This is a genomic window from Coprococcus sp. RTP21204st1_G4_RTP21204_210225 (genome assembly GCF_040915385.1).
Lineage (GTDB): Bacteria > Bacillota > Clostridia > Lachnospirales > Lachnospiraceae > Allocoprococcus > Allocoprococcus comes.
The window spans coordinates 1-57,671 of the sequence record NZ_JBCPDP010000013.1 but is presented as its reverse complement, the minus strand read 5'-3'; the positions used below and the strand labels follow the sequence as shown (position 1 = coordinate 57,671).

Annotated in this window: 59 protein-coding genes and 2 pseudogenes (1 of these 61 running past the window's edge); 22 read left to right on the top strand and 39 right to left on the bottom strand. The window is 41.7% G+C overall.

The genetic code is table 11. From position 1 onward, the window contains the following. The 6 genes from AB5213_RS12065 to AB5213_RS12040 all read right to left on the bottom strand — a co-directional run. Window positions 1-273, bottom strand: the beginning of a protein-coding gene (locus AB5213_RS12065) for a VWA domain-containing protein (RefSeq protein WP_368276768.1). The gene continues 3,984 nt to the left of window position 1, outside the view; 273 of the gene's 4,257 nt are visible here — the first part of the coding sequence; its start codon is at window positions 271-273; its stop codon lies off the left edge, out of view. Window positions 274-285: 12 nt separating this feature from the next. Then, window positions 286-429, bottom strand: coding sequence for a hypothetical protein (locus AB5213_RS12060; RefSeq protein ID WP_243863669.1), 144 nt, complete (start codon window positions 427-429; stop codon window positions 286-288). Between the two features lie 670 nt (window positions 430-1,099). Then, window positions 1,100-1,327, bottom strand: a complete 228-nt coding sequence (locus AB5213_RS12055; RefSeq protein ID WP_368276767.1) for a hypothetical protein — start codon at window positions 1,325-1,327, stop codon at window positions 1,100-1,102. 34 nt (window positions 1,328-1,361) lie between these two features. Then, window positions 1,362-2,336: a hypothetical protein gene (locus tag AB5213_RS12050; protein ID WP_368276766.1), complete on the bottom strand. Its 975-nt coding sequence runs from the start codon at window positions 2,334-2,336 to the stop codon at window positions 1,362-1,364. 289 nt (window positions 2,337-2,625) lie between these two features. Beyond that, the gene (locus AB5213_RS12045) at window positions 2,626-3,057 is read right to left on the bottom strand and encodes a hypothetical protein (RefSeq protein WP_195253433.1); all 432 of its coding nucleotides are present in this window, start codon (window positions 3,055-3,057) and stop codon (window positions 2,626-2,628) included. Window positions 3,058-3,104: 47 nt separating this feature from the next. After that, complete coding sequence (locus AB5213_RS12040; protein WP_368276765.1) at window positions 3,105-4,349, bottom strand: BTAD domain-containing putative transcriptional regulator; 1,245 nt, start codon at window positions 4,347-4,349, stop codon at window positions 3,105-3,107. 189 nt (window positions 4,350-4,538) lie between these two features. Here AB5213_RS12040 and AB5213_RS12035 point away from each other — a divergent pair, with 189 nt between their 5' ends. From AB5213_RS12035 to AB5213_RS12005, 7 genes are read left to right on the top strand one after another with little or no spacing between them, the layout of a single operon-like run. Then, entirely contained in the window at window positions 4,539-5,510 is a 972-nt protein-coding gene (locus tag AB5213_RS12035) for a transglutaminase-like domain-containing protein (RefSeq protein ID WP_368276764.1), read from the top strand. A 58-nt stretch (window positions 5,511-5,568) separates the two neighbouring features. Beyond that, window positions 5,569-6,621, top strand: coding sequence for a type II secretion system F family protein (locus AB5213_RS12030; protein WP_252209910.1), 1,053 nt, complete (start codon window positions 5,569-5,571; stop codon window positions 6,619-6,621). A 12-nt stretch (window positions 6,622-6,633) separates the two neighbouring features. Further along, window positions 6,634-6,972, top strand: a complete 339-nt coding sequence (locus AB5213_RS12025) for a hypothetical protein (protein ID WP_368276763.1) — start codon at window positions 6,634-6,636, stop codon at window positions 6,970-6,972. 12 nt (window positions 6,973-6,984) lie between these two features. Continuing rightward, window positions 6,985-7,473 (top strand): DUF4860 domain-containing protein, encoded by a 489-nt coding sequence (locus AB5213_RS12020; RefSeq protein ID WP_117836016.1) that lies wholly within the window; start codon window positions 6,985-6,987, stop codon window positions 7,471-7,473. Window positions 7,474-7,483: 10 nt separating this feature from the next. Further along, window positions 7,484-7,882, top strand: a complete 399-nt coding sequence (locus AB5213_RS12015) for a hypothetical protein (protein ID WP_368276762.1) — start codon at window positions 7,484-7,486, stop codon at window positions 7,880-7,882. A 4-nt stretch (window positions 7,883-7,886) separates the two neighbouring features. Beyond that, window positions 7,887-8,339: a hypothetical protein gene (locus tag AB5213_RS12010; protein ID WP_008371201.1), complete on the top strand. Its 453-nt coding sequence runs from the start codon at window positions 7,887-7,889 to the stop codon at window positions 8,337-8,339. 19 nt (window positions 8,340-8,358) lie between these two features. Further along, window positions 8,359-9,414 carry a type IV pilus twitching motility protein PilT gene (locus tag AB5213_RS12005; protein ID WP_368276761.1) on the top strand — a complete coding sequence of 352 codons (1,056 nt, stop codon included), beginning with the start codon at window positions 8,359-8,361 and terminating at the stop codon, window positions 9,412-9,414. A 66-nt stretch (window positions 9,415-9,480) separates the two neighbouring features. Here AB5213_RS12005 and AB5213_RS12000 read toward each other — a convergent pair whose 3' ends face one another. The 11 genes from AB5213_RS12000 to AB5213_RS11950 form a co-directional block, all read right to left on the bottom strand. Further along, entirely contained in the window at window positions 9,481-9,828 is a 348-nt protein-coding gene (locus AB5213_RS12000; RefSeq protein WP_055297464.1) for an Hpt domain-containing protein, read from the bottom strand. A 130-nt stretch (window positions 9,829-9,958) separates the two neighbouring features. Then, window positions 9,959-11,176, bottom strand: a complete 1,218-nt coding sequence (locus AB5213_RS11995; protein ID WP_368276760.1) for a hypothetical protein — start codon at window positions 11,174-11,176, stop codon at window positions 9,959-9,961. A 30-nt stretch (window positions 11,177-11,206) separates the two neighbouring features. After that, window positions 11,207-11,374, bottom strand: a complete 168-nt coding sequence (locus AB5213_RS11990; RefSeq protein WP_368276759.1) for a hypothetical protein — start codon at window positions 11,372-11,374, stop codon at window positions 11,207-11,209. Beyond that, window positions 11,371-11,763 carry a GntR family transcriptional regulator gene (locus AB5213_RS11985; RefSeq protein WP_368276758.1) on the bottom strand — a complete coding sequence of 131 codons (393 nt, stop codon included), beginning with the start codon at window positions 11,761-11,763 and terminating at the stop codon, window positions 11,371-11,373. The genes AB5213_RS11990 and AB5213_RS11985 overlap by 4 nt, the downstream gene beginning before the upstream one ends. Window positions 11,764-12,045: 282 nt before the next feature. After that, window positions 12,046-12,825, bottom strand: coding sequence for an HD domain-containing protein (locus AB5213_RS11980; RefSeq protein WP_368276756.1), 780 nt, complete (start codon window positions 12,823-12,825; stop codon window positions 12,046-12,048). A gap of 73 nt (window positions 12,826-12,898) precedes the next feature. Continuing rightward, window positions 12,899-13,180 carry a nucleotidyltransferase family protein gene (locus AB5213_RS11975; protein WP_055155959.1) on the bottom strand — a complete coding sequence of 94 codons (282 nt, stop codon included), beginning with the start codon at window positions 13,178-13,180 and terminating at the stop codon, window positions 12,899-12,901. A gap of 12 nt (window positions 13,181-13,192) precedes the next feature. Continuing rightward, window positions 13,193-13,687 carry an N-acetyltransferase family protein gene (locus AB5213_RS11970; protein ID WP_368276755.1) on the bottom strand — a complete coding sequence of 165 codons (495 nt, stop codon included), beginning with the start codon at window positions 13,685-13,687 and terminating at the stop codon, window positions 13,193-13,195. A 359-nt stretch (window positions 13,688-14,046) separates the two neighbouring features. Next, a complete protein-coding gene (locus AB5213_RS11965) occupies window positions 14,047-15,471 on the bottom strand; it encodes a glycoside hydrolase family 32 protein (RefSeq protein ID WP_368276754.1) in 1,425 nt (474 codons plus the stop codon). Window positions 15,472-15,582: 111 nt separating this feature from the next. Then, window positions 15,583-17,535: a glucose PTS transporter subunit IIA gene (locus AB5213_RS11960; RefSeq protein WP_368276753.1), complete on the bottom strand. Its 1,953-nt coding sequence runs from the start codon at window positions 17,533-17,535 to the stop codon at window positions 15,583-15,585. 175 nt (window positions 17,536-17,710) lie between these two features. Continuing rightward, window positions 17,711-18,760, bottom strand: a complete 1,050-nt coding sequence (locus AB5213_RS11955) for a LacI family DNA-binding transcriptional regulator (protein WP_368276752.1) — start codon at window positions 18,758-18,760, stop codon at window positions 17,711-17,713. 175 nt (window positions 18,761-18,935) lie between these two features. Next, window positions 18,936-20,171 (bottom strand): MFS transporter, encoded by a 1,236-nt coding sequence (locus tag AB5213_RS11950; protein WP_270247282.1) that lies wholly within the window; start codon window positions 20,169-20,171, stop codon window positions 18,936-18,938. A gap of 191 nt (window positions 20,172-20,362) precedes the next feature. On the opposite strand from AB5213_RS11950, the gene glsA reads away from it, so the two are divergent. Beyond that, window positions 20,363-21,313, top strand: a complete 951-nt coding sequence (glsA, locus tag AB5213_RS11945) for a glutaminase A (RefSeq protein ID WP_008371229.1) — start codon at window positions 20,363-20,365, stop codon at window positions 21,311-21,313. A gap of 56 nt (window positions 21,314-21,369) precedes the next feature. Here the strand turns inward: glsA and bilS are convergent, their stop codons facing one another. Then, the gene (gene bilS, locus AB5213_RS11940; RefSeq protein ID WP_022220512.1) at window positions 21,370-21,873 is read right to left on the bottom strand and encodes a flavodoxin family protein BilS; all 504 of its coding nucleotides are present in this window, start codon (window positions 21,871-21,873) and stop codon (window positions 21,370-21,372) included. Between the two features lie 136 nt (window positions 21,874-22,009). Here bilS and AB5213_RS11935 point away from each other — a divergent pair, with 136 nt between their 5' ends. Beyond that, complete coding sequence (locus AB5213_RS11935) at window positions 22,010-23,353, top strand: D-serine ammonia-lyase (protein WP_330613917.1); 1,344 nt, start codon at window positions 22,010-22,012, stop codon at window positions 23,351-23,353. 160 nt (window positions 23,354-23,513) lie between these two features. Here the strand turns inward: AB5213_RS11935 and queF are convergent, their stop codons facing one another. The 5 genes from queF to AB5213_RS11910 all read right to left on the bottom strand — a co-directional run bounded on the left by queF (window position 23,514) and on the right by AB5213_RS11910 (window position 26,559). Then, complete coding sequence (queF, locus tag AB5213_RS11930; RefSeq protein ID WP_270541629.1) at window positions 23,514-23,996, bottom strand: preQ(1) synthase; 483 nt, start codon at window positions 23,994-23,996, stop codon at window positions 23,514-23,516. 14 nt (window positions 23,997-24,010) lie between these two features. Continuing rightward, window positions 24,011-24,694 carry a 7-cyano-7-deazaguanine synthase QueC gene (gene queC / locus AB5213_RS11925; RefSeq protein ID WP_117835985.1) on the bottom strand — a complete coding sequence of 228 codons (684 nt, stop codon included), beginning with the start codon at window positions 24,692-24,694 and terminating at the stop codon, window positions 24,011-24,013. Between the two features lie 23 nt (window positions 24,695-24,717). Beyond that, window positions 24,718-25,368 (bottom strand): putative 7-carboxy-7-deazaguanine synthase QueE, encoded by a 651-nt coding sequence (gene queE, locus AB5213_RS11920; protein WP_117835983.1) that lies wholly within the window; start codon window positions 25,366-25,368, stop codon window positions 24,718-24,720. Continuing rightward, window positions 25,369-25,791, bottom strand: coding sequence for a 6-carboxytetrahydropterin synthase (locus AB5213_RS11915; protein WP_270541632.1), 423 nt, complete (start codon window positions 25,789-25,791; stop codon window positions 25,369-25,371). 297 nt (window positions 25,792-26,088) lie between these two features. Then, complete coding sequence (locus tag AB5213_RS11910; RefSeq protein WP_117835979.1) at window positions 26,089-26,559, bottom strand: GNAT family N-acetyltransferase; 471 nt, start codon at window positions 26,557-26,559, stop codon at window positions 26,089-26,091. 152 nt (window positions 26,560-26,711) lie between these two features. Between AB5213_RS11910 and AB5213_RS11905 the strand changes: the two genes are divergently transcribed. Further along, entirely contained in the window at window positions 26,712-27,029 is a 318-nt protein-coding gene (locus AB5213_RS11905) for a PadR family transcriptional regulator (protein WP_117835977.1), read from the top strand. A 263-nt stretch (window positions 27,030-27,292) separates the two neighbouring features. On the opposite strand, the gene AB5213_RS11900 is transcribed toward AB5213_RS11905, so the two are convergent. Continuing rightward, a complete protein-coding gene (locus AB5213_RS11900; protein WP_368276750.1) occupies window positions 27,293-27,754 on the bottom strand; it encodes a CFI-box-CTERM domain-containing protein in 462 nt (153 codons plus the stop codon). Window positions 27,755-28,028: 274 nt separating this feature from the next. Then, window positions 28,029-28,793, bottom strand: coding sequence for an EFR1 family ferrodoxin (locus AB5213_RS11895; protein WP_117835974.1), 765 nt, complete (start codon window positions 28,791-28,793; stop codon window positions 28,029-28,031). Window positions 28,794-28,899: 106 nt separating this feature from the next. Between AB5213_RS11895 and AB5213_RS11890 the strand changes: the two genes are divergently transcribed. Continuing rightward, window positions 28,900-29,136 carry a hypothetical protein gene (locus tag AB5213_RS11890; protein ID WP_368276749.1) on the top strand — a complete coding sequence of 79 codons (237 nt, stop codon included), beginning with the start codon at window positions 28,900-28,902 and terminating at the stop codon, window positions 29,134-29,136. Window positions 29,137-29,194: 58 nt separating this feature from the next. Here the strand turns inward: AB5213_RS11890 and AB5213_RS11885 are convergent, their stop codons facing one another. Further along, window positions 29,195-30,925 carry an ABC transporter ATP-binding protein gene (locus AB5213_RS11885; RefSeq protein WP_346997128.1) on the bottom strand — a complete coding sequence of 577 codons (1,731 nt, stop codon included), beginning with the start codon at window positions 30,923-30,925 and terminating at the stop codon, window positions 29,195-29,197. Between the two features lie 2 nt (window positions 30,926-30,927). After that, on the bottom strand, window positions 30,928-32,676 hold the full coding sequence (locus AB5213_RS11880) for an ABC transporter ATP-binding protein (RefSeq protein ID WP_368276748.1): 1,749 nt from the start codon (window positions 32,674-32,676) through the stop codon (window positions 30,928-30,930). A 352-nt stretch (window positions 32,677-33,028) separates the two neighbouring features. Here AB5213_RS11880 and AB5213_RS11875 point away from each other — a divergent pair, with 352 nt between their 5' ends. Further along, window positions 33,029-33,877, top strand: a complete 849-nt coding sequence (locus tag AB5213_RS11875; RefSeq protein WP_195488504.1) for a LysR family transcriptional regulator — start codon at window positions 33,029-33,031, stop codon at window positions 33,875-33,877. Window positions 33,878-34,010: 133 nt separating this feature from the next. Here the strand turns inward: AB5213_RS11875 and AB5213_RS11870 are convergent, their stop codons facing one another. Next, window positions 34,011-35,195 (bottom strand): sensor histidine kinase, encoded by a 1,185-nt coding sequence (locus AB5213_RS11870; protein ID WP_368276747.1) that lies wholly within the window; start codon window positions 35,193-35,195, stop codon window positions 34,011-34,013. Further along, window positions 35,192-35,887 carry a response regulator transcription factor gene (locus AB5213_RS11865; protein WP_227084779.1) on the bottom strand — a complete coding sequence of 232 codons (696 nt, stop codon included), beginning with the start codon at window positions 35,885-35,887 and terminating at the stop codon, window positions 35,192-35,194. The genes AB5213_RS11870 and AB5213_RS11865 overlap by 4 nt, the downstream gene beginning before the upstream one ends. Window positions 35,888-36,009: 122 nt before the next feature. Between AB5213_RS11865 and AB5213_RS11860 the strand changes: the two genes are divergently transcribed. Genes AB5213_RS11860 through AB5213_RS11850 form a run of 3 tightly spaced genes read left to right on the top strand, consistent with a single transcriptional unit; the run spans window position 36,010 to window position 38,017 of the window. After that, window positions 36,010-36,150 carry a CD1871A family CXXC motif-containing protein gene (locus AB5213_RS11860; RefSeq protein ID WP_055155946.1) on the top strand — a complete coding sequence of 47 codons (141 nt, stop codon included), beginning with the start codon at window positions 36,010-36,012 and terminating at the stop codon, window positions 36,148-36,150. Beyond that, entirely contained in the window at window positions 36,143-37,030 is an 888-nt protein-coding gene (locus AB5213_RS11855) for a 4Fe-4S binding protein (RefSeq protein ID WP_008371250.1), read from the top strand. The genes AB5213_RS11860 and AB5213_RS11855 overlap by 8 nt, the downstream gene beginning before the upstream one ends. A gap of 42 nt (window positions 37,031-37,072) precedes the next feature. Continuing rightward, the gene (locus AB5213_RS11850; RefSeq protein WP_195368379.1) at window positions 37,073-38,017 is read left to right on the top strand and encodes a TlpA disulfide reductase family protein; all 945 of its coding nucleotides are present in this window, start codon (window positions 37,073-37,075) and stop codon (window positions 38,015-38,017) included. 220 nt (window positions 38,018-38,237) lie between these two features. Here AB5213_RS11850 and AB5213_RS11845 read toward each other — a convergent pair whose 3' ends face one another. Both AB5213_RS11845 and AB5213_RS11840 read right to left on the bottom strand, forming a co-directional pair. Next, a complete protein-coding gene (locus AB5213_RS11845; protein ID WP_008371255.1) occupies window positions 38,238-39,314 on the bottom strand; it encodes a M42 family metallopeptidase in 1,077 nt (358 codons plus the stop codon). A gap of 12 nt (window positions 39,315-39,326) precedes the next feature. Then, window positions 39,327-40,088, bottom strand: coding sequence for a creatininase family protein (locus AB5213_RS11840; protein ID WP_195508738.1), 762 nt, complete (start codon window positions 40,086-40,088; stop codon window positions 39,327-39,329). 414 nt (window positions 40,089-40,502) lie between these two features. Between AB5213_RS11840 and AB5213_RS11835 the strand changes: the two genes are divergently transcribed. From AB5213_RS11835 to AB5213_RS11810, 6 genes are all read left to right on the top strand, one after another. Next, on the top strand, window positions 40,503-41,261 hold the full coding sequence (locus AB5213_RS11835; RefSeq protein WP_215633780.1) for a GntR family transcriptional regulator: 759 nt from the start codon (window positions 40,503-40,505) through the stop codon (window positions 41,259-41,261). A gap of 203 nt (window positions 41,262-41,464) precedes the next feature. Further along, window positions 41,465-43,225, top strand: coding sequence for a diguanylate cyclase (locus AB5213_RS11830; protein ID WP_368276745.1), 1,761 nt, complete (start codon window positions 41,465-41,467; stop codon window positions 43,223-43,225). A gap of 196 nt (window positions 43,226-43,421) precedes the next feature. Beyond that, a complete protein-coding gene (locus AB5213_RS11825) occupies window positions 43,422-44,339 on the top strand; it encodes an AraC family transcriptional regulator (protein WP_195255156.1) in 918 nt (305 codons plus the stop codon). 177 nt (window positions 44,340-44,516) lie between these two features. Continuing rightward, window positions 44,517-45,935, top strand: coding sequence for a melibiose:sodium transporter MelB (melB, locus tag AB5213_RS11820; RefSeq protein WP_368276744.1), 1,419 nt, complete (start codon window positions 44,517-44,519; stop codon window positions 45,933-45,935). Between the two features lie 33 nt (window positions 45,936-45,968). Next, on the top strand, window positions 45,969-48,212 hold the full coding sequence (locus AB5213_RS11815) for an alpha-galactosidase (protein ID WP_368276743.1): 2,244 nt from the start codon (window positions 45,969-45,971) through the stop codon (window positions 48,210-48,212). A gap of 3 nt (window positions 48,213-48,215) precedes the next feature. Further along, window positions 48,216-48,845 (top strand): YitT family protein, encoded by a 630-nt coding sequence (locus tag AB5213_RS11810; RefSeq protein WP_008371268.1) that lies wholly within the window; start codon window positions 48,216-48,218, stop codon window positions 48,843-48,845. 36 nt (window positions 48,846-48,881) lie between these two features. Here the strand turns inward: AB5213_RS11810 and AB5213_RS11805 are convergent, their stop codons facing one another. From AB5213_RS11805 to AB5213_RS11780, 6 genes and pseudogenes are all read right to left on the bottom strand, one after another. After that, the gene (locus AB5213_RS11805) at window positions 48,882-49,319 is read right to left on the bottom strand and encodes a HAMP domain-containing protein (protein WP_243187787.1); all 438 of its coding nucleotides are present in this window, start codon (window positions 49,317-49,319) and stop codon (window positions 48,882-48,884) included. A gap of 196 nt (window positions 49,320-49,515) precedes the next feature. Continuing rightward, window positions 49,516-50,304 (bottom strand): annotated as a pseudogene (locus AB5213_RS11800) (Fic family protein); the annotation flags it as partial. A 114-nt stretch (window positions 50,305-50,418) separates the two neighbouring features. Beyond that, window positions 50,419-50,550, bottom strand: coding sequence for a hypothetical protein (locus tag AB5213_RS11795; protein WP_368276741.1), 132 nt, complete (start codon window positions 50,548-50,550; stop codon window positions 50,419-50,421). Window positions 50,551-50,585: 35 nt separating this feature from the next. Further along, on the bottom strand, window positions 50,586-50,753 hold the full coding sequence (locus AB5213_RS11790) for a hypothetical protein (RefSeq protein WP_368276740.1): 168 nt from the start codon (window positions 50,751-50,753) through the stop codon (window positions 50,586-50,588). An 81-nt stretch (window positions 50,754-50,834) separates the two neighbouring features. Beyond that, entirely contained in the window at window positions 50,835-52,979 is a 2,145-nt protein-coding gene (locus AB5213_RS11785; protein WP_368276779.1) for an ATP-binding protein, read from the bottom strand. 145 nt (window positions 52,980-53,124) lie between these two features. Then, a complete protein-coding gene (locus tag AB5213_RS11780; RefSeq protein ID WP_368276739.1) occupies window positions 53,125-54,954 on the bottom strand; it encodes an extracellular solute-binding protein in 1,830 nt (609 codons plus the stop codon). Between the two features lie 458 nt (window positions 54,955-55,412). Here AB5213_RS11780 and AB5213_RS11775 point away from each other — a divergent pair. Continuing rightward, window positions 55,413-55,661 (top strand): annotated as a pseudogene (locus AB5213_RS11775) (plasmid mobilization relaxosome protein MobC); the annotation flags it as partial. A 582-nt stretch (window positions 55,662-56,243) separates the two neighbouring features. On the opposite strand, the gene AB5213_RS11770 reads toward AB5213_RS11775, so the two are convergent. Continuing rightward, window positions 56,244-56,597: a hypothetical protein gene (locus AB5213_RS11770; protein WP_368276738.1), complete on the bottom strand. Its 354-nt coding sequence runs from the start codon at window positions 56,595-56,597 to the stop codon at window positions 56,244-56,246. A gap of 28 nt (window positions 56,598-56,625) precedes the next feature. Continuing rightward, window positions 56,626-57,444: a PD-(D/E)XK nuclease family transposase gene (locus AB5213_RS11765; protein WP_368276737.1), complete on the bottom strand. Its 819-nt coding sequence runs from the start codon at window positions 57,442-57,444 to the stop codon at window positions 56,626-56,628. Window positions 57,445-57,671 lie beyond the last annotated feature (227 nt).

Below are 57,671 nucleotides of genomic sequence, written 5' to 3'. Positions count from 1 at the left end.
ATTTTCGATTACGGTCGACTCTTCTGTTTCCGATTGTAGATTCATTTGTAGAGTTGCATTTTCTTCCGTTGACTGGAATGCTTCTCCCGGTATGGTAGCAAATAAAGTACCCTGTGAGACACCATCTTTCATGATTTCACTGGATAACTCCACTGTATCTGTTGGAACACGATGAACGGTTCCTTCATCAGCAAATGCTGATATCGCACTGCTAAGCACAAGTACCATGCAAAGCATGAATGCTATTAATCGTTTCTTTGTATTACTTTTCATGGCGTCCTCCTTCTATTCCTCAATTCTGACTTCATAATTGTTATCAAGTGCTCCGTCTATCAGCTTCAATAATTCAAGGGCACTGCGGAAATGCTGCTCTCGCTGCTCTTCCACCCAAGTAACGCTGCCCTGCCAGGTACCGTTCTGCTGATCCATGATTTTTATTAAAAAAGTTCTTGTATTTTTTTGCTTTTTATTCATGTCAGTTTTCATCTGCCCTTCCTAATTATTTAGACTTTTTTATCTTATATAGGTATTGTATCTGACAAAGCATTACGTGAATCATTACCAATAACGAAAAATATTAACTTTTTTAAGTTATAACAAGAAATAGTAATGTTTTTGTAATAATATAATGATTTGATACCAGGGTCAAAAGGTCAGAAAGCCGATGCAAACTTGCTTGCAAGAGGATTTTTGACCTCTTGACCCGCCAAAACCATGAGTAAGTAGCCATTTTTCAAAGAAAAATGAGCGGATTACGAATGCTTTTGAGGATTGCGAGAGTGCAAAGCACGTAGCAATCTGGTATCAAAGGGGCAAAATACCTTTGAACCCCAACATCATGATTTGTAGGAGTGCGTAATATTTGCGTCTGACTCTACTATATGTATTGGGATATTAAAATAGAAGTAAAAGTTGGGAATAATGTGATGGAGGTGCAAAAAGTATAGATTGCGGGGAGCGCATAGAAAAGGAGCAATCTGGTTATAGCGGTGAAGGAGAGGAGTTTTCCGGACAAAAAGATCCCGTGACTGATATTGGGGAGATGCACTGCATCTTAGACGGTGATCAGTCACGGGATGGGGTAAGGGTTATTTAGTTTTTATTCAATGCCTAATTCTTTTAATAGTTTCTTTTGGTATTCGATGTCTTTTGCGGCATGTTCCAGATCGTTGTAGCGTTTGGCATTTAGAAGACATATGGTTAACTGGTTTAATTCTGCTCTGATTTCAGCGCGTCCTTCCATAAGCCCTTCCGCTCTACCTTCTTCTCTGGCATCTTCCTTCAAGGTTTTCTCATATAAGTCTTTATCATATGTCGTCAGGATCATATTTGTTACCTCCGTTTGGCATAACGCAGATAATTTACTTAGTATCATTCGATTCAATGCCAAATTCTTTTAATAGTTTCTTTTGATATTCGATATCTTCGGTAGCACGTTCGAGGTCATTGTAGCGCTTGGATTTTAAGAGATATTTGTTTAGCTGATTTAGATATTCCATACCTTCTTCTCTGCCTTCCACTCTGCCTTCTTCTCTGCCTCTAGCGCGTCCTTCCATAAGTCCTTCTTCTCTACCTTCTTCTCTGGCATCTTCCTTCAAGGTTTTCTCATATAAGTCTTTATCATATGTCGTCAGGATCATATTCGTCACCTCCGCTCGATGTTTCTTGAGAAAATCTGCCAACACATCCTGGTGAATACAGGTATCAATTGCTTTTTCTAATGCATCTTCTACAGAAGGTTCCGACTGTATATATTCCCTGACACATTGGACAAATATGGAATATTCTTCAAGCCTTCTGCAGTGCTTCATCAGCTCCTGATTGTGACCATAGTTGATGTTCAACATGGTTGCGGTGCATTCCAGGCAAGGTGCGTCGTTATTTGTATTTTCAAAGCAGTCTGAAAGCTTTAACTCCATGGAATCTGGCTGATTTTTTGTACCATTGTAAAAGACAATATATTTCGGCTTTGGAAGCCTGACTCTTTTTTCATGGTAGATCATCAGATTATTATCTGCAACATACCCTTCATATAACCGGGAGAAATAAAAGACTCCGCGAAGAGGCATGTTTGGGTTAAAAGTGCTTTGATGTTCATACAGATTCATGGTTCCGCCGACCAGAAAGGACACATCATTTTTCATGGACAGATAAAGGACATCTTCCAATGTGTTTACCTCCAGGTCATCAGGGTTCTGATAGTCCGTGCGGTTGATCGCATTATAAAGCTGCAGCAGATCTTCTTTGTTATTAAAGATCATTCTCCATAACCGGTCCTTATACTGCCGGTTGTGGGTTTGTTTGCTATGGCGAGATTTCTTCTTTTGTTTTCTCATTGCTTACCTCCATTATAATAGAAAACAGTTCATAAGTAAATTCGCCATATCTCATGTTTCATGTAGATATATAATTTTTTCTACAATCAAAGAATTCATATATCATATATGATTCGATTTTCTACATACGCCTATTCAAATGGTACTGGAGTTTTTTATGAAAAGCAATTAAGAAAGAATAAAATTATAAGATAATTAAAAGGCACCCTCTGATCACATTCCGTGATCAGAGGGTGCCTGTATAATTCTTATTCATTCATGTAATGATATCTCTCACAATGCCATTCCTTTAAACTAATGCATTGCTGAGAATTTTAAGCAGTTCAAGTACGCTTACAAACTGTTGTGTAGAGTTACCTTCAATCCAGCGGACGATGCCCTGCCAGGATGAATTCTGGCGGTATCTGACATTGAGAAAGAAAGTCCCTTTTTGTCCACGATTCTCGATGAAATCTTCCGGTGACTGTACTTTATCAAGCCGGTCAACACCTGAAAACTGGGTTGAAGTGAAAGAACGTGCGCTGGTGGATGCCTGTGGAAATTCGAGTTTGTCGAAGAAATCATCAGCTAATTCGATCAACTGAAGGATATTGGTGAATTTCCAGGGTTCTTTGCTGTAGCAGTGATAAATCCGACCGGACAGCTCTCCATCATTAATATTATCAATACACATGTTAATAAAGTTTGGTGCATACCAACTGATTTGATAGCTTTGTTCCATAAATTATCTCCATTTCTGCCCTGCTGCGAAGATAACATGATTGCAGCTTACCAGGTTTTATTCTCAGTATTGAACTGAATCGGTGAATCTTGCCGGTCTACTTCGGCTACAGAGGACACGAAGTAGTCCAGGTACTGCTTCCAGCTTTTATGCTCTCTGGAGAAGTATCTCTGGATTCTGTCGAAAATCATGCTGCAGTTCTCTTTGTTCGTACCAACGAGAAGTATCAGAAACTGTGATGGGCTGTATTTGGTAAAGGAGTCTCCTTTACGTAGACACTGCTGGATCGTATTCTGAAGCTCACCTGAAAGAACTTCAAGCTTGTCCGGCTTGTCCATCGGCATTCCTTTTCCGTTGGTGATGCTACATAACATTAAGTATACGGACTGTCCGTTCCTCTCAATGATTCGGGAAACGAGACGGTAACTGTCACGGAAACTTGGCAGGCTGCAGTAAAAAGCACCGCCGCGTATATCGTCCTCTTTCAGACGTTCCTTGATGTCGCCGAGTTCCTGTGGTTTGTAGTTAAGGCGGCTGCTCATCTGCTCGAACTGCTGCATCATATGTTCAGAAGGGCGGATTCCAAGCTCTTCGAAAAATAATTTGGCAGTGTTCTCATATTCCTGCACAGCATCCTTATAGCGGTTCAATGCCATATAGCAGTCGATGCGGACGGATTGCCATTCATCGAACGGATATAACTGGCATGCCGGCTCACAGAAACGAAGTGTCTCTTCATAATCTCCGCGTTCGATCAGAAGCTTACAGAGCTCCTGAAGGGATTCGGAATAAATATTCTTATAGCGGACGCTTTCAACAAGAACCCATTCATCTCCCGAGAGTTCCGGAAGAAATTCTCCACGATACATCAGACAGATTTTCTTAAGAAGTGCCAGCTTTTTTACCTTATCGGTACACGCCTGCACGTCTTTTGACAGAATCACAAACTGATGTGCATCAACTTCGGTCGGCATCGGAGCATCCCATCGGTAAATACCTTTTTTGATGTTGATATAATCATGACTCGGAAGTCCGGCATCTACGATGATCTTTTTAAGACGGTGTGCGGTTACCCGAAGGTTGTTGGCAGCATCGGCAAGTTCTTCTCTTCCGTACAGTTCATCAAGAAGCTTATCTCTGGAGATACCGGTATCGCCATGGTAGAGTAATATCTGCAACAATTTCATTGCTTTTGTCGTTGTGTTGCGTCCGAATGATACGGGAATCTCTCCGTAGCTTGCTGAGAATCCTCCGAATAAACGAACCTTTAAGACAGGTAAATGATCACTCATAAATTAACCCACAATTTTACTATTGTGATGGTTTATAACTGATTTCTATTGTAATGGTCTTTGATTTCTTTGTCAAATAAATTAAAGCAGTTTAGACCAAATAACTTCTTTTAATGTTTTGATTATGCTATAATTTTTCTAGTTGAGTTTTTGGGACTGTTTCACTGTGGAAAAGAAAGGAGGAATTCTGTGCGGCAGAACGATTTATATGAACAAAAAAGACGCTGGCAGAGGATTTTTCTTTTCTTTTTTCTGCTATTTCTGACAGGTGTACTGATACCTGGCGGATGTGCATCGGGGGGAAAAAAAAGCCAGTCCGGGAAAAAGGGGGATCCGAGAGATCCGTCGGCGCAGGTGCTTCAGACGGAGGCTTCCGGTGAAGTGACATATGGAAATGACCTGGTTGTACTGGATGCATCCCATACGGCAGATGGCTATGTGATGATCTGTTATAATGGAAGTAATGAAAAAGTCAAGCTCCAGGTGACATCCCCGGATGGCATAGAGTATACCTATCCGGTTACGGTTGTTGGTGATTATGCGGTTTATCCGCTTCCGGGCGGGAATGGTTCTTATAAGGTAACACTTCTGGAGAGTGTGTCTGTAGAGGACAATCTGTATGCGGTAAGCTTTACCCAGGATCTGGACGTACAGATCACAGATGAATTTGCCCCGTTTCTGCATCCGAATTATTATGTGAATTTCACGGCAGATTCCAAGTGTGTAAAAAAGGGTGAGAGTCTTGCAGGAAAGGACTGCTATTCTGATCTGGATGTGGTAACGCAGATTTATAATTTTGTAATTAAAAATATTTCCTATGATAAAAAGAAAGCGGAGAATGTTCCGTATGGGTACACACCGGATCCGGATGAGACACTGGATACAGGGAAAGGAATCTGTTTTGATTATGCGGCGTTGATGTCGGCAATGCTCCGGTCGCAGCGGATTCCGACGAAGCTGGAGGTTGGCTATTCCGGTGATGTGTATCATGCATGGATCAGCTGTTATGTTGATGAGATCGGCTGGGTGGATAACATCATTGAATTTGACGGAAAGAACTGGTCGATCATGGATCCGACACTTGCTGCAAACAACAGTGCTTCGGATGTGAAGAAGTATGTGGGAAATGGAAAGAATTATGTCACAAAGTATACCTATTAGATAAAAGGAAGCCGGATAAGAAGAATGTGGCAGGAATGTGAAAAGGAGGATGGCATATATGGAAAAGCGGACACAGCAGGGGAAGCTTACGAATCTGGAAATTGCTTCGTTCTGCAGTGAAATGGCAATGATCCTGAAGTCTGGGATTTCTTCCCTGGAGGGAGTTGATCTTCTCCGGGAGGATGCGCAGACGAAGGCAGAAAAAGAGCTGTTGGATGAGATTTATCAGTCAGTGATGAATACGGGCAGGTTGGATCAGGCGCTGGAAGAGACGAAAGTATTTCCGGAGTATCTGATCCGTATGACGCAGATCGGAGAAGAGACAGGAACTTTAGATGAAGTAATGGAATCTCTGGCGGAGCATTATGACCGAGAGGAAGCGATCAGGAGAAGTGTCCGGAGTGCCATCTCCTACCCTCTTCTGATGATCGGGATGATGCTGGTGATCATTATCATTTTGATGACAAAGGTTATGCCGGTATTTGATCAGGTGTTCCGCCAGTTTGGCCAGGAAATGACCGGATTTTCAAGAGGGATCCTGCTTGCAGGCAATGCTCTTTCCAGATATTCGGCGGTGTTTGCGGTACTTTTGGCGGTGATCGTCTGTGCGGGTATTTATTTTACAAAGACAGAGAGCGGCAGAAAGAAACTGTATCACATCGGATCCGGGTTTGCATTTTCAAGGGAGCTGAAGGATAAGCTGTCGGCATGCCGGTTTGCCGGAGGAATGTCACTGGCACTGAAAAGCGGACTGACGCCGGAACAGGGAATGGAATTTTCAGAGAACCTGATCGAGGATGATGATTTCCGGAAGAAAGTAGCAGAATGCAAAGCGGATATGGAAAATGGAACGGATATCGCAGAGGCACTGGTGAAAGCCGGAATCTTCACAGGTGTTTATGCGCGGATGACATCCATTGCCGGGAAAGCCGGAATGATGGATGAGATGATGGGAAGGATTGCCGATGAGTGTGAGGAGGAAGTGGATGAAAAGCTTTCTTCTATGATCGCAGTTCTGGAACCGACGCTGGTGATCATCCTGTCGGTGATCGTCGGAACGATCCTTCTGTCGGTTATGCTTCCGCTTCTTGGAATTATGTCAGGGCTTTAGGAGGCGTATGCTATGTGGAGAAAAGAACGGGAACGGTTTTATCACGGAAAACGGCAGCGCCCACTTCGGAATTTCTGTCTGTCCCTTCTACTGTTTGTATGTATCTGCAGTGCTTTTTTCAGTGGATTTGAAAGGCTTTCGGACACGACAAGACGCAGGCAGAAGGAAAGTCTGGAAAATGCACTCTGGCGTGGTGTGACGCAGTACTATGCGCTGGAAGGACACTATCCGGAGACGCTTGATGATCTGACGGAAAACTGTGGGATCCAGTATGACAAGAAGCAGTTTTTTATTGATTATCAGATTGCCGGTGCCAATATTCTTCCGGACATTATGGTGATCGAACGATAGGAGGAAATGGACATGAAGCGTAGAAATGAAAAAAAGCATGTGATTGATTTTCTTTTTCCTCTTGCAGTCTTTTTCGTGCTGGCGGCATCATCGGTCGCCATTGTGGTTCTTGCATCGGGATTTTACAGCCGGCAGGTGAAGGCCTCGTCGGATTCCTATTCGGGACGGACGGCACTTGCCTATGTGACGGAGAAAATGCACCAGAATGATGAAAATGGTGCGATAGCAGATGGAACTTTCGATGGGGAAAATGCTCTCGTGATTCGGCAGCGTTATGATGAGAAGGATTATGTGACATATCTGTATGCGTATGATGGATACTTAAGAGAGCTTTTTATCCGGGATGGAACGGAAGCAAAAGCATCCGATGGACGGAAGATCCTGGCAACAAAGGACTTCGAGGCTAAGGAAACTTCAGATGGGATTTTTCATCTGTATTGTGAAAATGAAGACGGGAAAAAGACAGATACATTTGTCAGTGTGAAGAGCGCTGCAAGATAGGAGAAGATTTATGGAACGGACACCGGCAAAGCGTTCCAGCCTGTTTTTGCTGGAACTGATGATTGCAATTTTATTTTTCTGCCTTGCTTCTGCGGTGTGTGTGCAGATTTTTGTGAAGGCGCACACGATCAGCCGCGAGACACAGGAACTGAATACGGCGCTTGAGAAAGTTTCCGGGTATACAGAGCTTTTTCTTGCGGATGCGCTGACGGAGGACACGGAGGTCTTCTATGACGCAGACTGGAAGGAATGCAGTAAGGATGAGGCTTCGTATGAGATCGTGATCCGGGTGGAGCCGGATGGAAAGCTTTTGCATGGAACATTTACGGTGCAGCGCCTGTCCGGAGAACAGCCGGAAGAAATCTATTCGGTGGAAACAGACCGGATGACAGGCACGGAAAGGGAGTGACAGGATGAAGAGAAAGAAAAGGGGATCATACCCGGGGATTCAGATCGGAACGTCGTACCTGCTTGTGATCTTTGTAATCCTGTGTCTGGTGACATTTGCCACACTCTCACTGTCAAGTGCAAAAAGGGATCAGAGTTATAGTCAGCAGCTTGCCGGCCGGGAAACGGCGTATTGTGAGGCAAATGCAAAAGCGGCGCAGATCATGGCGCAGATCGATGATGCATTTGCAAAAGAGGATCCTGTATTTGCGATTCGGCAGATTGAGGGCGTGACAGCTGAAGAAGACGGAGCGAATCTGGATATTTCCTATGTGGTTCCGGTCACGGACAGTCAGAATCTGGAAGTCGAGATCCTGGCAGATCCGGTAAAGGGAACGCAGAAGGTTGTAAAATGGAAAGAGTCAGCATCTGAGAAATGGGAAGAAAAGTCAACACTTCCGGTTCTTGGAAGTGACTGACGCGAAAGGAGTTTGAGCTATGGATATCATTGTATTGCTTCAGAAGGCAGTTTTAAATCATGCATCAGATATATTTGTTGTAGCAGGTCTTCCGGTTTCTTATCGGGCAAATGGAAGAATCTGCAGGGAGAAGGAAGAAAAGCTGATGCCGCCGCAGACGAAAGAATGCGTTGAGGAATTATATAAGCTGGCAGGAGGACGGGACATCCGGGTTCTTGAAGAAAAAGGAGATGATGATTTTTCTTTTGCTGTTCCGGGACTTTCGAGATTTCGTGTCAGTGCGTACAAACAGAGGGGGGCGCTCTCAGCCGTTATCCGTGTGATCACATTTGAACTGCCGGAGCCGAATGAGATCGGGATTCCGGACCCGGTGATGAGCTTTTATAACCTGTCAAAAGGACTGGTGCTTGTGACAGGCCCGGCGGGAAGTGGAAAATCTACTACGCTTGCCTGTCTGGTGGATAAGATCAATCATTCAATGGAAAAGCATATCATTACGCTGGAAGATCCGATCGAGTATCTGCACCGGCATGATAAAAGTATTGTAAGCCAGAGGGAGATCAACGTGGATACGGAAAGCTACGTCAATGCGCTACGTGCTTCGCTCCGGCAGAGCCCGGATGTGATCCTGCTTGGTGAAATGCGTGATTATGAGACGATCGATGTGGCAATGACAGCAGCGGAAACCGGGCATCTGGTATTTTCTACCCTGCATACGATCGGAGCAGCAAATACGGTTGACCGTATCATTGATGTATTTCCGGCAAACCAGCAGAGGCAGATTGCAGTTCAGTTGTCCATGGTATTGCAGGCTGTAATTTCACAGCAGCTTGTGCCGACAGTGGATGGAAAACAGGTCCCGGTATTTGAGATCATGACGATCACTCCGGCGATCCGCAATATGATCCGCGACAATAAGGTTCCACAGATTGATGGAGTCGTGTATTCGTCTAATAAAGAAGAAATGCATTCGATGGATTTTGGTCTTCTGAATCTGTATAAAGATGGGAGAATCACGGCGGAGACGGCTCTCTCCTATGCATCAAATCCGGAAATGCTGAAGAAAAAGCTATAGAAAAACATAACAGGAAGGGACTGCGGTGAAGCAGTCTCTTCCTGTTTATCGTCAGTGTTTTAAGATTTAGCCAAGGGCTGCAATTGCTTCGATCACGATATCATACTGTTTTTTGACATCGGCGATCAAACCGTCAAGGTTGTCGTATTCCTGGCTGCGGAGCTTTTCGGTCAGAGCACTGCTGACATTGTAAAGTGCAGTAAATCCAAGGTTTACGGCAACACCTTTTAAGGTATGCATTGCACGAAATGCGGTTTCGTAGTCCTTTTTAGCCCAGGATTCTTCAAATAAAGCCATATTGTTGTCCTGCGGAAATTTGAGGACAAATTTGCGTACCATATTTTCATTCATAAACCGGTGAAGAATATCATTATAATCGCCACCAATTTTTACATAACATTCTTGAAGTGTCATTGTCTACAGTCCTTTCTGAACTTTTTTATCTTTGTGAAATCCGTATATTTTTGCCCCCAACATTTTAACATGACGTGTTACGCTTTACAAGATATTTCGTATTATGCATTGTCATGGTAATGAAAAAGGCTTATTTATTCGAAGAAATTGCATCATTTAACTGATCGTACCATTCTTTAGTCTGTGCTTCGTTGCTGCTGTTCAGAAAAATGGTGGTATCTGTTGTCTTTATCTGAAGAACCGGAGGATGTTCAATCCAGATATACATCTGGCAATGTCCGGTTTTGCTGCCACGGAAATTACCGAGAAGTTTGCTGTTATCTTCGGAGCCATCAGACCGGTAGAATTTTTCATCCGGCAGATTATCCAGAAGAGTTACTGATTCAACATCGGCAAGAGCAAAGGTTGCTGTTTTATAGCCGGATGTAATAGAATACTGGGCAGCATTTTCCGTCAGGCGGATCGGTGTAAAATCGATCCGGATACAGAGAATACACATCCAGAGGAGAAGAAGCCCGGTGCCGACGAGCATTCCGCCGGTAATATATTTTGCAGAAGGGTGTCCGTAGTTTAGAGAATAATTCATGCTGTTCACACGGTCCTGTACAAAATACCGTTTGTCATTTGGATTGTTGTACCAGCCTTTTCGCCAGTAATAGTCATCATCAATATAAAATGGTGTGCTGTCCTGGGAGAGGATCTGCTCTTTTTCCTTACGCAGCCAGAAAAACATGATCAATATGATGGCAGCCGGTATCAGTTCGAGGAAAATGTAGATGCCCATTCCAACTCCGCCAATCCAGTTGCTGGATGCAATATCCCGGATGATCCCGAGATAGGCACCGGTATTGCAAATATTGGAGACAAAAAGGAATATGGTGTATAAACGCTTTTCCAGTGCATTGATCTGCAGGTTGATCTGTGAATTTTCACTGTAAATTTTGTTTGGCATATGGGCGAATAAATAGCCGGTACCCATGTAAGCTGCCGCGACAAGAATTGTGCAGAGAAGCATGACTCTTCCATCACTTTCGGTCAGCAGATAAGTACGGACCTGTGGGAAAAACAGAGGGATCAGAATCACTGCAGCCGGGATCAGATGAAGCTTTGCCGGCAGTATCTTTTTTGCAATTTGTGAGGAAGTGCGGGTATCCACTGCAGCGGACACATCTGCATTTACTGAGCTGATCCATCCATTTTTCTGCTTAATGTCGTATACTTTCTGATGATAATGATAGACACGGAGGATGGTAAGAAGGCAGAATTCTACGAACCACAGTGTCCATACGGTAATAAAAATAGAAAAGTAAGTAAAGCAAAGCAGGCATACCGCAATTCCTGCAAGCATGTTCCACAAATAAAACTGGCGGTTGTGCTTTTAATAAAGCTGGAGAAGCTCTTTTATGTCGGGATGTTCAAGTTCAGATTTAGGAATATGGACTCCCATCAGCATTCCTTCCCGGTATTTTGCAATATTTCCATAGACTCCGGCAAAGATGCCGACCATGGAAATGTCTGTAATTAAAAATATAATCAGCATCATCATTTCGCTGTTACCTCCATTTCGTTAAATGTTCTCTGGCAGAGTTCCAGGAAGTCGGTCAAAGTCATGCCGTGGAACTTTGCTTCTGCGCTTAAAAGTTCCAGTTCATCTGCCAGCTTTTCGTCAAAGCGGTTATCTTGTGGAGCAGAGGAAGTGGGATAACAGATGGTTGTTCCCTTACGGCGGTCTGTCTCGAGAAAGCCTTCTGTTTTCAAAAGCTCGTAAGCTTTGCTGACGGTCATGGTGTTGATACCGAGATCGGTTGCCATCTGGCGGACGGTCGGAAGCGATTCCCCCGGCTCAAATTCCCCTCGTCCGATTCCTTTGACAATCTCGTTGCGCAGCTGAAGGTAGATCGGGACTTCGGACTGCATGTTGATCTTGATGATCATATATCGGCTTCTCCTTTCTGTGAGATTTTATTGTATTATACCACATAATACAAATAATACAATAGGAGGATAAAAAAAACAGGAAAATGATGTACACGCTTTCAAGGTGCAAATAAATCTTAGAATTTGTTTTCCTGAAAGCGCGTATGTCAGTTCCTTGATTTTTTATGTGGTTTGTGTTTTGATTAAGTTAAACAAATAGCGGGCAAATATTCGCCTGACTAAAATTGTAAAAGTTTAAAAACATTTTTTACAGCCTGGTAATTTTGCAAGCTGAGTGAGTTAAAAGGATTGGCTGTTTGTATGGGAATTAATAAAATTCTGCATATAAACGCGGATATTTTCCATCTGTTCTTTTGTAACCGGATTGCTATATGGAATCCTGTCAATAATGCGGTTTAAGTAGTCATTTTCCGCTATGATATCAAAGCTTTCTTTGAAGTTAATATCGAAGAAATAGACGATATAAGATACCCAGTAATCCATCTGTGTGACGCGGTCTGCGGAAAGGATACATTTGTTTTTAAAAACTGTTTCGTATACCTTTTGGGTTATGTTCTGTGTACCGAGTTCTTCTTCAGAAACGTTAATAAAGGTGCTTGTGGAGTCTACGAGCTTTACCCGGCAGTTGTCCAGCTTGTCCTCATCACGGATCAGCTTTGCGTGTAAAAGTGTCTGCGGATCTGAGATCTCAGGGAGTTCATAATCGCTGTGATGGGCGATTGCAGTGTAAATGATGGAGTCCCATTTGTCATCCGGAAGAAAGCGGCGGATCATGCCTTCATCAAAAAGTACCTTTACACCGTAAGCAGCGTGATCCATTGTGCCAGGCTCAAAGCTGTCGTAGCGCTTTAACTGCTCAAAACGTCCGATGTCGTGAAGGAGTGAAATCAGCCTTGCAAGGTCGGTGTCTTCGGCTGAAAGATGCATCCTTCCGGCAAGCTCTTCTGCCTGTTTTACAACGCCGTAGGTGTGGATGATTTTTAATTTTATGCGGTCATTTTCGCGGTCGTATCCGTTAAGGTAAGATTCAAATTCTTGTTGTGCGAGTGGATAGTACATGAAATTAAGCCTCCTGAAAATATATGGTTAGTGATTAGCTTCTGAAAGAGATGCCAGTGAATTTTTAAAGGATTCAAATCTTTTTGTAAATTTCTCGTCCATATTTTCTTATATCCTCCAATAATAACTGATTTCCACATTCATCAAGATTGACAAGGTCTATTGTGTATAAAGTGGGTAAATTATCAAGCTCTTCCCGTAGATTTTCTGTATCTGGAATACCGGATACGGCGATGTCAATATCACTTCGTTCTGTCGCAGTCCCTTTGGCACGGGAACCAAAAAGAATAACGGTAGAAGCAGAATATTTTTTTGCCAGATTTATAATTTCTTCTAAAATACTATTGATTGTCATAAAAATACCCCTCTATTCAGATAGCCTAATAAATTCATAAGCGATCCGCGGAGTCCCGTCACTGACGTAAATAATCCCACATTCTTCAAATCCATTCTGCTTAAAGCAAGCCTGCATTGGTTGATTATCCTTGTGGGTATCTACACGCAGATGTGAGATTTGTGTCTTGCAAAAATCAAAGCAAGTCCGTGCAATCCCTTTGGTTGTTCCGTCAGATGCAAGGCGGTGAACGGTTCCGTATGGAGCCTCGGAACGCCAGCTTCCATTTTCAATGAGTTGATAGTTCGGCTCGTCTCCGATGATAAGTGTAAAAGTGGCAACGACCTTATCATTTTCTACGCAGACATAACTGTTACCATTCTGGATATCCGGTTCGAGATCTTCGAGAGCCGGATAATTTGCATTCCATTGTGTCGGGTTTCCGGTTGCGTGCATGAACTGGCGTGCGGTGTCAAAAATATTTAAAATCGTGTCTACATCTTCTGGAAGTGTTTTTCTGATTAACATGGTGTTTCGTTACCTTTATCTGTTTTTTGTTGTATATGAAGTATAACATTTGAAATAAAAAAAGAAAAGGTGGAGAAGAAGGGTTTTCTGGAAGCGGTAAGGATTTTGCTTTCAGAAAAAATATGCTGTTTGAGTCGTTGCGTGAAAAACTGGAAAGCTATCCGGAACTGAACAGTATGCTCTATTCGCTTTTATTTATGGGAAAAGCAATTGTGTAACAGTCAGAATTAAAAATTGTGTAACAATCAGAATTAAAAAATGCCAGGCAGGATACAGCATGCAAAGGAGGAAAAGGGATTGCTGTACCCTGTCTGGCGTTTTCGTATATGGGAAGTTTGGGGGAATTTCCCATATACGATTTACTGAATTTTATCGAATGTAATGTGGGCACTTGGGGAATGCACCACAATCTTATAATCATTTGGATAATATCTTGTAGAGAATACGAATTCTCCGTCATTTACAAATACTTCAACGGAAGAAGTATCTGCAAGGATTTTTACATTTTCCAGAGTGCCGACTTCAGCGTAGCGAAGGCTTCTGCCTGCGGATACGGAAGTTTTACTTTTGTTTGTGAAATGCATCTGGAACCGTCCATTCTCATAGTCAAGGATCAGTTCATCTGAAAGGACAGCCTGGAAATGATTCTCCTTAATTCCATTTACATTTACTTCATATACCGGGCAGCCGCTCTGGGTAAGTTCATTCTGAACATCCTGAAGCTGTTGTTTTTTTGCATCCAGCTCGCGAACCGGTTTCTGGCAGACTTTGTCATCTTTTATGAAGACTTCTCTTGGAAATGTAAAGCAGTGCTGCCATCCGTCTTTGATGGTCGGATTGGTATATTCTTCGCAATCCGGCATTCCCATCCAGCTGATATGGATGCGTCTTCCATCTTCTGCTTCGAAGCTCTGCGGAGCGTAATAGTCAAAACCATAATCCCACAGATGATATGGGGATAATTTGTAGGAATCTAAAATGTCGCCGTCCACAAGGAAGTAACCGGACTGGTATACATTTCGGTCAGCCCACTCTTTGCCTTCCAGGCCCTGAACGGAGGAAGAAAGGATTTTGATGCCGTCCGTTTCAAAATAATCCGGGCATTCCCACATATAACCGAAAGGCTTTTCGGATTCTACACGGCTGCGGAAGTGCCAGTTTATTTTATCGGAGGATTCAAAAATCAGTGCCTGACCGACATCATTTTTAGTACGTGCGCCCTGGATCATGTAGTAGATATCGTCCTTTTTCCAGACCTTCGGATCGCGCACATGGCAGGTCAGGTCAGAAGGATAATCGCTGTTGCGGAGAAGCTCTTTTTTGCTGCCAAAATGGATTCCGTCTTTGGTTGTGACGAGTACGGTATTTGCCTCACGGCCGGTGTTGATATAATCAAAATCTCCATCTTCCAGTTTGACATTTCCGGTGTAGTAAAGATACATTGTACCGTCTTCGAGGAAGGCAGATCCGGAATATACACCGTGGCAGTCAAATGGCTGATCCGGGTAGAGGGATACACCTTTGTATTCCCAGTCGATCAGATTGGTGCTGGTGTAATGACCCCACATTTTCACACCGCCTTCGGCGTTAAATGGGGAGTACTGGAAAAATGCGTGGAACACACCATCCATCTGACAAAGACCGTTCGGATCGTTGAGCCAGCCAACCGGAGGCATCAGGTGCAGCTTCTCGCGGAACTGTGTGCCGGATGTCTGTTCTTTTGCTGTCTGGTTCTCTTCTGCTGTATTTACTAAGTTTACAAGATCTCTGGTTAATGCGTTCATATTGATTCACTCCTGGAAATAGTTCCGCAGGCAACGGTCCGGAAAACGTATTGATACGGATATCCGACACCTGCTGCGGGAGACAAATCTGATTATTTGTCATGAGTTATTTTATTTCGTAAGTTTCATAACAGATGATTTACCGGTTACAGTGCCGGGTGCGGCACATTCTACAGAATTATACAGATCTGTATTGGTAAGGATCATCATGGTTGTTGCCGGATGTCCGGCTTCTTTTATTGCATTTAAATCTGCTTCGATCAGCACGTCTCCGGCGTGTACTTTTGCACCGTCAGATACTTTCTTTGTAAATCCATTTCCATCCATTTTTACAGTGTCGATTCCGACATGGATCAGAAGCTCTGCGCCGCCGTCAGTCAGGATGCATACTGCGTGACCGGTATCAAAAATGCTTACGATTTCGCCATCACAAGGTGCGGTGATGATACCGTCAGCAGGTTCGATCGCTACGGTTTTTCCAAGGACTTCTGCTGCAAATGTATCGTCTGCGATCTGATCATTTGGAATGATCTTTCCATTTACCGGAGCATTTAACACTTCTTCGGAAGAAGTGGTTTTTGTATTGCCTGAAGCTGTTTTAGTTTCGGAAGCAGCAGATTCTTCGCTGTCTGTTTCCTCAACAGAAGCTGCAACAGTAACAGGAGCTTCTGCGACTGGTTCTTTCTTCTTGTCTTTGTAAAGTGCGAAGGATACTGCAAATGCAACACCGACTGCGATTGCCATCTCAATGACGTACTGAAGTGGCTGGTTCAGGCAGAGCAGGATTCCGAAGATACCGGTTACACCTGTTCCTTTTGCACCGAGGTGAACAAGGGAAGCATAAAGGGCTCCGCATCCTCCACCGATGCATCCGGCGATAAATGGTTTAAAGAATCTTAAGTTTACACCAAAGATTGCAGGTTCTGTAATTCCCATAAATGCACTGAGTGATGATGGAAGTGCAAGGGATTTGATCTTCTGGTCTTTTGATTTTACAGCAACGGCAAGTGCTGCTGCACCCTGTGCCACGTTTGCTGCACTTGCGAGTGGCAGCCAGTAGGTTACACCGTATTTCGCAAGCTGTCCGATATCGATGGCTGTGTACATCTGATGGATACCGGTAACAACGGTCGGTGCATATAAACTACCCATGATCAGACTTCCAAGTCCGAGTGGAAGTGTCAGCATCCACTGGATTGCTCCGAGGATTGCATTTTCAGCCCATACGAAGATTGGTCCGACGATGGAAAGTGTAAGGTATCCGGTTACGAATACGCTGACAAGCGGTGTGACAAAAAGGTCTAAAACTTCCGGTACGATCTTGTGAAGCTTCTTTTCAAGTACGGATAAGATCCATACAGCGATGACAACCGGAATAACGTGTCCCTGATAGCCGACCATGTCAATGTGATACAGTCCGAAGAACACGCTCTGTGTCTGCTGAACACCTTCTGTTGCAACTGTGTAGGCGTTCTGCAGGGACGGATGGATCATGATCATACCGATAACTGCGCCAAGGTAAGGATTTGCGCCAAATGCTTTTGCAGCGGAGAATGCAATCAGGATCTGCAGGAATGTGTAAGCAATGTTACTGAAAAGGGTTGCAAATACATAGATCGAGCTGGTTGTGCTGATGTGTAAGAACCCGTTACTGTTCATGAAATCCAGTGCGTTCATGATTCCCATAAGGAAACCGCTGGCTACGATCGCCGGGATGATCGGTACGAAAATGTCTCCCAGAAGCTTGATGGCTTTCATAAACCAGTTCTGCTTTTCGGCAGCAGCTTCTTTTGCTTCTGCTTTCGTGCTGGCTGTGATGCCTGCGATTGCAATAAATTCATCAAATACTTTGTTGACGGTTCCTGTTCCGAGAATGATCTGGAGCTGTCCGGATGCTTCAAATACCCCCTTTACCCCGTCTACATTCTCAAGTGCTGTCTTATCCGCTTTCGTGTTGTCTGCAATGACAAGGCGAAGTCTGGTAGCACAATGGGCAGCAGATACGATGTTCTTACTTCCACCCACATGATTCAGAATTTCCTTTGCGGTTTTTCTGTAATCCATATTCTCTCCTCCTTTAGATACAATGTGTAATCGATTTCATATCTTATGCTTAAATAATATGAAAAAAAATGCCATTTGTAAATATGGCATTTTTATTGATAATTCATATTGTTTTTTGTGAAAAGTGTTGAAAGAAACTTTCATTTCCTTAAGAAACTCCGGGAAATCAGGAAAATCAGGTAAGATTTTCGGAGTCTGAAGGGTCTGCTCCAACAAGACGGAAGCCGAGCTTCATCTCGATCGGGATCTGTTCTCCTCTTTCAATACTGTCAAGAAGTAGCTCTGCGCCACGGATTCCACTGGTTTTGTAGCCGAAATGGATGGTTGGGATTCCTCCGGTGACGGCTTTTAACATCTGGTTATCTCCGAATCCGGTTACTCGGATGGACGTATTTTCAAGGATATAGCGCATTCTTGCACCTGCATCGGCTGCATTTGTCGGAATCTGCTTTTTTAAGTAGGTCTGAATGGCTTCGATTGCTCCCGCTGCTATGGTATCGGTTGCACATGATATGACATCGATATCACATTTGTTTTCCAAAAGATCCAGAGCAGACTCATATCCGGATTCCAGAGTGAAGGCTGAGGTTCGCTTATTTTCCTCGAAAAGCGTGACACCTGCATTTTTGAGTCCTGCGATAAATCCGTCCTCTCTTGCGGCACCTGCCGCCTTGTCATCGCGGGTAACACCGATGTAAGCAACTCCTTTTTTACTGAATCCGGCAACGGCCTGTCCCATTGCCTTTCCTGCTCCGTAATCGTCGTGGTAAATGCAGTTTGCGTGTGAGGTGCGCTGCCCGATCACGACAACAGGAACCTTTGTCTCTTTTAAAAATTTCCGGTGACCGGCGGTGAATATCGTACCGACAAGAATAATTCCGTCCACCGGATAATTTTCAAATAACCGGAGGTATTCTACTTCCTTTGCAGGGGTGTTGTCGGTTCCGGCAAGAAGCATCTGATAGCCTCTTTCGGCGAGAACACTTTCAATTCCGGCAGTGATCCGGCTGATGGATTCAGAATTGATCTTCGGGACGACCACGCCCACCAGGCTTGCCTTTTTGGTACGAAGCATACGCGCCTGTGCGGATGGCTGGTATCCGGTTTCTTCGATGACTTTACGGATCTGTTCTTTTTTTTCTTCACTGACGTAGCCGCCGTTTAGATATCTGGATACAGCTGCGCTGGATACACCGGCGAGCTGTGCGATTTCTTTGATGGTCATAATCTGGTAAATGAAACTCCTTTGTATTTGATACTCTTATTATAGTGGAAAGCAAAATAACAGACAAGACCGGAGAAAGGAGAAAATCCAATCTTGGTCTTGCCTGTATTATTTTGGTTATAACTTTTTAAAATAATGAGAGTGTCAAAAGTAAATTTTGCCGTTCACATCATTATTATAATCTGCGATACAGATTTTTATAGCGTTTTTTGTCCTCTTTCGTTAAGATAACAGCCAGAAGCATGAATGCGACTCCTGTCAGAAGAACGATGATCCAGGTAAAGATCGGCGTATGATTTTTGTAAATAAATCCGATCAAAAGCTGGTACAGACTCATAAATCCGATACGGATGATCTCCATCAGCCCGTGGATTCTTCCGCGGTGGCTGGATGGGATACGCCTAGTCATGTACGGGCTTTCCGCCAGCATGTAGGAAATCTCACCCCATGTCAGTACGACCATTGCCGCATAATAGAACGGGATGTGTCCGGAAAAGAGGATGAACATCACGTAGCCGACCAGTGTCAGTAAAAATCCGTAGATTGTCTTTTTCGGTTCGGAGGATCGCTTCAGGATCTGGGTGATAAGTGGTGTGAAGAGAACAACGATAAAGCAGTTGATGCTTGTAACTGTTCCGAATATCACCGCACCGGTATCCCCGTGTAGACGGATCAGATCCATAGGAAAGAGATAATTATACATCTGGTAAAGTGCTGTGTACCCGCTGGTGATCAGAATGAACAGCAGAACAAGCCGGTTTTCTTTAAGAATCGTCAGCAGGCTTTCCCCGTGGCGTTCGGCCTGATAAATGGCGTTGCTATCATTTTCTTCTTTTTCCGGTGTGATATTCTGTACAAAGAAATAGATCAGCACAGAAGAAGTGCAGATGGAAATTCCACTGAGCAAAAATGCAAGCCATAAGTAATTGCGAAACATAAATCCGGCTACAGCAGAAGCCATCACGCCGCCGAGATTTGCTGTCAGATACTGGAGGGAATACCCTCTCTCTCTGTCCTTGCTGAGGGTGATATCCGCAGTAAGCGAATTGTAGGACGGATTTTCCATGTTCTGGCAGGTCGATGCGATAAACATCAGCACAATGGATTTTGTCGTCAGCGGGATCAGTCCGCAGATGATATAAGAAATGACGGAAATCATATCCAGGTAAACGATATTCATTTTCTTATTAAAACGATCGGCCATCTTTCCACCGATCAGATTTGCCGGGATCGTCAGGATCCCCATCAGTGCCGTGATCCAGGCAACTTGCACGGCATTCATCCCAAGCTTCTGGCTTAAGATCATCGTCAGCATCGGACGGACCATTGCCCCCATGGCCGTCACAAAGCGTCCGAAGCATAAGACATAGTTTTCTTTTCTAAGACCTTTGTATTGTGAAATTAGATTCATGATACGTTTTCCCCTTTGCATATTCCCCAGTTTCAAACTACTAATAATATACAATGCGGGCACTTTTTTGTCTATCTTATTCCGCCGGGTTTCAGCAAAAAATGGTGGTTGATTGAAGCCGGAAAATGATGTATGTTAATACTTAGGAAATAGCAGTTGTAGGGGATTACGACTGAGCGAAAAAGGAGAATATGATGAAATCAGAAGAAGTTACGAGAATACTGGAAAATGCCATCCGTATAGGAAAAGGTGTGATCCGGTATGGAAGTGTCGCATCGTATATTCCGGAGCTTGCCAAGGCAGATAAGAATAAACTGGGGATCTGCCTTTACACAATAGACGGCAATCAATTTGAGACCGGAAATACAGAGGACAGATTTACGATACAGTCCATTTCCAAAGTAATGGCACTGTGTTTGGCGCTGGAAACGTTTGGAGCAGAGTTTGTGTTTGATCATGTGGGCGTGGAGCCGTCGGGAGAGGCTTTTAACTCACTGGTAGAACTGGATAACCGGAGCAACCGGCCCTTTAATCCGATGATCAATTCCGGAGCAATTACGGTTGCAAGTCTGCTAGTGAACCATTATTCCATCGAAGATATGCAGAAGTATATGCAGGAAGTATGCGAAGATCCGGAGATTGCGATAGACGAAGCCGTATTTCAGTCTGAGATGGCGACCTGCGCAAGAAATAAGGCGATTGCCTATCTTTTAAAAAGTAAGGACATCATTGATACCGATGTAGAAGAAAGTGTTACCTTTTATACAAAGATGTGTTCCATGTCGGTAAATGCAAGAGATCTGGCAAGGTTCGGTCTTCTGCTTGCAAATGACGGAGTGCAGCTTTCCACCGGAAAACGTCTGATCTCATCTCAAACTGTGCGGATGGTGCAGACCATTATGCTTACTTGCGGAATGTATGACGGATCGGGGGAATTTGCATTAAGAACAGGAATTCCGACTAAGAGTGGAGTCGGCGGAGGTCTCCTCAGCGTGTCGAAAAAGAAAATGGGAATCGGGATCTACGGACCGTCTCTTGACAAAAAAGGAAACTGTATCGCAGGCTGCGAATTGTTGGGATATATTTCAGAAGCACTGCATCTTCACATCTTTGATACCAGAGAGTGGAAGGTAGAAGAATAAAAAAGACGATACTACAGAAATTCTTTCATAAGAGTTTCTGCGGTATCGTTTTTCTTTTATCTTAAAACAGATTTTTGAAGTTTCTCTAAATCAGCTTTATCCGGATGAGATAAAGCTCTGTCAAAGTTTTCAATCAACATATCAAGATTTGGTTTGTGGTTTGGATCTTCTTTCATTTTCACATACCGTTCTCTCATAGCCATCGGCATCTTGCCCTGGCACATATACTCTCCTACTATCTGATTGCTCGGATCAATATTTTCACGTACGTTGTGAAGTACTTTCTGATAATACTCTTCGCTTCCACCAAAGCCGGCTGTTCCGAATAAGAAGATTTTTTTATTTCTAAGTGATTTTAACAGTGTGGTTGTCGCTTCGTCAGCAGTTCCTTTGTCTGTCCAGAAGCCGATATAGAGTATTTCTGACTGCGGATCTGCATCTTTACATAGGCCAAAATAATCGAGAGTTTCTTCCGGAAGTATTTCGCGGATCGCGTCGGCAAGTTCCTTTGTATTGCCTGTCATGCTGCTGAATAAAATAGAATATCTTTCTTTTCCCATGTTTATTACCCCGTTTCTTTTAAACATATTTTAATTATAACACTATTTTTTAGGATTGACAGTTTTTTTGTGGTAGGCATAATACAAGAAATAAGGTAATATATAGGTATGAATAAAGTCATTTGGAAAGAGAGGTATGAAAGCAATGGTTGATTTGAAAGTGCTGGAAGAAAAAACACCGATTCTGAAGGAAATCCGCAGTGAAAAAGAAGTGTTTTGGCAAAATCCGGACAAATCAGCTTGTGGGGAAGCAATGGAACAGATCGAACTTGGTATGGAAGATGTAGAAGATGCCGAGCGCAGACTGGAGCGTTTTGCACCGTTCATTATGAAATGTTTCCCGGAAACAAAGGAGAAAAACGGAATCATTGAATCTGTTCTGACACCGGTTCCGAAGATGAAGGATTTGCTGAATGAGAAATACGACAGCAATCTGGAAGGAAACTTATTATTAAAGCAGGACAGCCATCTGGCAATCGCCGGTTCGATCAAGGCACGCGGCGGTATTTATGAGATTTTGAAGCACACAGAAGAACTTGCATTAGAGCATGGGATTTTGAGTCTGGAAGACAATTATGAGAAACTGGCGAGTGAAGAATGCAGAGAGTTTTTCAAAAAGTATACCATTCAGGTGGGTTCCACCGGAAACCTTGGACTGAGTATCGGAATCATGAGTGCAGCAGTTGGCTATCAGGTGATCGTACACATGTCAGCAGATGCGAAACAGTGGAAAAAAGACTTGCTCAGAAGCCACGGGGTAACAGTAAAGGAATATGAGTCAGATTACAGTGAAGCGGTGAAAAACGGACGTGCTTTATCTGATGCAGATCCGAACAGCTACTTTGTGGATGATGAAAATTCAAAAACACTCTTTCTTGGTTATGCAGTAGCGGCAAAACGTCTGCAAAAGCAGTTGGAAGAAAAGAATGTTGCAGTAGACGAGGAACATCCGCTCTTTGTATATATTCCTTGCGGAGTAGGCGGAGCACCGGGTGGTGTATGCTTTGGACTTAAGCTACTGTTCGGAGATTATGTACACTGCTTTTTCATAGAACCGACACAGGCACCGTGTATGCTAGTCGGAATGGCAACCGGACTGAACCAGGAGATTTCCGTACAGGATATTGGGCTTACCGGACTTACCCATGCAGATGGGCTTGCCGTGGGACGACCTTCTGGATTTGTAGGCAGAGTAATGAAGAATCTGCTTGGCGGCGAATTTACTATCCGCGATGGAAAATTATATGATTACATGAGAGACCTTCTCGGAACAGAGAACATTTTCCTTGAGCCAAGTGCTTGTGCTTCTTTTGAAGGACCAATACAGATTGAAAGGAATGAATCTGCACGTAAATATTTACAGGAGAATCATCTTGAAGAGAAAATGAAAAATGCGACACACATTGCATGGGCAACAGGCGGAAGTCTCGTGCCGGAAGCAATTCGTGAAGAATACAAAAACACGTATCTGGAGAAATAAAAAGATGCGGTCTTCCTCTGAAGTGGCAGAAGAAGACCGCGTTTTTTTATTCATTTCTCATATTATTCGAGAAGATATCACCTTGAATGCATTTTCCGTGGAAGTTTTCAGTCGTTCATTCGCACGAGTAATGCTTTCTTCCGCACCGACATCATATTTTTTATCGGTTATCGATTTTTTCCGGAAACATGTCGTGATTACTCATTCGATTCCAGGCAACCTGTTCCCAGGAGGTGCCCGGTTTTCCGTAATTACAATATGGATCGATGGATAAACCGCCTCTTGGAAGGAATTTTCCCCAGACTTCGATGTATTTCGGAGACAGAAGTTTGATCAGATCTTTCATGATAATATTGATCACATCTTCATGAAAATCCCCATGGTTCCGGAAGGAAAACAAATACAGCTTTAAGGATTTACTTTCCACAAGACGTTCGTCCGGAACATAAGAAATAGTAACTGTTGCAAAGTCCGGTTGTCCGGTGATTGGACACAGACTTGTGAATTCCGGGCAGTTAAATTTGACAAAATAGTCATTTTCCGGATGCTTGTTCTGAAAGGACTCTAATACAGAAGGATCATAGTCCATGCGATACGCTGTATTCTGATTTCCTAATAATGTTAAATCTTCTTTTTCTCTCATTGTTTTTTTCCTTTCTATTGCAATGCAGGATCTTCCACATGATTTGCCTGAAATGCAGCTGCACGGTCAATGCAGGTTCCGCATTTTCCACACGGTTTTTCGCCACCCTCATAACAGGACCATGTTAACTCATAAGGAACGTTAAGTTCCAATCCGATCCGGACTACCTCAGCCTTGGAGACATTGACAAAAGGTGCTTCAATCTTAAGCTGATGTCCGGAACCTTCCCAGATTGCTTCATTCATAGCACGGTTAAATACCGGTGAACAATCCGGATAAGCAAAACCGGCAGAATCATCTGCATGAGCACCGTAGTAAATCACTTCACAGTCTTTGCTAAGTGCAATACTGGCAGCTGAAGAAAGAAACAATCCATTTCGAAATGGCACATATGTGCTTACCGGTGTTTCTCCATTTGTCTTTGAAATCTGTTTAGCATAACTTTCTTCCGGAATTTTTTCTGTAGACTGCTTAAGTAACGAACAATTGCTATACGTAAATATTTTCCTCAAATCTAAAAACAGGTGTTCCACACCATAATATTCTGCAACAGCGATTGCCGCCTGAATTTCTTTATCATGTTTCTGACCATAAGAAACAGAAAGCGCAATCACCCGGTCTTTTCCATATTTGTTGATTGCCAGTGCCAGAGCTGTTGTTGAATCAATTCCGCCACTGAAAAGAACTAATGCTTTCATTATAAGTACCTCACTTTATTTTTTTAAACGCCCCGTTCATTCGGGTCCCAGATAATTTTATGCATCTGAATCTGCAGCCGTACATCATTTAACTGATGCTCCAGCATAAAATTTACAATCTGTACCGGCTCTATAGAACCGAAAACAGGACTGAAATAAACATGGCACCGGTTTGTCAGATCATAGGTACGGATTACTTCCATCGCTTTTTGCAGATCCTCCTGGCTGCCGGTTACGAATTTTACGGTATCATCCGATACAAGCAGTTCCATATTTTCTAAGATCATCTGTGACTCACATCCGCTGGAAGGCAGTTTGTAATCCATTGTAAAGACCGGTCGTTCTTCACAAAAATCGGTCAGACTTACAGAACCATTTGTTTCAATTTCTACTCGCACTCCGGCTTTAAGAAGATGATGGATCAACTCTTTGATTTCTTTTTGAAGTAATGGCTCGCCACCTGTAAGTGTGACGTTACGAATTCCGGTTGCAAGAACATAATTCACGATATCTGCAGGTGTTTCCTCCTGATAAGGACAGGCTAGTTCGTTAGCCCACATGGTATCACAATAGCTGCATTTGAGATTGCATCCCTTGAATCGAATAAAGACTGCAAGCTCTCCGGCGCGAGTTCCTTCTCCGTTAATACTGGTAAATTTTTCAACAACTTTCATTTATTTCCCCTCATAAGCTGCGCAATTATTTGGTGTTTCATATACTTCTACACGGTGAACTTCATATCCAAGATCAGATAATTTTGTATAAAAATAAGCTGCAAAATTTTCTGCTGTAGGACGAAAGGATACTTCCTCTAAGTGAAACATTTCCTTGCGAAATGCAAGAAGTGTTTCCTCTCTCAGGGATCCTGTTTCATAGATCAGACTGTGATCAAAGAGGTCACAAAGTAATCTTAAGTCATTTTTTAAATCGCCAAAATCTACTACCATTCCACGTGTCTGTTCTTCTTGCTTTAGATCCGGACTCTTGATTTCAGCGACAACTCTCCAGCGGTGTCCGTGGAGGTTTCGGCATTTTCCTTCATACTTCCAAAGAAAATGCGCTGCGTCAAAACTGCTTTCTGTTCTCAAATAGTACATATTTTTAAATGCTCCTGTATTATAAAAATGGATGTACCTTTAAGCCTGGTGCCGTCTGGAAGTGAAAAAAAGCTCTGCGTAGTGATACACGCAGAGCCGGAAATCTTTTTGATCAGCCCTGGTTTTATTTTTCGACAGGAAGGTACAAATGAACTGTCGGCTGCTTTCTTGCAGCGTAGATATTATACTTCGAAATGGATATAATCGTCAATAGGAAAGAAGTTCTGCTGTCTTTACAAAACAGATATGTCTGTTCAGCAAACAAATGAATTATTATTCGAAATGAATGAAACTACTTTATAAGATATATTCCATCTGTCTTTCTTTTGTTTTCATTCCCATTTTTTCATAGAACTTTTCTGCTGAAGTATTTCCCGCCCATACATTCAACGTCACTTCATAGCAGCCCATTTGTTTCGCTTCAGCCTTTACATATTCAAACAGTTTTTCACCGATATGCTGGCCACGTGTCTTCTGATCGACGCAAAGATCATCAATAAAAAGGGATTTAAACGGCACCATATTATTTGAAAAAGGTTGCTCCCGCAGTTGACAAAATGCATATCCCACACAAATATCGGCTTCGTTTGTTGCAACAAATATCGGTTTCTCTTCGTTTTTCAAAAGCTCTGTCAACTCGTCCACTGTATATTTTGTTGTGTCGGGAATAAAAATATCAGGTCTTATGTCTGCATGGATTTGCAGCACCTGACCTAACAGTTCAATAATTCTTGGAATATCTCTTTCTTCTGCTTTTCTGATAATCATTTTTTGCTCCTTAAATAACAGATTAGTCAACAATTAGGTTAATCATAGCACATAAATTTTCAGAAGTATAGCTTTATGCTTGACAAATACATCGCGGTGCGATACAGTTGATATATCGAAGTGTGATATATCAAACAGCGAGGTAACTATTTATGGATGCACATATTAAGAAAGTATATGTTCCAATGACCGAGACAGGTTTTTATATTTTACTATGCCTTCGAACGCCGAATCACGGATATGGAATCGTACAGAAAGTGAAAGAATTAACCGACAATGAAGTCATCCTTGGACCGGGAACCATGTATGGAACTCTTGGAAAGATGGAAAAAGACGGTCTGATCGAATTTGTACGGGAAGAAGAAAAAAGAAAAATATACCAGATTACAAACCTTGGTAAAGAAGTGCTGGAACAGGAATTAAGAAGAATCAACAGATTGTACCGTAACGCACAGGAAGTAGCACAATGAAAGAGGTAAAAAAAGAATTTTGTTGGTTTTCGATTACAGAGTATGAAAAAGAAGAAGATATCTTTTGTGACGACCAATCTCGGCTGGAACTGCTGAACAGGATCTTTGAGAACAGGGAACTCCTGAAGAAATATTTACTGCACCAAAACATAATCGTACAAAAGCATTTTTGAAAAATTTTATTTAAACTATTTTCAACAATAATACTCAGGAGCAAGGCACTGAATACCTTGCTCCTGGATATGTTACAGATTGCATTCTCTCTACTTTAATTTTGATAGGTCATGCAATAACATCATATAATGAATGATCGCTTCGTCCTTCTTTCCATCATCCACCATCTTAACGATATTTGTAATTTTCTCGTACATTTTTTCGAGAATTTCGTCTTTATTCGCAGAACTATTTATTCTATCGACAATCTCCGGTGCTTCTGCATAATAATCTTTTATTAATTTTTGTCCATAAGACTGTTTTGATATGTAATCATCTCTTAATTTCCGCATAGTTTCTAGTTCATAGCAATCATCCGGAAGTCCTTTATAGTCACAGCAGGCTGTTGTTAAAAAACATCCACCGCTTGAAGAGCCACGTTCCTTAAACTGTTTACAATCCTGCACTTCATCCGGATCCTCATAAGTTTTGTAATAACTACAATACCATTTCCAGGTACCACTTTCAGGTTCTCCCCATTCACAATCTTTACATCTTCCATAGTTAGACATAATCAATTCCTCCATTTTTTCTTTTGATGGTGACAGTATAACAAAATAGCTCTTCACAATATACATTCACCACATAGAATTAACTCTTTATAATTACCGGATTTTGCGAAATAACCAGTATAGACAATACCTTCCGTATATCATAGGAATAAGACATATAGTTGATCTTTTGGCACAATCCATTCATTTTCGCAGCTTATGATAAAACACAAACTTGTTGTTAATATAATTCAATTTTTCCAAAGATAATATTAAGAATCAGTCTATGCTCGATTTATAAATATAATTTATTTTCTTTCCGATCTGAACAAATCTTCTTCATCTTCCGTCCAGCTATAAAACTGATAAATTTACTATAGTTCCTTGCATTCTTTGGACAGACTGCGACGCAGTGCATGCAGGAAATACACTTATCATTATCTGTAATCTTTGGATCATCTAATGAAATAGCACCTGTTGGGCATTCTTTTGCACACAAACCGCAAGAAGTACACTTTTTATTTACAATCGGTTTAAACGGAACACCGCCATATTGACGATATGGTCTGTTTCCCGGAAATTCAGGTGTTTTTTGTGTTGTAATATTTTCCATGATCTTTGCAGCAAATCCCATCAATTCCTTTTCATCCAGCGAATCTGGACGGCCAGTTCCAAATTGGTGCATTAAGGAATGTTCTGCAACAGCCTCCATTCCTGCGATACATACAAAACCTGATGCTTCCAGAACATCCTGTAACTCCAGTAAAGTATCGTCAATTGCCCGGTTTCCAAATACCACTGTTAGAATCGCTTTCGTCCCGTCTGCCTTTACATTTCGAAACATATCTGTTATAACTGACGGAATGCGTCCACCATAAGAAGGTATAACAACCAGACACACATCATCCTTTTTTAATTGTAACTTTTTAATCTTTTCTGGATCTTTGATCAGGTCAATTACTTCAGCTTCCTGTCTGGTTCCGTTAATAATAATATCTGCTACTTTCTTTGTCCCACCGGTCGGGCTGAAAAATATGTTATAAAATTTCATTATACTCATCCAATCTGACTCTCTTCGGAACACACTGTGCCCTGAAGCATCTTTGATATATTCATTTTAGGAAACTACTATTCTATCATTATACTATTATTCCGATGCAAAGGGAATGAAAAGCTATCTTCATTCCTATAATATTGAAATCTGGAAAATGGGAAACACGCCTTTACGTTCAGCAAAAAATGCAGCCATCGTACTGAATTCAATTGCTATGAGAGCAGCAATCAAGGGGAAATTACCTACCGGAACAGCTTATTCACTTGGCTCGCTCAATCTTCAACGAATTGAATCCTCTAATAGTGTTTTTTCTCTAAGTCAATTGTGCTCTGATATTATGTATCCATAAGCAAAAGGACGCATGAAAAAACTCTCATTTTTTCATGCGCCCCGTGACGTATTCTGTTTTATGACACTGCCTGGAACTGGCTGTTATACAGATGACTGTAGAAGCCGCCTTCTTTCAGCAGTTCTTCATGGGTTCCCTGCTCAATGATCTTACCGTCTTTCATGACGAGGATCAGGGAAGCGTTGCGGATCGTAGACAGGCGGTGTGCAACGACAAAGCTTGTACGACCTTTCATCAGGTTATCAAATGCTTCCTGTACCTGCAGTTCGGTACGGGTATCGATACTTGAAGTCGCTTCGTCCAGGATCAGCATTGGCGGCAGACAGAGCATAACTCTTGTGATACACAGGAGCTGTTTCTGTCCCTGGCTGATGCTGTCCTCATGCAGGACGGTATCAAGTCCCTGCGGAAGTCTGCGGATGAAATCCCAGCTTTTTGCCTCTTTTGCTGCCCGGATGATTTCTTCATCCGTGGCATCCGGTTTTCCGAAGCTGATATTTTCACGGACAGTACCGGATTTGATCCAGGTATCCTGAAGCACCATACCGAAGCTCTTTCTGAGCGAATGTCGGGAAATCTCATCGATCGGTTTACCGTCGATACAGATTTTTCCGGAATCCACGTCATAGAAGCGCATCAGGAGGTTGATAAATGTTGTTTTTCCGCATCCGGTAGGACCTACGATCGCAATACGCATACCAGGTTCAACCTGAAGGTTAAAGTCTTCAATCAGAGATTTACTCTTGTCATAGCTGAAATCTACGTGGTCGATATCCACATTTCCATCCACCTTTTCAAGTACTTCAGAAGAATCGTTTACTTCTTCCGGTTCTTCTAAGAGGTCAAAGATACGTGTCGCACATGCAAGGGCGTTCTGCATTTCCGTGATTACGGATGTAATGTCGTTGAATGGCTTCATGTACTGGTTCGCGTAAGAAAGCAGTACGGAAAGACCGCCGACAGTCAGGGCTCCAAGCGGGATCAGGAATGCACCTGCAAGTGCTACGGCAGCGTAAATAATGTTGTTTACGAAACGGGTGGACGGATTGGTAAGGCTGCTGTAAAATACGGCTTTCTGGCTGTATTCTTTGAGTTCTTTATTGATCTCATCAAAACGCTTTGAAGCCTTGTCCTCATATCCGAATGCCTTGACAACCTTCTGATTTCCGATCATTTCCTCGATCAGAGCAGTCTGTTTTCCACGAGTTTCACTCTGCTTTTTAAACATGGTAAAAGAGCGTGAGGAAATAAATTTTGCCACCAGGAAGCTGAGTGGTGTCAGAAGGATGACCATCAAAGTGATCCACACGTTCTTGGAAAACATGAAGATCAAGGTTACAACAACGGTCACAACGCCGGAAAATAACTGGGTAAATCCGAGCAGTAATCCGTCAGAAAGGATATCGGTATCGGCAATGATACGGCTCACAATATCGCCGGTGCTGTGCTGGTCCAGATAAGAAAGCGGAAGTTTCTGGATGTGGCGGATTGCCTGGGATCGGATATCCTGTACAATATGATAGGTCATGCGGTTATTGACAAGGTTCATGATCCAGATTGCGGCTGCAGCGATCACTACGAACAGAAGAATCTGCTTCAGATAGAGCCACATCTGGGTAAAGTCTACATTGTGCGCTGCTACGATCTCATCAATCGCATTACCGAAGAGAACCGGCACATAAAGCTGAAGAACCACTGATATTCCGGCAAGGATGATGCTGAGGATCAGGAGGACCCAGTATTTTCCGATATATTTAAAAAGCTTTTTCATTACACTGTCTTTTTTCATACCTACATCTCCCCTCTTTCATATTTTGCACGGTCTTCCGGGAACTGTGAGAAATAGATCTCACGATAAACTTCGCAGGATTTCATAAGTTCATCATGTGTACCGGATCCGGCGAGTTCTCCATTATCTAATACTAAAATCTTGTCTGCCTGGCGGATGCCTGCAACCCTCTGGGATACCAGGAAGGTTGTTGTCCCTCCTTCCAGTCCTGCGAGGGCTTTCCGAAGTGCTGCGTCAGTTGCAAAATCAAGTGCGCTTAAGCTGTCGTCGAGGATCAGGATTTTCGGCTTTTTCACAAGAGCGCGGGCAATGGTAAGACGTTGACGCTGTCCACCGGAAAGGTTCTTTCCGTTCTGTTCGAGCATGAAATCAAGCTGTCCGTCTTTTCCTTCTACGACTTCTTTTGCCTGTGCAACTTTCAGTGCATCCCAGATCTCGGAGTCAGATGCATTTTCATTGCCCCATTTCATGTTATCGCGGATGCTGCCTTTGAAAAGGACGGAGCGCTGCTGTACGATTCCGACTTTGTCGTGAATTTCCTGATTGGTGAGCTCTTTTACATTGCGTCCATTCAGTTTAACGGTTCCGCAGGTTACATCATAGAAACGGGAGATCAGGCTGACCAGAGTGGATTTTCCGCATCCGGTACCACCGATGATACCGACTGTCTGCCCTTTTTTTACAGAGAAACTGATATCAGAAAGGCTTGATGCACCGGCACCTGCATAGGTGAAGGATACCTTGTCGAATTCAACTTCATTTGCAGAAGGATCTGCCTTTGCAGAAGGGGTTTCCGGGTAATGCATGGTAGTCCTGATATCCAGGACACCGGCTACACGGTCTGCACATGCCATCGCCTTGTTCAGTGTAATGATCAGGGAAGCCAGCTTGATCAGCTCGACGATCATCTGTGCCATGTAGTTGTAAAGCGCGACAACCTGTCCCTGATGCATGGTTCCGAGATTGACCTGGAGTCCTGCTCTTGCGATCAGAATGACAGTTGCAATGTTGATCAACACGTAGGTAAATGGATTTAACAGGGCGGAAATTCTTCCGACAAATTCATTTAACCTGGTCAGTTCGGTGTTGCTCTTTTCAAATTCATTTACGGACTCTTCTTCGCGGCAAAATGCGCGGATCACGCGGACACCTGTCAGATTCTCACGGGTAAGTCCTGTGACGCGGTCCAGGGCAGCCTGCACTTTTTTGAAAAGCGGGATGCTGACCAGCATAATGAAAATGACGCCGACAAATAAAAGAGGGATAGCCACAACGAATACCAACGCACATTTAAAGTTGATCGTAAATGCCATGATCATCGAACCGATTACGATAAACGGACTTCTCAGAAGAAGACGAAGTCCCATGTTGATGCCGTTCTGGACCTGGTTGATATCATCGGTCATCCGTGTGATCAGGGTGTCCGTACCGATCGTATCAAGTTCGGTAAATGAAAAGCCCTGAATGTGGTCAAATACGGCCTGTCTTAAATTGGTTGCACAGCCGACACTCGCTCTTGCAGCAAAATACTGTGCGGTAAAACTGCAGCTAAGACCGACTGCAGCCATGAGGATCAGCACCAGGAACATCTTTACGATGTAGCCGTGGTCATTGTTTGCAATACCAATATCAATGATCTTGGCGACAACCACCGGAACCAAAAGGTCAAATACGACTTCCAGCAGTTTGAATAATGGTGCAAGAATACTTTCTATCTTGTATTCTTTCAGATAAACCCAAAGTTTCTTCAAACACACTCACTCCTGTTCTTTACTTCTTAGTTTTTTCTTGACCTACTCATTATAATGCGCTACCATCAATATGAATAATATTGTTTTTATGACAGCTTAATATAAAAAAAGTATAACAATGTGAGTGGCAAAAGGTATTTTGACCTATTTGATACCAGATTGCTACGTGCTTTGCACTCTCGCAATCCTCAAAAACATTCGTAATCCGCTCATTTTTCTTTGAAAAATGGCTACTTACTCATGTTTTTGGCGGGTCAAGAGGTCAAAAATCCTCTTGCAAGCAAGCTTGCATCGGCTTTCTGACCTTTTGACCCTGGTATCATCATATAACTAAACGGAGGGAAAAAAGAAAATGGAACTCAGACAGCTGGAATATTTCCGGGAAATCGCGAATACGGGAAGCATCAATGAAGCGGCGAGAAAGCTCAATATGTCACAGCCACCCCTCAGCTATCAGATCAGGCAGTTGGAAAATGAACTGAACGTGCAGCTGTTTGAGCGTACCCATAAAGGGGTGATCCTGACGGCGGCAGGTAAGCTTTTGTATGACCGTGCGGCGAGCCTTCTGGATTATGCCAGATCGACAGAGCTTGAGGTGTCCCAAACGGGTAAAAAAAGGGTTCTGAGAATCGGGATCACGCCGACGACGGTCGGCACAGTCATGCCGTTTATCGCAGAATTTTCAAAGAAAAATCCCGACGTGAATTTTGAGGTTCACGACGGGATCACGTATACGTTATATGATTATCTTCAGGAAGGGATCATCGATATTTCGGTTGTCCGCACGCCGCTCCGGCTGGATGATGTGGAGTCCGCAGTCCTGCATTCGGAGCCGATGATCGCTGTCTCCAATCCGGAGATGCCTTCAAAAAGGCGGAAATCGCTCATTCTTGAAGATTTGGTCCACAAACCGTTAATTCTCTACCGGCGCTATGAAAAGCTGATTATGGATGCATTTCACGCGCAGAATCTGGTTCCGGAGGTGTTCTGCCTGTGTGATGATGCCAGGGGCGCTACCCTCTGGGTGAAGGAAGGGCTTGCCACGGCGATCTTCCCGCAGTCCATGGAGCCGCTTTGCGAAGGGCTGACTTGTCAGGTGCTTGATGAACCGGATCTGGTGACGAAGATCCTTCTGATCTGGCAGAAGGGGCGGAAGCCGACGGCAGTGGTGCAGGATTTTATGGATGTCTGTCTGAAATAATTTAAACCGTATCAAAAATAATAATTCTTAGTTTATTTTTGATACGGTAAGTGAATTGTAAGACGGATTCGCCATGTTCTGGCAGGTGGAAGCGATAAACATCAGTAGGATCGATTTGCGAATTGTTTTTCGATTATACTGCTTTTTCAAAGTCTGCTCCTATACCCATTTTCACTTCAAATGTCGTTCCGCTATGCTTATTTGTATAAACTTCAATCGTTCCGTCATGAACCCGCACAACTTCTCGCACCATCGCAAGGCCAAGCCCCACACCTCCGAGTTCCCGGCTTCTTGACTTATCTACCCGGAAGAACGGTTCGAAGATCTGCTCCCTGAATGCTTCATCAATTCCATTTCCTGTATCCGAAACCGTCAGAACAACTTCGTTCTTCTCCCTTATTGCCGATACCGTAACGGATCCATTTTCCCGATTATATTTAATCGCATTTTCCACAAGATTATATAGCATTCTGTAAATCAGAATATCACTCCCGATCAAAAACAATTCTTCATCAGCCTTTGCTCCTGCTCCCTGTGACTTCTGTATCAGTTCAACCTTTTTTTCCTGTGCCAGCGGTTCCAGATCTGTCAGCACTTCCTCGATCAGACTATGGAGCTCAATTCTGTCATTTCGCGATACGGTCTGTAATTCGCTCATATCCAAAAGCGTTCGGACCAACTTGCTAAGACGTTCATTCTGCTCCGTTACCATCTGAATTGTCTCTTCTGCCACTGCGGTACTCTCCGGATGTTCTGTTGTATGGTATAGATCCAGTTGTGCCTGGATTAAAGCCAGTGGAGTACGTAACTCATGTGCTGCATTTCCCGTAAACCGGCGCTGCGTCTCGAATGATTCTGAAAGCCGTATAAGCATCTTATTGTAAGATATGCGAAGTCTGTCCAGCTCTGCAATCTTATTCTCTTCGATCGTATAATCTTTCAGATTCTGTGCCTGAACTTTTTCCACTGTCTCTGAAAATTTCCTAAGTGGTTTCAATGCCCGTCCACTGATAAAATAAGTCGCTGCGCCGCCAAACAGCGCTACAATAGCAGTAATCAGAAGGCTTCTGCTTCTATAATCTGATTTGGAGTTATAAACCTTCATGGAAAACTGTGCCACAAAGTCATCCCACTCATTATCCGGAATATCAATGTACACCGATTCCGGTTCTGTGCCCTGATCCGTGATAGACTCCTGAAGCGTATCGAAATAATAGACTCCGTTTTTATATAAGAAAAAGGTAAGACATCCGCATAATATGGTGATCAACACGGTTGTAAGAAGTGTTAATTTCCACTGGAGTGATATTTTCTTCATGCTTTGCTATTTCCTCCTATCTTATAGCCCTCACCGATTTTGTTCACGATTGGATCATATCCGAGTCCTGCTTTCAGTTTTTTTCTCAAAGAAGACATATGTACTCGGATGGAACCGCTAAAACTATCCACAGAAGAATCCCAGACATGCTCGATCAGTTCTTCCTGACTGACCGGTCTTCCCTGATTTAAAAGGAGATATTCTAAAATCCCATTTTCTTTTCTCGTCAACGCAACCGGGTTATCGTCTGCATATGCAACCCTTTCTCTCGTATCAAATCGTAGTTTTCCGCATTCCAGACAGATATTTTTTTGTATAAATTTTCTTCTTGTCAGGCTTCTCACGCGCGCTTCCAGCTCCTGCAGGTGAAATGGTTTTTCCATATAATCATTTGCACCGGAATCTAATCCTTCAACTTTATCTGCGATCTGACTTCTCGCAGACAGGATCAATACTTTTGTCTCTTCATTTTCTTTGCGAAGTTCCCGAAGGATCTCCATCCCATCCACCCCGGGCAGGTTAAGATCAAGCACGATCAGGTCATACAGTTCCGCATAGATCATCTCCAGTGCCTGCTCTCCGTCATTACACATGTCCACCTCATAACCTGCCAGATGCAGACTTTTCGCGATCATATCACATAATTTCTTTTCATCTTCAACAACTAATAATCTCAATTTACTTTTCTCCATTTTCTTAACAGGAAATTTACATCCCATATTATATAATGTAGTCACTGAACGGTCAATAAGCCGACTTTGAGCAATAACATTGAAAGGAGCAGTTACTATTTACAGTAACAAGTGGTATCTTAATGAAATCAGAAAAAGCAACACAAATTTTTTTACTTGCAGCCGGTCTTGTATTTTTCCTTGTCGGGATTTACCGTGGAGAAGCTGCAACTGTACTCAGTAAGGCAATAAAATTATGTATGGAGTGTGTCGGAATTGGATAAGAAATTAAAATCAAACAAGAACTTCCTGGTTCGTTTCCGCGGATGGTTTCAGGCAGCTGCAACACTGCTGACCAATCTTCATATTCCGAATCTGTTTAAAGGGAAAATTTATCAGGGAAAGGTAAAAACTATATGTGTACCCGGACTGAACTGCTACTCTTGCCCGGCTGCCACAGGTGCCTGTCCGATTGGAGCTTTCCAGGCTGTAGTCGGTTCATCAAAATTCAAGTTCACCTACTACATCACCGGATTCTTTATCTTGCTGGGAGTTCTGTTAGGACGATTTATCTGCGGTTTTCTCTGTCCGTTTGGATGGTTTCAGGATCTGTTGCATAAAATTCCGGGTAAGAAACTGTCTACTGCAAAACTAAAACCCCTGCGGTATCTGAAATACGCGGTTCTGGCCGTTTTTGTTATACTGCTTCCGGCATTTGTGACTAATTCGCTGGGGATGGGCGATCCATTCTTCTGCAAATACATATGTCCACAAGGCGTACTTGAAGGTGCAATTCCACTGGCACTTGTTAATTCGGGAATCCGCGCGGCACTCGGACACTTATTTACGTTTAAGTTTACAATCCTTGTATTTGTAATTATCTTAAGCATTTTGTTTTACCGTCCATTCTGTAAGTGGATCTGCCCGCTTGGTGCCATCTACTCGCTGTTTAACAAAATATCATTACTTAAGATTAAGGTGGATCCTGAAAAATGTGTTAACTGTCAAAAATGCAGCCATGCCTGCAAAATGGATGTAAATGTAGTAGACACACCGGATCACCCGGAATGTATCCGATGTGGAGCATGTATGAAAGCCTGTCCGACAAATGCGATCTGCTATCATTACGGATTTTCAGGCAAGAAACAGGCTGACAATAAATAAGCAAAAATGAATCAAATGATATTCAAAAGGAGATTAAAAATCATGAAAAACAAAACAAGTAGAACAAACTCAATGAAATTAAAAAAAGTAATTGCGGCATCTCTTGCCGTTTTCATTCTTTTTGCATTCACAGGTTGCAAAACTTCATCCGGTTCCGCAACAACTGAAAGCTCAAAGCAGGAAGATACTTCCACAACAGATTCAAGCAGTTCGGGTGATCTGAATGAAAAGCTGAATGACCTTTACCAACAGGAAAACCAGATTTTTGCAGATCACAAAGATGTGTGGGACAAAGCATTTGGCTTTATGAGCAAGAACATTGACGATGATACCAAGAATGAAAACTATGCGGACTTTCTTGCAAATATAATAGAATCAAACAAAGATTCTTTCTCCGAAGAAGAATATGCTACTCTGAGTAAAGACATTGAAACGATCCGCGGTATTGAAGAAGAAATTGCAAAACTTGAAAAAGAAATTGCCGCAGCTGATCCTTCCGGCAGTAGTTCCTCCGGCACAGATGACTCTACAGGTGTGTTTCACGGTTTCAAAGGGAAAGACCTGGATGGTAATGATGTAGATGAAAGCCTTTTCGCCAAAAATAAAGTTACGGTTGTAAACTTCTGGTTCAGCGGATGCAAGCCTTGCGTTGAAGAACTTTCTAAACTGAATGAATTAAATGATACAATTAAGGAAATGGGCGGTGAAGTTGTTGGTATCAATACAGATACATTAGATGATAATCAGGATGGTATCAAAGAAGCGAAAGAAATCTTGAAGGCCAAGGGAGCTTCCTACAAAAACCTGACTTTCGATTCCGATTCAACAGTTGGAAAATATGCAGGAAACATTATGGCATTCCCGACAACAGTTCTCGTAGATAAAGACGGAAATATCGTTGGCGAACCTTTCATGGGCGGAATCGATGATCAATCAAACTACGAGCAATTAATGAAACAAATTCAGTCCATACTTGATCAGGAATAATTCATTTACTGAAGATGTATGCTAAATGAGGCTGTCGCATTAGTGCGGCAGCCCCTATTTTTTTGGTGTATCCCTATTTATCAGGATTCCATGTTTAACCTTCTGCTAGATCTGAAGTGTTCCTAATGCTTTGTTTATGATTTAGGTAACATTCAAGCGTAGCAATACAATTCTCTGTTAGTATGTCTCGAAAATGCTTTGTTTCTTTTATGTATTGTATTTAAAAACTCATAACCTGCTCTTCGTCAAGTCTTTTAAGAATTTCGCATGCCAGCTTAACAGCGTTATCAAAGTCGCTATAAGCTGAAATTCCGTAATGTGTATGTGCATAGCGAACCGGAACTCCGATAACGATAACTGGAACCGCTTTTTCAGTCAGATGTATAGCTGCACCGTTGGTTGAACCGGCACTGCGAACTGCATCCTGAACCGGAATACCAAGCTTTTCTGCCAGATCCAGTGCATATCTTTGATAATGCGGATTGGTGATCATACGGGCATCAATGTGACGCAGCATCGGTCCTCGCTTGATAGCTGTCTGAACCATATACGACTCAACGCAGGTATCATCTGCCGGGCAGCCTTCAAAAACAATTGCGATATCCGGCTTAATTACCTGTGCTGTCACAGTGGCACCGCGTACACCAACTTCTTCCTGTGCTGCACAAGCGCCAACAATATCCACATTCAGCTCCTGACCAGCCAGGGTATGCATAGTCTTAAGAATTGCCGCACATCCCAGACGGCAGTCAAAGCTCTTGCCAACCATCAGATCTGTGGTTTCTGAATATGTAAATGTCACATCCGGCACTACGGGTTCACCGATACGAATGCCGAACTTTTCAACCGCCTCTTCTTTAGAAACAGCGCCAACATCTACCGTGATATCTTTCATATCCAGAGGTGCTTTACGCTCCTGCTCTGTCATGAAATGCGGAGGCTTGCTGGCAGTAAGCCCCGGAATATATTCTCCGAACCGGTTGCGAACCAAGACTTTATGAGCCGGAATATTGTGGTTAACCCAACCTCCGATCTGAATGATGCGGAGAGTTCCGTTCGGGCAGATAGCCTGCACCATAAAACCAACCTCATCACTATGTGCGTCAAGCTGAACAACCGGACGTTTGCCGTTATTTTCTTTACGGCGGATATATAGGTTGCGCATGCGATCTTCTGTAATTTCTCCGAGTCCTTCTGCGTAAGGACGAATCGCTGCAACCACTTCATCTTCGAAACCGGATGTACCGTTTGCATTTGAAATTGCTGCAATCATTTCCAACGTTGTTTTTTTATCCATTATGACACCTCTTTATGAAAGTTTTATTTTCTTGAATTCTTCCATGAAATCAACAATATAGTTTGCTGTAGTCTCAAGCATTTCCTTTCCCCACTCTTCTGTAGCGGTACTCGGATGATCCGGTCCGATCCAGCCGTTGTCTGTTACATGCGGAGTATTGCGAATAATATCAACGTTAACTCCCTTGAACTCAACAGAATGGAAACCGGTTGTCTTCAGATTATCAGACAGGTGCTTAAACTGAAGTTCACCACCTATCTCACTCTTATCAACTAAAGACGGATCAATTCCAAGAATCGCAGCTGTTTCCTCACCACCGCCGTGACCGCCTTTCCACGCCGGGTTCATATCCCATGCCATCAGCCACCAGTTAAGCATAGCCACCAGACAGCCCTTATCTTCGAATTCCATGCCAAGGCGTTCAATCATCTTGATGTTTCCGCCATGTCCGTTCAGGAAAACGAATTTTCTTGCGCCGTGACGATACAGACTCAGAAAAATCTGACGGCAAAATTGATAGAGTACCTCATTGTCAATATCAATTGTACCCGGATACGGAGCTAAATACTGGCAGGAACCATATGGAATGGTCGGAGCAATCAAAACATCACTCTTCTTCTCGATTTTTTCCAACAAATGCTCCGGAATCAGTGTATCGGTTCCAAGCGGCATATGACGGCCGTGACACTCAATACTGCCGATAGAAATAAGTACCATATCGTTTTTTTTAAAATATTCTTGAGCTTTCGGCCAGGTCAAATTTGTAAGTCTCATAAGTTCTCTCCTTCCTACTATAATTATTCTTCTCAACTGAAAATCGGACTATTCGGAAACCAGACAGTCCGACATCCATCAATTACTGCGTTGCTTCCTATTCCCCTTTAGGATTTTTTTATGACAATGCAGAATTTTTGAGCTACTCTTGATAACCCAAGTATAGTCCATGCAAATATGATTGTCAACAATTTCAACTTAATGTTAACAGCGGGAAAATAGTGCTTTCGTTTTTGCTAACAATCCACTATAATTATAATAAGTTTTTTGCTAACGGACAAAAGACATCCGTATAATTTTTTCTATTAATTAGTAAGAAAATGAAACATGCGAGAAATTGGCGGTATGTTCTACTATGAACCAAGCGTACCTATCGAAAACGGATACTTATTCTGAAAATTTTATGAGGTAAATATGCAGAAACAACGAAAAACATCAAATACTACTACATCAGAAATTGTTCTTGAATCTCTGCGGGAGCAGATCATCAATGGAATCCTTCAGCCTCAAGAAAAACTGGTAGAGGCTGAAATTGCCCGGAAATTCGGACTCAGCCGAGGTCCTGTGCGCGAAGCACTCCGACAGCTCGCCGTCGAAGGTTTAGTCGATTACTGTCCTAACAAAGGATGTACAGTCGCACTGCTTTCTCCACAAGACGCTTATGAAGTCTTTTTTTTGCGCGGCAGCTTTGAAAAACTGGCAATCCAAAAAAGTAACTGCCTCCTTAGTGACTATAGTCTCATGATAATGGAAGCCAGTATTGAAGAATTTCGAAAGGCTATTCTCGAAGGTAATACTATGAAGGCTGTTCGTGCAGATGAGACATTCCACCTGCAGATCATTCGTTCTGCCCAGCTTAACCGACTGACCAAAATGTGGGAGCTGCTGAGTCCACTGAATGGTGCCATGTTCCTCTCGGTTCAAAATGCTAATCGCTTTGGACAGTTAAGCGGAGATGCTGAAACGCTTCAGAATGCCAAATGCTTAGAACCAAACACACCGGATCAAAATACCTCTTATAACGGAAGCGCTGCAGTATGGACACACCAATGTCTGTTGGAGGCCATCCGGATTAACGATCTCCAGACAACCTGTGATCTTCTGGATCAGCATTATGAAGAAACCGGCAGACGTGTATACAGACTTTCACTCATGAAAGAACAGAACTTTTGATCCATTTCATTAATAATGGTTTGAGGGGTTCATAATATGTTTCTTTTGTCTCTTGGATCGACTTCATCAGCAAGGATTTCTTTCATTTCATGTATAAGGATTATGCACAGTCCGTTTTTTCATAAAACTTATTCTGTTTTTCAACTTCTGTGATATAATGCTTTATTATAAATAATTCCCATGGACAAAATGAGGTGAACCGAGTGAAAAAGAAAACACTTGTGCCTCTTATCATTTTTTTACTGGGCATATGCCTTGTTAGTTTGATTGTATACAAAACAGATACCCACGAAAAAGAGCAGAGACACATAACAGCACAATTAAACGTAGCCACCTATGGCGAACGAATAAAGAATGAAATTACAAATGGAATTGAGATCACAGATACCTTGAAGCAAATCTTAATAAGTGAAGATGGCGAAATCCATCAGTTTGAAACAATTGCAGGAAATCTTATGTCTGATTCTATTGAAAGTGTACAGCTCGCTCCTAATGGTGTTGTTACAGATATTTATCCGGCTAATGAAAAGGAGGCAGGTAAGATTGATTTGATCCATGATAAAGACCGCGGAAAAATTTCCTGTTACGCAAGAGACAACCATACAATCATTACGCAGGGCCCCTTCAAATTAGAACAGGAAGGATATGGAATTGCAGTCCGCAATCCCGTATATCTGAAAGATAAAAACGGACATGAGTATTTCTGGGGATTTACTATTGTTATCCTGCGTGTTCCGGATATTTTTTCAGATTCAATCAGTGCACTTTCAAATTTTGGATACGAATACAAAATTTCAAAAACAGACGCTCCATGGAGTGATACTTATAAAGTGGTTTATCAATCAGATGGGCAAATAAATCGTCCTGTTTCTTATACATTTACAATAGGAGATGAAAACTGGAAATTTGAAGTAACTCCTAAAAGTGGATGGAGAAATACCACATTACTGATAATCATCATCGGAATATTTCTTACAATAAGCCTTCTCCTGTCAGTTCTTACCAGAGTATGGTTAGTAGCAAAAGAACATAAGAAAAAGTTTCAGATACTGGCGCACACAGATTCTCTTACAAATATTTATAACCGCTATGGATTTGATGAATTTGCAGAAAAAATGATTCAAAAAAATCCAAAAGCACATTTTGTGGCTGCTCTCCTTGATATCGATGATTTCAAGTTTATTAATGATATCTATGGACATAATTACGGAGACAGGGCACTAAAGAATCTTGCAGACAGCATGAAGACTTTTTTCCCATCCGATGCATTACTTGGAAGAAATGGTGGTGACGAATTCTGCATTCTTTTACCAAATTGTACCTTTGCAGAAGCAGATATACAGCTGCAGAAATTCACTAAACTTCCTAAATCATTCTCATACCATGGTAAGGAACATGCATTTTATATTTCTCTAGGATATGCAGAATATCCAACATTTGCATCCAATCGTTCACAACTCATGCGCTGCGCAGATGCCGCTCTTTATGAAATAAAGCTTCATGGAAAAAATGGATGTATGGTCTACAGAGAAGGATTTCGGTCAGGTGCCCGCAAACAGCTTGGATTCGCATTCAAGGATATCGCGGAACATCTTCCAGGTGCATTCATCATATACAGAGCTGACAAAGAAGATGATGAACTATTTTTTGCAAATGATGAATTTCTTCATATGTCAGGATATAAAGATATAGATGAACTGTTCAGACTTACTAAGAAAAGTTTTCGCAACTTGATCCGGGAAGATGAACAGCAACGGATAGAATCAAGTATCTGGGAACAGATTGACAGTGGTAATGAAAATGACTATATTCACTTCCATCTTCGAAAAGCTGACGGAACTTATTTTTCTGTGCTTGATCATGGAAGAATTGTAGAGAACCCGCAATACGGAAAGGTATTTTACGTATTGTTCATGGATTGGAAAGATATGCATATTCGTTACAATGATAAATTCGCAAGATAATAAAATATTGCAAAAAAACAGAGCGTATGATCTATTTTCATATTAATACTTGGTTTGAAAACTGATGGAAGAATAACACGATACTGCGATAGAATAAGGAAAACGGTTAAACTAACTATTGCTGAGTGAGCAACAGCAAAAGTAAGCATGACTGGAAAGTGCTTGTGATCTTAGGGATTAAGAGAGGATACAGATTATGGAAGATTCTTACGTATTACAACTGTTGAAACCAAAGTTTAAAGATTTTCATTTGTGTTTCTGCGGATTTGCAGAATGCAAGCCATTACATAGCTACGGGCCAGCCGCAAGACCCAATTATATTTTGCATTATGTAATGAAGGGCAAAGGTATCTATCAGGTAGGTGAAACGAAGTATCCGCTGAAAGAAGGACAGGCCTTTCTGATTGAACCAGAAAGCCTTACCTTTTATCAGGCAGATAAAACGGACCCATGGTCTTACCTTTGGGTAGGATTTGGTGGTACGGAGGCACAGAGATTTGTCAGAGATCTCGGACTGAACAGTCGTCAGCTTACATGCGAGTGTGAATATGGAGAAGAACTGAAAGAAATTGTATTTGAAATGCTTCATCATACGTGTTCAACTGCAGAAAATCTTTATTATCTCCAGGGAAAGCTCTATCAGTTTTTCTCAGTACTGGCTCGTGGGATTGAAATTCAGCAATATTCGAATGATACAAAAGAAAGCATACATGTGCAGGAAGCAATTGCCTATATAAAGAATTACTATTCACAGAAAATCACAGTGGAAGATATAGCAAATTATTTGGCACTAAATCGAAGCTATTTATATACAATATTTATGAACAGTCTTGGAATCTCTCCGAAAGAATTTTTGACGGAATTTCGAATTTCCAGAGGAAAGGAGCAGCTCGCACTTACAGATCTGTCTGTGGAGGAGATTGCAGTTTCCTGTGGCTATCGTAATTCCCTTGCTTTCGGTAAAGTATTTAAGCAGAAAGTGGGAATAACGCCGACCCAATATCGTAATGACAACAGAAAGGATGCCCGAGAACGATTGATCCGTGCACAAAATGAACTGAAAGAATATAAGAAGCATAAAACAATTTATGTAGGAAACATCGAAAAAGAATAGATAAAATGTTTTAAAAAAACATCCAATACCTAACATTTGGGATACAATCCTTAACAAAAAGGTATAACGGATGTTTTTTTTGTACGCTATACTTGTATCAACAAACATAAGGAACACGTGCACAGGTTTCTTCACTCAAATAACAAATAAACAAAGGAGTATTAGAGGAGGAGAATCATGGGAAATCAAAAAGAAACTCAGAAAAATCCGCAATATAAATATGCGTCTACAAGAGAAAAATTATGTTTTGGAATTGGGGCAATCGGTAAAGATGCGATTTGCAATTTAGTAGGAGCATTTTTAATGCTTTATTTTACAGATACATTGTATCTGGCACCGGCATTTGTCGGCGTACTGTTTTTTGTGGCAAGAATATGGGATGCGATCAATGACCCGATGATGGGAATGATTGTTGACAATACACATACACGTTTTGGTAAATTCAGAATCTGGCTTGTAATCGGAACATTGGTGAATTCAGTTGTATTTGTTTTGTTATTCCACAGCTTTAACCTGTCAGGAACAGCATTGTACGTATATGTATCTGTTATGTACATCTTATATGGAATGACTTATACAATCATGGATGTCCCTTACTGGTCATGGCTTCCGAACTTGACAAATGATCCGCACGAACGCGAGAAAGTATCCGTAATTCCAAGATTTTTCGCAAGTCTTGCAGGATTTTCAGTAGCAACATTTGGGCTTTATATTATCAACTACCTGAACAAAGTTGCAGGCGAGAGCAATCTCTACGCAGAAAAAGGATATACACTTTTCGCAATCATTATCGCAGTTATTTTCATCGTTACAATCGGCATTACTGTATTTAATGTAAAAGAGGAATCAACATTAGGTATATCAGCAGAAAAGACAAGTCTGAAACAGGCATTTCAGGTAATTGTAAAAAATGATCAGCTGCTTGCATTTATCGGATTACTTTTGACATTTAACCTTTGTACACAGATTGCAAAAAGCTTTGCTGTATATTATTTCAAATGTGTATGCCATGATGAATATCTGTATTCTATTTTTGGACTTGCGATTATTGCTGAGATGGCGGGACTTTTATGCTTCCCGAAAATTGCAGAAAAAATTAGCCGTGAAAAAGTATACGCATTTGCATGCGGACTTCCGATTGTTGGATTTGTACTGCTCGGTGCAGCAGGATATGTAGCACCACAGAGCAAGGTGTTAGTTATTGTATGTTGTGCATTACTTTTCTTCGGCTCAGGTCTTTCACTTGGAGTAACAACATGCTGTATGGCAGATGTTATCGACTATGGAGAAGTGAAGTTTGGTGTACGAAATGAAAGTGTAACATGTTCTGCACAGACATTCCTTATGAAGGCAGCTATGGCAGCAGCAGGTGGATTAACAGGAATTGGTCTTCAGATTGTAGGATACAACGCAAAAGCGGTAACGCAGAGCGCAGCAACCGTAATGGGTATTCGCGTGTTAATGATTGTAATTCCAATCATTCTTGCATTTGCTAGCTTTGGTATTTACAAAAAATATTACACTTTAAAAGGTGAGAAGATGGAAGAAATCACAAGAAACGTAAATGAAATGCATGCGAAAAAGCAGACAGCTTAAGAGTCAACAATTCAATTATAAAAGGGGTAGTATATGAGACAGATTATTTTTCACGAGGAAACGAAAACTTTCCATTTATACAATGAAAAAATCAGTTATATCTTATGTGTATTAGAAAATGGACATTTGGGACAATTATATTTTGGAAAACGACTTCATGACAAAGCAGATTTTTCTTATCTGGTTGAGAAATGTGAACGCCCAATGACATCGTATATATATGAGTGGGATCGTACTTTTTCATTGGAACATATCCGACAGGAATATCCGGTTTACGGTACGACAGATTACAGACATCCGGCAATTGAATTGTTACAGGAAAATGGCAGCAGGATCAGTGAGTTCCAATATGACAGTTATGAGATCATTGACGGAAAACCGAAGCTCTCCGGATTGCCGGCAACATATACGGAGTCCGAAGGGGAAGCACAGACATTGCGCATCTTTCTGAAAGATGCTCTGACTGGTGCAAAACTGGCACTTTTATATACGATTTTTGATGAATATAGTGCAATTGCAAGAAGTGCTTATATTGAAAATGCTGGTGAGAAAAATCTGCATGTATTAAATATGATGAGCTTAAGCCTGGATCTTCCGGATAAGGATTATGAATGGATGCAGTTGTCCGGTGCGTGGTCCAGAGAGCGCTATATTAAGAATCGAACATTGGAGCAAGGCATAACAGCTATCGACAGCATGCGCGGAAATTCTTCTCACGAACATAATCCGTTCCTTGCTTTAAAACGTCACAACACAGATGAAAATGCAGGAGAAGCAATTGGAATAAGCCTTGTATATAGTGGAAATTTCCGTATGCAGGCAGAGGTAGATACACATAATGTGACACGAATTACAGCCGGGATCAATCCGGAAGGATTCGATTGGAAATTAGAACCGGGAGAAAGTTTTCAGACACCGGAAGCAGTTCTGGTTTACAGTGAAAATGGATTAAATGGCATGAGTCAGACATTCCAGAAGCTGTATGCAAAGAGACTCGCAAGAGGGTATTGGCGCGATAAGGCAAGACCGATTTTAAATAACAACTGGGAAGCAACTTATTTTGACTTCACAGAAGATCGCCTTGTAGAGATTGCCGGGAAAGCAAAAGAATGTGGAGTAGAACTGTTTGTCTTAGATGACGGATGGTTTGGTGCGAGAAGAAATGACAGAGCCGGTCTTGGCGACTGGGTGGCAAATGAAGAGCTTCTGCCAAATGGCATCAAAGGTCTGTCAGAAAGAATTGAAGCACTTGGATTAAAATTCGGCCTTTGGTTTGAGCCGGAGATGGTAAATAAAGACTCTGATCTTTATCGAGCACATCCAGACTGGATTTTACAGACACCTGGAAGAAATACATCACACGGCAGATACCAGTATGTACTCGATTTCGCAAGAAAAGAAGTAGTAGATTATATTTATGGTATGATGACAAAGTTATTATCGGAGTCGAAAATCTCATATATTAAATGGGATATGAACCGAAGCATTACGGAATGCTATAGTAGCAAATTTCCTTCAGACAGACAGGGAGAAGTGTTCCATCGTTATATTTTGGGTGTATATGATCTGTACGAGCGGTTGACAAATGAGTTTCCAGAAGTATTATTTGAATCCTGCGCCAGCGGTGGCGGAAGATTTGATCCGGGAATGCTGTATTATGCACCGCAGGGATGGACAAGCGATGATTCGGATGCAATTGAGCGTCTGAAGATTCAGTACGGAACTTCTATGTGTTATCCACTCAGCAGTATGGGAAGCCATGTGTCTGTTGTTCCGAATCACCAGGTATTTCGCAATACTCCATTACATACAAGAGCGAATGTAGCGTACTTTGGAACTTTTGGATATGAACTGGATCTCAACAAATTGACAGAAGAAGAGATCAAAGAAGTAAAAGAACAAATCACATTTATGAAAGAATACAGAGAAGTGTTACAGTTTGGAACATTTTATCGTCTGAAAAGTCCATTTGAAGGAAATGAGACGGTATGGATGGTGACAAATGAAGACCGCACGCTTGCAATCGTAGGCTACTATCGTGTTTTAAATGGAGTGAATCAGCCGTATAGCCGTGTCAGATTACAGGGATTGAACCCGGATATGGTTTATGAAAATGTATGGAATCATACAGAAAATTACGGAGATGAATTGATGAATTATGGATTGATCACATCTGATGTGACAGCTGGTGAAGTGCCAGGAAATGTGACTCATTGTACCGATTTTGAATCTAGAATATATATGCTGAAAGGCAAAAAAGTTCAGGAGGGAAGATAGAGCATGACGAAGACAAAAAGAACTGGCGGAATGGTACTGGGAATATTGTTTATTGGATTATGTGTATCTTTCTTACGACTTTCACAATTTGGCGTGGATCCATTCAGTGCAATGAATCTTGGAATCAGCGGATTTATCGGATGGAGTTTTGGAACGTGGCAGCTGCTTGTCAATGCAATCATTCTTGTAGTTGTATTCTTTCAGGCAAGATCCTGCATTGGTGCGGGAACCATTATCAATATGGTATTTGTCGGATACATTGCAGACTTTATCTGTTATGTAGCAAATGATGTAGTGCAGATTCAGATGAATCTGCCACTGCGTATCCTTGCACTGCTGCTTGCTCAGCTGATGGCATCCATGGGAGTGGCATTATATATGGTCGCAGATATGGGAATCGCCCCATATGACAGTGTCGCTATTATAATCGAGAAACTTACACATCAGAAAATTCCATTCCATAAAGCAAGGATCCTTTCGGATGTTGTTGTCGTGATTATCGGAATCATATTTGCCACTGCATCTGGGGCGGGAATCTGGTCGGTAGTAGGGATTGGTACAATTATAAATGCCTGCTTCAACGGTCCATTAATTCAATTTTTTAAAACAAAACTGGAGAGATTTTACTTGTAAAATCTAAGGATTACAATTCTCCAATTCTTGCAAGGCTCATATCCAGAACGGATACGGGCCTTTCTTTTTCACCAGTAGCTTCATCCAAACCTTCACATTGAATAATGAACCCTTCTCAAACGAAAATTCCAAGCGCTCAAACATTTCGTTAAATTTCTCCGACAATTCGTATAATTCATCTTTTGCTTTTGGCAGAGACAATCGTTTGGAAAGATCTTTTCCATTGCTGATGTTTTTAACTTCATCGCAGATAAGATCCACCTGTCTCAATGCCCGCTTGATCATAAAATATCCGATTACCCCGATCAGAATAATAAGTAATGGGAATACAATCAACAGCATTTTCTCGGATGTCTGCATGAAAAGTTCTATAGAATGTACAGAAGTAATTCCTCGTACCCATATTTCGTCATCATCACTGTAAGTGTAAACGCTGTCATATATCATCCATTTTCGATTTGATCTGGTTATCATTCGCGGTGTATTCGACGTGAGGATAGTTTTTTCTGGAAATTGGGTTGGAATCGTTCTATAAATTAAGTGTCCGTTTTTGTCATAAATGCTATCATTCATTTAGCATCGCATCCTGACGAATTACAGGCCGTAAAAGAAGAACATGCTTCTTATCGAAATTAAAAGCAAAACAAGTAATTTATTTGAAAATAATTTTTCAAATACGGACATAACCGGTGGATGGACCTGCACCGACCTTTGCGATATACCCACTTTTAACTAAATCCGTCAGTGTTCTTTCAACGGTAACCTTACTTATGTCAGGGCATAGTTCCATAATTTCCTTCTTCGTTATCTTACCGACCTTATTATCAATCACCGCCTTAATTCTATCCGGCTTGGAAAGATTATGATACTTCAAATGTTCTACACGGTTTTCAAATTCATTGTATGCTTTCAGCATAATACCTAAATAATACTTAACAAAAGGCTCATAACTGTTTTTATCCTCATGCCAACCGACAGAACTTGCTTGAAGAGCTTCATAATATGTTTCTTTCGTTTTTTCAATCAGCATTTCCATGCTGACATACTTTCCAACGATATATCCAGCTTTATAGAACAACAATAAAGTCAACAGACGGCTCATTCTACCATTTCCATCATTGAAGGGATGAATACACAGAAAATCCAGAATGAACATGGGGATTAAAATCAGTTTATCAATGAGATTTGCTTCCCATGCTTCAAGAAAATGAGCGCAAAGTTCGTCTATTGCTTCTGCAGTCTGAAAAGCTGGAACTGGAATAAAACGAGCTTTCTGGTGTCCCTCGGCATCGGTTTCTGCAATTACATTGTCTGAATTCTTATAGGTATCACCGATGTTTCCTTGGGAATAAGAATATAAATCACGATGTAACTGTAAAATAATGTTTGGTCTTGGAGTGATATATTCATAACTTTCGTGAATCGTAGCCAGCACTTCACGGTAGCCGGCAATTTCCTTCATTTTGAATTTATCTCCATCATTTTAATGCTAAATGATGGAGATTTCAATAGATTTGATGGAGATAAATTCTCCATATGCACAATAAATATACTCATTTGGATATAGAATTTATTACTTCATCGTCTTTGCCAGCGAATTGAGCAACGCCCGCATCTCTGGATTTGCCAATACTTTTGCCAGAAGTTCCTTGAGATTCGTGCTGAGGTCTTGACGGAGATCAGCGACAGCGTGTGGGCGAAGCATTTCGAGATGACTTTCACAAATCCCTAGTTGTCAAGTTAATCCATATTGAGAAAATGGTACATCAGTACGGCTACTTCCTGTGGTGTTTTGTTGATTGGCTCTGTAAGCCACTGTCTTAGGATATAATAAATACCACCCGCATAATAAAAAGTACCAAGTCTCATCGTATCATCATCGACATCCGTAAAATATCCTTTATTCATCAAATCTGGATACTGCTCATTAAATCTCTCATTTACAATGAGTATTTTTTGTTTCTTGTCCTTCTTATTTCTCTTTAGTGATTATTGATCAATAAATTGGGTTTCGTCCCCCCCAAGTTTTATATTTCTTATGGTTTTCTTCAGCAACTTCATATCAACTGGTTTTGAAATATGAGCATTCATTCCAGCAGAGAGAGAGTGCTGCATATCCTCTGAAAATGCATTGGCAGTCATGGCAATAATCGGGATCGTCTTTGCCTGTTCATGTGAACTTCTACGGATTGCCTTCGTTGCCTCATAACCATTCATAACAGGCATTTGTACATCCATCAAGATCATATCATATTCACCGGGCACGGACTGTTCAAATGCTTCCAAAATCCTTTTGCCATTTTCACAAATAGTACACTCTGCACCTTCAAGCTTTAATAATTCCATTAGGATTTCTGCATTCAACTCATTATCCTCTGCACAAAGGATGCGCATTCCATCCAGAATATCACTATCTGTCTCATGCATTTCTATCTGTTCTGTCGAAGAAACTACTCTGTTCTCCACAATTTTTAGATTTAAGATTACTTCAAAACTACTTCCGTGATTCGGTTCGCTTTCAACCTCAATCGTTCCCCCCATCGATTCAACCAGATTTTTAGTGATTGCCATTCCCAGACCAGTTCCCTGTATTTTGTTTGTTACGGAACTTTCTGCACGAGTAAACGCGTCAAAGATAGTTTCTTTAAAATCAGCAGACATTCCCATACCATTGTCACTGACTATAAAATGATATTTTCCATATGTAGAAGAGTTTGTCTCACTTTCTTCTGCTATAAACTGGATTATTCCACCTTCCTGTGTGTACTTTATTGCATTAGACAACAGATTACTGAAAATCTGCATCAGATGAACCTTGTCGCCATTTACCCACTCATGTTTAAGGTTTTCTTTTGTGATTATAAAACTCTGATTTTTTTCGTTTGCCTGTGAATGAAATATTGTATTGAGTTCTTCTATAGAATCCAGAATAGAAAAATCAGAATATTTGAAAACTGTTTTTCCAGCTTCAATCTTGCTCATATCCAAAACATCATTAATAATTCCTAATAGATGCTGAGAAGAAATAGCTATTTTATCTGCATACTCTATAACTTTTTCTTTGTCGCCGGCATTATGTCTGATTAATGATATAATACCAATGATTGCGTTCATAGGTGTGCGAATATCATGCGACATATTGGATAAAAAATCTGTTTTTGCCTTATTTGCATTTTCAGCGGTCTGTAGAGCCTCAATAGCAATGTTCTTAGCCTTTTTCAGATTTTTATTAGCTTCTTCCATTTCGCTTATAGCCATTGCCTGAAGCTCATTGTTTCTTTTTTCAAATTTAACTTTTTGATTTGCAATACTGAATCTGGAAATACTGTAGAATAATCCAGCAAAAAGCAAGATTATAAATCCTGTCATGAGCATTGTAGTAAGCCCAATCGTTTTCTGGTATTCTTTCAACACATTATCTACTGTCGCTTTTTTTACAATACAAATCAACATCGTATTGTTGCTTTCTATCGGACAATATCCCAAATAATAAGGCTCATCTTTCCCCAAAAGTTCTACTCCCTTTTTTCCTTCCGCAATCTTTTTATTCAGAGAATCAAACTCTTTTTCTGTTATAGCATGATCACTTTTCAAATGTTTCAGTAATGAATAATTTCGAAAAAAAATGTCATCCTTCTGGTTCGTATAAGTAATATTTCCATCATTGTCCAACATGAAGAGATATGCACTTCCATCATATCCTCCAAGATTTAACATGGAGTCTAATTTCGAATGATCATACACTGTTCCAATCGCTGTATAAGTTTCTCCATTAATCGTATATTCCTGACATGGAATTGCTACCAAATAACCGTCTTTTTTCACGTGTTCAAATTCAAGAGCGACCAATTTTCCAATATTAGATCCGTTTCTCAAATTCAGCAAAAGCTTACTAGGCATATCAACTTTCAGTTTTGTTCCATCTGAGGTTATAGCTTTTCCATTTTCCTGTAGAAATAAAAGTGTACTCTCAGATTCTTTTTCCCATGCCTTAAAAAAGTTTCGGTTATTATCTGGTTCAAGGGATATTTTCTTCTCTTTACACAGATAGTCCTCAACAAAATGTAACTGTCTATAGTATCCACTCACTTGCATATCATAGGTCTGTTGAATCTGTTCGACAACAGCTTCCATACTGATTTCTCCATTTTCCTCAATACATGTATTCATCCTATTCAACAGAAACCTTACAAAAACAAAACTTGAAAGAATGAAAATCATGACAAACAATGGCATTATTATTTTTTTTCTCTTAATTATCTCTTGTTCTATTTGCACTTTATTTTTCAACCTCTATATAGTCTTCTGGTGCTGACGGTTGCTGCCCATTTGACATGGCCGCAATCCATGCACTAGATAATGTTGTATCCCCTATTTGCTCAATAGCACATTTTGGATTAATTTTTTTCAAAATAGATTTTGTCGTATCCGTAAGAAGAATGGAATATTCTTTTTCTGTGTCTATTTTTTTATCATTTATTGTTATATCCTTTAATGAGAATCCGTTTTCTTCGTTTTTGACAATTATTTTCATACCAGATGCAATCGGCAATTCGTATTTTGTGGTTACATAAAAATTCTCATCAGCCTCTGTAAGATATTTTTTAACGAGTTCATAAACCTGCTCACCGTTGAGCTTTACAAGATATAATGGGGTATCTGAATTCTTCGCTGTCATCAGACCGACCCGACTTCTGGTGCATTCTCCTTTGTAAATAGAAGAAGTATAATAATAATATGGTGTCAGAGCCAACTGTGCATCATTTTCTTTTCTGATTGTAGTTAAAATAGATGATGCTGCATCTCGACCGCTCTTATTATTCAATGAAATGGAATACGCGTTTTCAAAATTCACCGTACTTTTTTCTTTTGAATCTTTACTATTCATTGCACTACGAAAAGCATTATAAGCCTGCATTTCATCCATTTTTCCTGATAATAATCCGTGAACAGCTTCAAGACTGGCATCGAATGATTTTTGAGCAGAATATCGGATATAAATAGAAGTATCTTTAATTTCTTCTTCCAAGCCTGGTACATTCTGCATCATTGATGGAACATCTGTGTTAAACGAAATCACACCACTTCCATCTGCAATCAGTTTTTGTCCCTGTTCCGAAATCATACAATCCAGCACATCTAATGCTGTATCCAGTTTTTCCTGGTTTTTTTCCAATTCTTTATTGAATGCAATATTTAAGGATGGGAACATATACACAAAAGAACTATCTGAAGTCTGTGAAAAATAAGGAATACGTATTAGTTCCGCATCCATCTGATCTTGGAATTTTTGCATATCTCTAGGCTGTCCATGAAACATTGCTGATTTTCCTTCAACAAACATCTGAGTTCCTGTATTAACATTAACATTGATATCCTCTTTACTAAAATGCGAATCTTTAAGGAACTGACTTGTTTCCGAAAAAATTCTTTTCCATAGTACGTCGTCAAATTTTATTTCACCAGCTGAAGTTTCGGCTTCGTTTCGCCAGTCAATACCAGCCAAACTTGTAAATTCACCAATCGCTGCCGCCTGAATTATTTCTTGATTTGCCCAGTCTTCTGCAAAGTTCATCGAGTAAGGTTTTATACCCTTATCATAAAATTGCTGGCAAACCTGTACGTATTCTTCATAATTTTCCGGAACTTTGATTCCATACTGATCAAACAGTGTCTTGTTGGCAATAATCGTCTGCGGAAGTGCACAGATTGGCAACCACTGAATTTCATTATCTGTATCCTTATAATATTCCACTGCATAGGAATAGTACTTAGAAACCACATCATAAGAAGCAAAATCCATAAGATATGGCTGTAAATCCTGCGCATCCGTTCCAGAGAATCGACGTACTGTCATGATGTCCGGCAACTCACCATGCTCTTTAAAATAGCTATATAAATCAGTGTCATTATTTCCAATAATAAATTCAATATCCTGATCTGGAAACTGCTCATGGATATAAGGAGCAATATTTTTCATTAAACGATTTTCCCACAGATACACGGTAAGGTGATCGTCTTTTTTAGATTGTCCACATCCAGCCAAAATACCAGTTACTAAAAGTACACCAGACACCAATGCGGCCAGATAACATTTTGTTTTTTGCATACGTCAAATTCCTTATTCTTTCGATTAAAACACATTTTAATAGTTTTGTTTTACAAGCCCTTTAGCTTTGTGTCACAGATTTTCATCTGCTTTGTCTCAATTCTTTTAATTATAGCATTTTATTTTTTCACGTCTATATTTTTCACGTTAATGTAAAAAATTTTTATTTTTTCTTTTCCCCCACGGTAAAACAGCCTCTAAGCGTTTCGTTATATAGAGGGGTACAAATAAGAGCAAGATCCACCCATGTTTAACGGTATTGCCATTTGGCCTCCCGTCAATCTATGGGTTTTATCTTGATGGGGATCTCCCCATACCCTCTCAATAGCAGACGTTTCACTTGTCTGTTGGTTCCACCTGAAGGTGTTCACAGCACTATTTCTAATATTGGAAGGGACAGCCGATATTGAAATACATGGACTCCCGGTGGGAGGAATAGTCTTAGCGGAAGGAGGAGTATGAGAATAAAAAGCAAAGATAAAGAACTGAATCACAGACATTTTATAGGATTACGTCTTACAGATGTCGAACTGGATTTATTAGACCAAGGCGCTGCTTGGTTATCTATTAGTCGATCAGAATATCTGAGAAAACTTCTGCTTGAGAAACAAATCAATCATCAGATTGAAGTGGTTGCAGACATGAATGATCTCAGAAAACTGGTCAGTGAATATGGAAAGATCGGATCGAATCTCAATCAGATTAGCTGTCAGCTAACAAAAATCGGATTGCGTTAGCTGGAAATTGATCATTTTGAATGGAATTTTGTGTCACGAACGTGATTAGAAAATAACAAAAGCGTTCGTTGTCAGCTAATCCAGCTAACATTTTCGAACGCTTTGAAGCCCGTCGCCAAGAGGATTTGAACCTCCGACCCCTCGCTTAGGAGTTCTCCCTGCAATTCGGTAGCACTTGGTATCCTCTGATACCAGATGACCGCTTGACGCTGTAACTACGGGCATTCTATGAATTGAGCGGATGCTTCTTTCTACCTTAGCCGATACTCCGTATCCGCTTGTGGAATGGCATCAGTTAGCAGAATGTTAGCAGCTTAAAGTCAATAGAATAGTCTAACCGCCCCAACCTTCTCGTTGGAGAATTGGATACTCGAATGTGTCGGCATTAGCCAATAAGGAATCCATGTCCTGCAAATCTGTCGGACATGGATTTCTACTTTTTGCAAATCATCCCTTAAGCAACAGGGCTGCATTTCATATTTCTTTAGCAAAAGGCTCTGCGAACCCAAAGCCCGCAGAGCCATAAAACCGTGAAGCCGTCTACATGGTTATCTATCTTGCAGTAGAAACACTACCCGCAAGCCACTCCTGCACCATCTGGGCATTTACTTTCAAGATTTTTGCGATTCTATCTACTGTCAAGCCGTCTTCCGCCATGCTTCTGGCGTTTTCTCTCTTCTCATCCATTCTTGCTTCATCGCAAAGCTGCTCCATCTCCTTGCACATATGCTCCACTCCTTCCTCGGTCTCTTTCAGTTCATGCACGCGGTCAGTCAAGGCTCCCGCCTGCATCTCCTTCACTTCCTTCGCTCGGAAGTCGTGCATCAGTCTTCCAAGCTCGCCGCCATCGTCCTTGCTCGAATCCGTATCAAAAAGACTCTGCGAGCTAATAACCCGCAGAGCCATAAAACCGTGAACCTATCAAAATAGTTTTCTATCTTGCGGCAGACACACTTCCTGCAAGCCATCCCTTGACGGTTTCAATGTTGACCTTGATGATTTCCGCTATCTCCTCGGCACTCATCTTCCTGTCAGCGAGAGAATATGCTACCGCTTTTTTCTCTTCCATTCTTCCTTCCTCTACACCTTCCAGACGCAGGGCTTCCATTTCCTTGCACATATGCTCCACTCCTTTCTCGGTCTCTTTCAGTTCGTGCACGCGGTCTTTCAATGCTCCCGCCTGCATCTCTTTCGCTTCCTTCACACGGAAATCGTGCATCAGTCTTCCAAGCTCGCCGCCATCGTCCTTGCTCGAATCCACGTAGATGAAGTGTTCCTCGTCCCCGAACTCCTTGCCGTTCTCGCGGATTATCCGGTCGATATGGGCTATCGGAAGTCCGTGCCCCAGTGCGTCTTTCAACGTGACGAATATCACGTAGGTTTCCGGGAGCTTATCGAAGTTCTTTCCCGTATCCAGCACGTTGGAATCCATCATCCCGAGGTTGTATCTGGCACGTTTCGGGTGCGCCCCCTCATCGTCCTGCTGTATCTCGACGTTGAAGATGCGTCCGCTTCCATCCTTTGCCACACAGTCCAGCACGACACCTCTGCCATGCATGTTTCTGAAATCCACCTGCGTCTCATTGTTGATGACGGTCAAATCCTTGTCCTCCATGATGATTCTAAGAACGTACTCGCAGGCTTTCTTATCCTTGAATACATTCCGCGCGAAAATATCGCTCATCACGGTCAGATTCTTAATCGTTTTCTTGTATCTCTCCTTATGCAAAAGCATCGTTTCTTCCTGATTCATCGGTGCTAACCACCTCCTGTTCGACTCACAAGAAGGTATCAACCATCTTGCTATATATATATTTTACAAGAAAGCCGGTAAACATTCAAGACTTGTATTTTCCCCGCCGAAAGGACAAAATCCTGCGGCTTGCGCGGAGTGGCCGGGGTCTGGGGCAGCGCCCCATTTCAGCAATCTCCGTGCATATAATGAGCGGTCGCGGTGCCCGGCGGGAAAGCCCCTCGCTT

Bases quoted from the DNA above. Each gene is read 5' to 3' on its own strand.
- AB5213_RS12060 (WP_243863669.1), bottom strand. From the start codon at position 429: ATGGATCAGCAGAACGGTACCTGGCAGGGCAGCGTTACTTGGGTGGAA.
- AB5213_RS12055 (WP_368276767.1), bottom strand. From the start codon at position 1,327: ATGATCCTGACGACATATGATAAAGACTTATATGAGAAAACCTTGAAG.
- AB5213_RS12050 (WP_368276766.1), bottom strand. From the start codon at position 2,336: ATGAGAAAACAAAAGAAGAAATCTCGCCATAGCAAACAAACCCACAAC.
- AB5213_RS12045 (WP_195253433.1), bottom strand. From the start codon at position 3,057: ATGGAACAAAGCTATCAAATCAGTTGGTATGCACCAAACTTTATTAAC.
- AB5213_RS12040 (WP_368276765.1), bottom strand. From the start codon at position 4,349: ATGAGTGATCATTTACCTGTCTTAAAGGTTCGTTTATTCGGAGGATTC.
- AB5213_RS12030 (WP_252209910.1), top strand. From the start codon at position 5,569: ATGGAAAAGCGGACACAGCAGGGGAAGCTTACGAATCTGGAAATTGCT.
- AB5213_RS12025 (WP_368276763.1), top strand. From the start codon at position 6,634: ATGTGGAGAAAAGAACGGGAACGGTTTTATCACGGAAAACGGCAGCGC.
- AB5213_RS12020 (WP_117836016.1), top strand. From the start codon at position 6,985: ATGAAGCGTAGAAATGAAAAAAAGCATGTGATTGATTTTCTTTTTCCT.
- AB5213_RS12015 (WP_368276762.1), top strand. From the start codon at position 7,484: ATGGAACGGACACCGGCAAAGCGTTCCAGCCTGTTTTTGCTGGAACTG.
- AB5213_RS12010 (WP_008371201.1), top strand. From the start codon at position 7,887: ATGAAGAGAAAGAAAAGGGGATCATACCCGGGGATTCAGATCGGAACG.
- AB5213_RS12005 (WP_368276761.1), top strand. From the start codon at position 8,359: ATGGATATCATTGTATTGCTTCAGAAGGCAGTTTTAAATCATGCATCA.
- AB5213_RS12000 (WP_055297464.1), bottom strand. From the start codon at position 9,828: ATGACACTTCAAGAATGTTATGTAAAAATTGGTGGCGATTATAATGAT.
- AB5213_RS11995 (WP_368276760.1), bottom strand. From the start codon at position 11,176: ATGCTTGCAGGAATTGCGGTATGCCTGCTTTGCTTTACTTACTTTTCT.
- AB5213_RS11990 (WP_368276759.1), bottom strand. From the start codon at position 11,374: ATGATGATGCTGATTATATTTTTAATTACAGACATTTCCATGGTCGGC.
- AB5213_RS11985 (WP_368276758.1), bottom strand. From the start codon at position 11,763: ATGATCATCAAGATCAACATGCAGTCCGAAGTCCCGATCTACCTTCAG.
- AB5213_RS11980 (WP_368276756.1), bottom strand. From the start codon at position 12,825: ATGTACTATCCACTCGCACAACAAGAATTTGAATCTTACCTTAACGGA.
- AB5213_RS11975 (WP_055155959.1), bottom strand. From the start codon at position 13,180: ATGACAATCAATAGTATTTTAGAAGAAATTATAAATCTGGCAAAAAAA.
- AB5213_RS11970 (WP_368276755.1), bottom strand. From the start codon at position 13,687: ATGTTAATCAGAAAAACACTTCCAGAAGATGTAGACACGATTTTAAAT.
- AB5213_RS11965 (WP_368276754.1), bottom strand. From the start codon at position 15,471: ATGAACGCATTAACCAGAGATCTTGTAAACTTAGTAAATACAGCAGAA.
- AB5213_RS11960 (WP_368276753.1), bottom strand. From the start codon at position 17,535: ATGGATTACAGAAAAACCGCAAAGGAAATTCTGAATCATGTGGGTGGA.
- AB5213_RS11955 (WP_368276752.1), bottom strand. From the start codon at position 18,760: ATGACCATCAAAGAAATCGCACAGCTCGCCGGTGTATCCAGCGCAGCT.
- AB5213_RS11950 (WP_270247282.1), bottom strand. From the start codon at position 20,171: ATGAATCTAATTTCACAATACAAAGGTCTTAGAAAAGAAAACTATGTC.
- glsA (WP_008371229.1), top strand. From the start codon at position 20,363: ATGATGAAATCAGAAGAAGTTACGAGAATACTGGAAAATGCCATCCGT.
- bilS (WP_022220512.1), bottom strand. From the start codon at position 21,873: ATGGGAAAAGAAAGATATTCTATTTTATTCAGCAGCATGACAGGCAAT.
- AB5213_RS11935 (WP_330613917.1), top strand. From the start codon at position 22,010: ATGAAAGCAATGGTTGATTTGAAAGTGCTGGAAGAAAAAACACCGATT.
- queF (WP_270541629.1), bottom strand. From the start codon at position 23,996: ATGAGAGAAAAAGAAGATTTAACATTATTAGGAAATCAGAATACAGCG.
- queC (WP_117835985.1), bottom strand. From the start codon at position 24,694: ATGAAAGCATTAGTTCTTTTCAGTGGCGGAATTGATTCAACAACAGCT.
- queE (WP_117835983.1), bottom strand. From the start codon at position 25,368: ATGAAAGTTGTTGAAAAATTTACCAGTATTAACGGAGAAGGAACTCGC.
- AB5213_RS11915 (WP_270541632.1), bottom strand. From the start codon at position 25,791: ATGTACTATTTGAGAACAGAAAGCAGTTTTGACGCAGCGCATTTTCTT.
- AB5213_RS11910 (WP_117835979.1), bottom strand. From the start codon at position 26,559: ATGATTATCAGAAAAGCAGAAGAAAGAGATATTCCAAGAATTATTGAA.
- AB5213_RS11905 (WP_117835977.1), top strand. From the start codon at position 26,712: ATGGATGCACATATTAAGAAAGTATATGTTCCAATGACCGAGACAGGT.
- AB5213_RS11900 (WP_368276750.1), bottom strand. From the start codon at position 27,754: ATGTCTAACTATGGAAGATGTAAAGATTGTGAATGGGGAGAACCTGAA.
- AB5213_RS11895 (WP_117835974.1), bottom strand. From the start codon at position 28,793: ATGAGTATAATGAAATTTTATAACATATTTTTCAGCCCGACCGGTGGG.
- AB5213_RS11890 (WP_368276749.1), top strand. From the start codon at position 28,900: ATGAAAAGCTATCTTCATTCCTATAATATTGAAATCTGGAAAATGGGA.
- AB5213_RS11885 (WP_346997128.1), bottom strand. From the start codon at position 30,925: ATGAAAAAAGACAGTGTAATGAAAAAGCTTTTTAAATATATCGGAAAA.
- AB5213_RS11875 (WP_195488504.1), top strand. From the start codon at position 33,029: ATGGAACTCAGACAGCTGGAATATTTCCGGGAAATCGCGAATACGGGA.
- AB5213_RS11870 (WP_368276747.1), bottom strand. From the start codon at position 35,195: ATGAAGAAAATATCACTCCAGTGGAAATTAACACTTCTTACAACCGTG.
- AB5213_RS11865 (WP_227084779.1), bottom strand. From the start codon at position 35,887: ATGGAGAAAAGTAAATTGAGATTATTAGTTGTTGAAGATGAAAAGAAA.
- AB5213_RS11860 (WP_055155946.1), top strand. From the start codon at position 36,010: ATGAAATCAGAAAAAGCAACACAAATTTTTTTACTTGCAGCCGGTCTT.
- AB5213_RS11850 (WP_195368379.1), top strand. From the start codon at position 37,073: ATGAAAAACAAAACAAGTAGAACAAACTCAATGAAATTAAAAAAAGTA.
- AB5213_RS11845 (WP_008371255.1), bottom strand. From the start codon at position 39,314: ATGGATAAAAAAACAACGTTGGAAATGATTGCAGCAATTTCAAATGCA.
- AB5213_RS11840 (WP_195508738.1), bottom strand. From the start codon at position 40,088: ATGAGACTTACAAATTTGACCTGGCCGAAAGCTCAAGAATATTTTAAA.
- AB5213_RS11835 (WP_215633780.1), top strand. From the start codon at position 40,503: ATGCAGAAACAACGAAAAACATCAAATACTACTACATCAGAAATTGTT.
- AB5213_RS11825 (WP_195255156.1), top strand. From the start codon at position 43,422: ATGGAAGATTCTTACGTATTACAACTGTTGAAACCAAAGTTTAAAGAT.
- melB (WP_368276744.1), top strand. From the start codon at position 44,517: ATGGGAAATCAAAAAGAAACTCAGAAAAATCCGCAATATAAATATGCG.
- AB5213_RS11815 (WP_368276743.1), top strand. From the start codon at position 45,969: ATGAGACAGATTATTTTTCACGAGGAAACGAAAACTTTCCATTTATAC.
- AB5213_RS11810 (WP_008371268.1), top strand. From the start codon at position 48,216: ATGACGAAGACAAAAAGAACTGGCGGAATGGTACTGGGAATATTGTTT.
- AB5213_RS11805 (WP_243187787.1), bottom strand. From the start codon at position 49,319: ATGATAACCAGATCAAATCGAAAATGGATGATATATGACAGCGTTTAC.
- AB5213_RS11795 (WP_368276741.1), bottom strand. From the start codon at position 50,550: ATGCTTCGCCCACACGCTGTCGCTGATCTCCGTCAAGACCTCAGCACG.
- AB5213_RS11790 (WP_368276740.1), bottom strand. From the start codon at position 50,753: ATGAATAAAGGATATTTTACGGATGTCGATGATGATACGATGAGACTT.
- AB5213_RS11785 (WP_368276779.1), bottom strand. From the start codon at position 52,979: ATGGAAGCTGTTGTCGAACAGATTCAACAGACCTATGATATGCAAGTG.
- AB5213_RS11780 (WP_368276739.1), bottom strand. From the start codon at position 54,954: ATGCAAAAAACAAAATGTTATCTGGCCGCATTGGTGTCTGGTGTACTT.
- AB5213_RS11770 (WP_368276738.1), bottom strand. From the start codon at position 56,597: ATGGCTCTGCGGGTTATTAGCTCGCAGAGTCTTTTTGATACGGATTCG.
- AB5213_RS11765 (WP_368276737.1), bottom strand. From the start codon at position 57,444: ATGAATCAGGAAGAAACGATGCTTTTGCATAAGGAGAGATACAAGAAA.